The following is a 57,671-nucleotide window of genomic DNA, read 5'->3' on the forward strand; positions in this document are numbered from 1 at the left end:
CTTTTTCTAAAATTGATTTTGTTTCCTGTCGCAATGTTTTGATTTATTTTGATACTAATTTACAAAATCAAGTATTGGCATCATTTCATTATGCATTGCGTTCAAATGGTTATTTATTCCTCGGAAAATCAGAATGGGCGCATCATGTGCCGCATTTATTCACTGCTGTCGATAAACTGGATAGAATCTATACTCGAAACACAATTGCAACAGTTCAATCAAAAAAAACAAATCACAAGGATCAATACAACAGCCTTAAAATAAAAGAGAATACCGAAGTTAAAAAAGACTATAATTCAATAACATCTAATATTTTACTGGAACATTTTTCTGCCGCTGCCGTATTAATTAATGAAGATTTGGAAATAGTACATTTTCATGGCGATACAAGTCCGTTTTTGCGCTTAGCCTCTGGAAAACCAAGTTTAAATATTCTAAGTATGGCGCGAGATGAATTTGTCTTTGAACTGAGAAACTACATTTTAAAAGCTAAATACGAGAAAAAGAACTTTTCAGGAGAATTTCTTTCTTCTAAAAGGCAACCTTTTTTAAATTCTTTTGAAATCATTTATCTTGAACCTCATCCTGATTTATTGCTTATTATTTTCTATCAAAATGCTATTTCTTCATCAGATTCAATGGATGGCTAAGGAATAACTTTTATAGTAAAAATTCAAAACATAAAATCTCCAAAAATGGAGATTTTTTTTGTTTATAGATGGCTGTGGCAATTGTAGAATAATCAAAAGCAATTCTATAAAAATGGCATTTTTTCATCCTCTAAATTTGAATTACTTGATAATTTACGACCTACAACTACATGCAAACCGAAAAGGTAACCTTGTATTTTATTAAGAGTTTTAACTAATATGAAAAAACACCATGAAGAATTTGCAAGACGAAAAACAAAGAGATTTATCCATCAATACTTCTGATGGAACGAACAAATTTTTAACCACTGATCAAGGAGTAAAAATTAACGATGACAACAATTCACTGAAGGCAGGTGACCGCGGACCAAGTTTATTAGAAGATTTTATTTTAAGAGAAAAAATTACGCATTTTGACCACGAAAGAATTCCGGAAAGAATTGTTCACGCACGAGGATCAGGAGCGCACGGATTCTTTGAAGTAACAAATCCGATTCCAGAATTAACTAAAGCTGGTTTCTTACAGGAAAAAGGACAAAAAACACCCGTTTTTACAAGATTTTCAACCGTTGCAGGATCAAGAGGTTCTACAGATCTTGCGCGTGATGCTAGAGGATTTGCGGTTAAATTTTATACTCAAGAAGGAATTTATGATTTGGTTGCCAATAATATTCCTGTATTTTTTATTCAAGATGCCTCTAAATTTCCTGATTTAGTTCATGCTGTAAAACCAGAACCTCATAACGAAATTCCACAAGCAGCATCCGCACACGATACTTTTTGGGATTTTATTTCACTAATGCCAGAATCCATGCACATGATTATGTGGGTAATGTCAGATCGTGCAATTCCGAGAAGTTATAGAATGATGGAAGGATTTGGTGTTCATACTTTTAGACTGGTAAATGCGCAAGAAGAATCGGTTTTTGTGAAATTTCATTGGAAACCTAAGTTAGGTACACACGCCGTTGCTTGGGATGAAGCGCAGAAAATTTCGGGTAAAAATCCAGATTTCCATCGTCAAGATTTATGGGAAGCCATTGAAAATGGGAATTTTCCAGAATGGGAATTAGGCGTACAAATTATTCCAAACGAAGACGAACACAAATACGATTTCGATCTTTTGGATCCGACAAAAATTGTTCCCGAAGAACTGGTTCCTGTTACGATAATTGGAAGAATGGTTTTGAACAAAAACCCTGAAAATTTCTTTGCAGAAACAGAACAAATTGCCTTTCACCCCGGTCATGTTGTGCCAGGAATTGATTTTTCAAATGATCCGCTTTTGCAAGGAAGATTGTTTTCTTATACCGATACGCAATTATCACGATTAGGAAGTCCGAATTTTCATGAAATTCCAATCAACAGAAGCGTTGCGCCTGTACATAACAATCAGCGAGACGGCCACATGCGTCAGGAAATTAATAAAGGTCGGGTAAGCTATCATCCGAATTCTTTGGGTGGCGGATGCCCGTATCAGGCAAAAATTGCTGAAGGAGGATTTTCAAGTTTTAACGAACGTGTGGACTCTCACAAAGTGCGAGCTAGAAGTGAAAGTTTTACCGATCATTTCGGACAAGCCAAACTATTTTTTAACAGCCAGACGCCTGAAGAAAAAAGCCATATTGTAAAAGCACTGCGCTTTGAACTTGGAAAAGTAGAGACAACAGCAATTCGAGTTCGAATGCTGGGATTATTATCTCAAGTTGATACAGAACTTGCTGAAAAAGTTGCCCTTGGTCTTGGAGCTACTGTCCCTCCTATTTTAGAAAAACCAATTAACAAAGGAGTTTCGCCAGAAACAGAAGAAGCTGGAACTCAGGAACCTCAAACTATTAATCAGGCGATTGAATCTTCGCAAGCTTTGAGCATGATTAAAAACCCAACAAATTCACCAACAATTGAATCAAGAAAAGTAGCAATTTTGGTATCGGATGGTGTTTCTGAAGCAGCTGTAATGAATATGAAAAATGCACTTAAAAAAGCAGGTGCCAAAGGCTGCGTAATTGCACCACACTTAGGTGCTGTAAAAACAGATTCTGATGGAGCAATTGCGGCAGAGTTTAGTTTCTTAACTGCTTCATCAGTATTATTTGATGCCGTTTACATTCCACACGGACTAGGACTTAACGAATTGGCAGAAAATGAAGATGCACTTGAATACCTAAACGATGCTTACAAACACTGTAAAGTAATTGGTGCTGATGGTGAAGCTTCGGAGATTATAAGCGGCGCATCTTTTGCCTCTAAAATTTCAAATGATGATCCTGGCGTAATTGTAACGAGCGAAATTGCAACTGAAGCATTTGCTCAGGAATTTATAAATGCGATGACGAAGCACCGTTTTTGGCAGCGCGAAACCAACTTATACAATTAATTTCAAAAAAACATAAAATGAAAAATTCAGAAAAACAAGGTCAGACTAATGCCGCAAAATCAAAAGCGAATCAGTCAAAAGATATAAAAAACAATGCAAAAAAAATCAATATTGTAGCACCATCTCCAGATGCAGCAACAGAATTGAAAGATTTATTTATTGACAGTCTCAAAGATATTTACTGGGCAGAAAATGCCTTATTGAGCGCTTTACCAAAAATGGCGGCTAATGCGTCCTCAGCAGGACTTTCTGGTGCTATCTTAGAACACATTTCTGTTACTGAAAATCAAGTAGCAAGACTGGAACAGGTATTTGATTTACTGGGAGAAAAAGCCGAAGGTAAAAAATGTGAAGCAATGGCTGGATTATTAAAAGAAGGCGATAGTATTATTTTAGAAACCGCTCCAGGTGCTGTTAGAGATGCTGGAATTATTGCTGCTTCTCAAAAAATCGAACATTATGAAATTGCTACTTACGGCACTTTAGTTGCCTTTGCAAAAGCTATTGGCGAAAATGATGCGGCCAAATTATTAACGCAGACTCTTGCCGAAGAAAAAGAAGCAGATTGTTTGTTAAACGATGTTGCTTTAAACTTGGTCAACCTTGTAGCTGCGGAATAAATGACCATTATAAATAGATAAGAATAACTTTTAAAATATTATACTATGAATTTAGAAGAAAAAGAAAATTACGATCTGGGAGATCAAAATTTTCAAGACAAAGAACGATATGAAGATCCTGATATTGACATGCCTCCAACAGATCATCCAATATCTGACAACGCGGAACCAGATTACGGCGATGACTTAGAAATCAACGAATCTGATGATGATTATGATGATGATGAATTCGATGACGACGATGAATTTGACGACAATGAAATTGACAATGCCGACTTAGAAGATCTAGACGATGACGCTGGTACGAATCCAAATCGGAATAATTTCTAAAGAAAACCCCATCTAGAAATAGATGGGGTTGTTTTATAAGTTTTGCTTTTGTTTTTTTTCTTTGTCCCCAGTCGCTTTTCGGTCTCTTTTTTCATTCCAAAATTGAATGATAGAACCTAATACTTTTCTAAATTTTTCTTCACTGTAAGGATTTATAAAATAACTCTGGGTGGGAACAGAATAAGTATCAATGATAAAACAATTGGGAAATAAAACGGAATAGAATAAACAAGGACAATCTGATTTTTGACTAATATCCTTATGATGCTCTAAATTCTGATGTTTGCTGTCTTCTTGAAATTGAAGAATATTGGTAAAAAATATAAAAGGATTTATGTCGTTCAATAACAGTTCTTCGTCTGCCTCTTTAAGTGTATCGAAGTAAAGTATCTCATTACTTACAGATAACTCCAAAAAAATCTGAGCGAATAAACGGCGATCTTCTATATTTTGTTCTATAATTATGATTGGGCCACTTTTATTCATAACAATTCTTTTTTGAGATTATACTTAAAGAATTTTACAAAGATGAATAGAATTTAATGGCTAATTTATATAATTCACCTTCCAATGTTATATAATTTCCAGTTTTGGAAGAAAATTAGGTTTAAACAATTACTTTTTAGCACTAGCTGAAATGTTTAAACACTTCTTAAAAAATATCCGAGATTTTTTAATGTGGGAATTATATAAATTGAAAATGTAATTCTGTAAATAACAGACAGATCCAAATCTATCTTTGTAAACTGATTTCCAACACTATAGAAGACATGAAAAACTTTACTTTCCTTTTACTACTTATTATAGTTCTGACCTCAATTTTAAATTTTGGCTGTGAACAGCTTTGTGAAGATGAAAATGATACAAGAGCTCACCAAGAAGCTTCAATTCATAAAGTAGACACTCTGAGAACATTAGAAATTGACTAATCTATTCATTTAAAAAAATCAAGTTATGGAAAATATAAAATCAAACATTGGAAAAAACGCTTGCAGTGTTTCTAATACAAAAATGTATCCTGGAGATAATAATGAATTAATTTGTGTGAAAGTCTATAAAGGAGATTGGGGACATTGGGATGAAAAACCAGAATATACTAAACAAAATACCCGTACTATTTCTGACAACCTAATGAAAGATCAAATTAAATGAAATTTGATTGTATCTAAATCAGAACTAAAATAGTGAGTAAATCAATCCATAAAAAAAGAGCTAAAATGTTAATGATAACACTCTAACTCTTTTCGATATTTTAGTTTGACATTATTGTACTTTCTATTTGAAAATGCAGCAATTTGTCTCATTACCACGGAATACATTAATTAGAAAGTACAGATAAGATGCAAACCATAAGAATAAAATTATTTAAAATTCCAACCTAAAGTCAAACCAAATGCTACTGGTGTGATTTTAGCATTTTGTTCCGTGCTGTACAAACCATTTGCTTTTCTATCGTTGGTTGATCCTGGATTAAAACCTACATAAGACTGATTATTTTTTTGATCCAATATTGTTCCAGATCCTTTCTCAAGAAACATTGCTACATATAAGGCATTCTTTTTAGTCATATCAAATGTAAATCCTAACTCGAAAAAACTCATCAAAATCCCTTTTGTTTCATATTTTCCTGATGCTGAATAACTGCTTTCCTGTCCTATTCCATATTCAGGTAAATCATCAATAGTTAAATTAAAATCAGGATAATAAGCAGTACCTGTTACATTATCGGCAGTTGCTTTTATTTTATAACTAACAGGCAAAAAATACTTTACTCCTGCTCTAAAATTAAAATCAATTCCTTTATTGATGTTGGTTTTAAATTGCACAAATAATGGAATCTGAACGGCTTCCAATGTTTGTTTTTCTTTATAATTACTTGTAGTCACATTATAAATAAATGCAGAACCTGAAGCATCTACTTCATAATTGGTTAATGTACTAGAAGGCGCAATCAAAGATACGTTTTGTTTGTATTGCGAAAATTCTAATCCTGATCCAAGTCCGATATTTTTTGTAAAGGAATAGATATATCCAGCTTTTACAGCTCCTCCCATTTTAGTTTCGGCTATTGTTCCTTCTACATTACCTTCCAGATTCGCTGCTCCTGTTTGTACACCTACATAAAATTGAGCACTAGCAGCTGTTGAGAAAAGAATTAATACAATTCCTAGAATATGTTTACTATTAAATTTCATATCTGTTATTTTTTACCAGAATAATCCATCCCCATTTAGAGATAATGGGGATTTCATATTCTTCTATTATTTAGTTTTTAACTAAAAGGTTCTTAGTAAACGATTTACCATTTGCTAAAGTGATTCTCACAATATAGACAGCTTCAACAGCTGGAGCTAGTAAAGTAGTCTCGTTTTCATTAGTGTTTTTTTGATCTACCAACGATCCATTCATACCAAATACTTCAATATGGGCATTTAGCATTTGAGCAGGATCTAAATTGGTAATCAATTGATAAGTCTCGTTTTTTCTAACAGGGTTAGGATAAATTCTAACCGACTCAACTGTTTTAGTTGAAGACAAAGTCAATGGACAAGAAGTAATTACGGTCCCGTCTAATTTTGTTGCAACTGCATAATATGTTCCGTTTAAACCTCCCACTTCTTTATAATATTGTAGAGTTTGACCTGCAATCAGAATTCCGTTTTTGTACCAAGTGTAAGATTTAAATTCTTTCGAACTGTTGTCAAAGAAAATAACATCTTCAAACTGTTGTCTGATTAAATTCGCCTGGCTACTTATAACTGGTAATGCTATATTTTCGGCTGCATTGTAATTATTATTACCCGCTTGCGAAGCCGTAATAGTTGCAGTTCCAGAATTGTTATAAGTCAATTCATTATTCGAAATCGTTACCACATCCAGATTCGAAGACACATACGTTATAGGTAAACCACTATTTGAACTTGCAGTTAAAACGTTTGTACTTACTCCCTCACAATTTGAAACCAAAGTTTGATTCCAAGTAATTACTTGATCTGCTTTGGTAATTTCAAAATCTTTACCAACATACGTAATAACATAATTGTCACCTGCAGTCAACGTTCCTTGTGCAATTGCATAAGTTCCCACATTTTCTCCCGCTCCTCTTTTTAAAACACCAGAGAAAGCATCTCTTCCAACTAAACTAGGTGAAACCGCATAAGTAAAAGTTGGATCTGTTGTTCCATACACTTTTGTTTGAGAAGCATCAGCCGTTACTGTGATTGATTTTGCTTTAATTTCAAAGGTATTTGAGCCAATCAACGTTACGTTATAGTTCGATCCTGCTGACAAACTTCCAATAGTATATTTGTAAGTTCCAGCATTCTCACCTTTTACTCTGCTTAAGTTTCCGCTAAAAGTATTTCCAATTAACAAAGCTTCACTTGCTGTATAAGCAAAAACAGAATCTGCTTCTCCGTAAAATTTGTTTTGAGCAACCTCAGCAGTTACCGTAATTTCTTTTGGAGTAATTTCAAAATCTTTACTTTCAAAAGTAATCGTGTAATTAGGTCCTGCGCTCAAGTCTCCTTGTTCGATGGCATAAAAATCAACATCCTCTCCAAATACTCTAGATAAAGCTCCTGTAAAAGTATCATTACCTATTAAAGCTGGCGAAACAGTCGATGTTAGAACTGGTTCAGCTGAACCATACACTTTCTTTTGAGAAGCGTCGGCAGTTACTGTAATAGGTTTTGCCGTGATCGTATAGTCTTTACTTACGTAATCAATGCTGTAATTAGATCCTGCACTCAAAGTTCCTTGGTTAATCGTATAAGCTCCAATATTTTCACCTAAAACTCTAGATAAATTTCCTGTGAACGAATCTCCACTTTCTAAACTTGGCGTAAATGAATAGGTTAAAGCTGCATCTGACTCTCCATATACTTTTGTTTGTGAATCTGCAGTAACTGCAATTGTTTTGGCAGTTATTTCAAAGTCTTTTCCAACATACGTAATTGTATAATTGCCTCCCGCAGTCAATGTTCCTTGTGTTATTACATAAGGTCCTACATTTTCGCCTGTTGCTCTTTCTAAAATACCAGAAAAAGCATCATTTCCAACTAAACTCGGTGAAACTGAATACGTAAAAACCGGATCTTCTGTTCCATACACTTTTGTTTGAGAAGCATCAGCTGTTACAGTGATTGGTTTTGCTTTAACTTCAAAGGTATTTGAACCAACCAAAGTCACCGTATAGTTGGATCCTGCCGCTAAACTTCCAATAGTATAATTGTAAGTCCCAGCGTTCTCGCCATCCTCTCTGCTTAAGCTTCCGCTAAAGGTATTTCCTGTTGCCAAAACCTCACTTGCAGTATATGTAAAAGTTGGATCTATTTCTCCATAAAATTTGTTTTGAGAAGCATTGGCGCTTAATGTGATTTCTTTTGGTGTAATTTCAAAATCTTTACTTTCAAAAGTAATGGTATAATTAGAGCCTGCGCTCAAATCTCCTTGTTCGATAGGATATAAACCTACATTCGCTCCATTTGCTCTAGATAAAGCTCCTGTGAAAGTATCATTACCTATTAAAGCTGGCGAAACGGTCGATGTCAGAATAGGTTCTGCTGCACCATACACTTTCTTTTGAGAAGCATCGGCAGTTACCGTGATAGGTTTTGCCGTGATCGTGTAATCTTTGCTTACAAAATTAATAGTGTAATTAGAACCTGCACTTAAACTTCCTTTTGTAATAGCATAAGCTCCAATGTTTTCCCCAAAAGCTCTAGATAAAATTCCTGTAAACGAATCTCCGCTTTCTAAACTTGGTGCAAATGAATAGGTCAAAGCTGCATCTGACTCTCCATACACTTTTGTTTGAGAATCTGCAGTAACTGCAATTGTTTTCGTGGTAATCTCAAAGTCATTTCCTTTATACGTAATTGTATAATTGCCTCCCGCAGTCAATGTTCCTTGTGCTATTGCATAAGGTCCTACATTTTCGCCTGTTGCTCTTTCTAAAATACCAGAGAAAGCATCATTTCCAACTAAACTCGGTGAAACTGAATACGTAAAAACCGGATCTTCTGTTCCATACACTTTTGTTTGAGAAGTATCAGCTGTTACTGTGATTGGTTTTGCTTTAACTTCAAAGGTATTTGAGCCAACTAAACTTACATTATAGTTTGATCCTGCTGCTAAACTTCCAATAGTATAATTGTAAGTTCCAACGTTCTCACCATCCCCTCTACTTAAGCTTCCGCTAAAGGTATTTCCTATTGCCAAAGCTTCGCTTGCAGTATATGTAAAAGTTGGATCTATTTCTCCATAAAATTTGTTTTGAGAAGCATTGGCGCTTACTGTGATTTCTTTTGGAGTAATTTCAAAATCTTTACTTTCAAAAGTAATGGTATAATTAGAACCTGCGCTCAAATCTCCTTGTTTGATAGCATACAAACCTACATTCGCTCCATTTGCTCTAGATAAAGCTCCTGTAAAAGTATCATTACCAATTAAAGCTGGCGAAACGGTCGATGTCAGAATAGGTTCTACTGCACCATACACTTTCTTTTGAGAAGCATCAGCAGTTACCGTGATAGGTTTTGCTGTGATCGTATAATCTTTACTTACAAAATTAATAGTATAATTAGTACCTGCGCTTAAACTTCCTTTTGCAATAGCATAAGTTCCAATGTTTTCCCCAAAAGCTCTAGATAAAGTTCCTGTGAATGAATCTCCGCTTTCTAAACTTGGTGCAAATGAATAAGTAAAAGCCGCATCTGACTCTCCATATACTTTTGTTTGAGAAGCGTCAGCCGTTACTGTGATTGTTTTTGCTGTAATTTTAAAATCATTACCTACGTAAATAATATTGTAATTTGTACCAGCATTTAACGTTCCTTGTTTAATTGCATAAGTTCCTATGTTCTCTCCTGTGGCTCTTTTTAAAGTCCCTGTGAATGAATCACCACTTACTAAACTAGGAGTAAAAGTATAGCTTAAAGTAGATTCAGTTGCACCATACACTTTTGTTTGTAAAGCATCAGCCGTTACTGTGATATCTTTTGGTGTAATTTCACCAATTTGTCCAGACACAGTTTGAGAACTCAACACATAATTTGAAGCATTTACTCCACCAATTGTCAAGTCTTCAACTGTTATAGTTTTATTTTTTCCGACATTTTGAGTATCATACGATCCTAATAACGAAGCGTTTAAAGTTACTACCTCGTTTTCCAAAATTCCAGTAACATCAAAATTACTATTTGTTAAAACTGCCTGAGTTGTTCCATCAAAAATTTTGCTTACGCTTCCTTTTAATGCAACTTCTACCGTTTTAGATTTAACCATAGCTGTATTTGACGTTAAAGAAGTAGCGCTTAATACATAGTTTCTAGAATCAGTTCCAGATAACGCAAAATCTTTAATCGTAACTGCTTTATTTATTCCTACATCTTTATTATCTAAAGTACCAGCTGCAGGATTATTTAATGTTACATTATCACCACTAACAATTCCTTCTAAAACAAAATTATTAGCGTTTAATCCTATAACAGTATTACCATTATAAACTTTTGATATTTCGCCTTGCACTATAACATTTACAGATTTAGGGTTTATAATCAATTCCCCTTCTACAACTTTATCATTATAATTTGGTTTGCTTAGTACAGCATATACCTTATAATTTCCAACCTCTTTATTGTTGTTATTGGTATAACTTACCGATACCTGATTAGGAAGACTACCTGCAATCGCTAATGATTTTTCGGTTCCATCATAAACATAAGTGTTTGATGCTAAAACGAAATTATCACTTAAATTTCCTTTTACAATTGTTAATTTGGCAGTAAGCTGTTTGTTATTATAATTTACACCTCCATTAATATTTACTGTAACATTATAAGAACCAACATTAATATTATCATTATTGGTGTATGTTACTGTAACTCCGTCTGGAAGTGTACCGTCAAGTGAAAATCTTTTAACTGTACCATCATAAACTTCTTCTTTTTCTAATAAAAACATCACATTCGCAAGATTGCTTTTAGTAATAGTCATTGAAGTCGTTAATTCAAGCAACTTGTAATTAGAACCTGAAAGGGAAGCTTTTACATTATTATAAACACCTGCATTCTTCTGGGTATTTGAGTACACCACATTTACTCCTTCAGGTAAAGTTCCCGATACATCTGGATGTTTGTCAAAACCGTCATAAGTAAACGTTTGTGCATTAAATGAAATACCTGAAAGGTCTTTTTTATTAATTTTAAGTGTATTAGATACTGTTAAATTATTATAAAATTCACCTCCATTAATATTGGCTTTAACAACATAATCACCTGCATTTATTTGTCCGTTACCTTCATAAGATACACTAGTTCCTGCTGGTAAATCTGTAACATTCAAATATTTTTGAGAACCATCGTAAGTATATGTTGCTGCATTTAAAGTGGCTGTAAAATCTCCTTTTTCAACCGTAAGTTTAAAGTTTTTAGTTACAGGAGCATAGATTTCATCTCCACTTTGAGCAACTGTTATTATCGCCTGCCCAACTCCTGTAATATGAATTTTATTATCTTTTGTAATGTAAGCTACATTCTTATTATCACTACTATAAGTAAGTGGCGAAAGATTGCTTGATGCACTTCCTACTGCAAAATCGGCATCGGTATACTTTTTAGTTATATCATTGACGTTAATGGTCTGTGCTATTTTAGACTCATAACATCCCATATCTATTGTAGTATTAAGAAAACGACTGCTATTTGCAAGATCTTTATTACCTGCAATTAGTGTGTTGTACAGCGAATTATCACCTTTGTTAACCGCAGCAGATGTTGTTTTTAAAGCAAAGTTATTAGCATTTGCATCAACAAAATCAGCAGGCTGTGCATAGAAATTATTAGCTAATGTCATTCCGCTGTATTGAGTCTGAGCCTTAGACAGCAGAGAGTTTTTAACCGTAGCTATTGCTGCTCCTGTTCTATTGATATCAATGTTATCTTGGTTATCTCTAAAAACAGCATTAAACACTTCTAAATTAGAAGCTCCAACAGCAAAAATATGAGATGCACTTGTGTTATCTCCAAAAGTAGCATTAACAATTTTTACATTGGCATCACTAATTGCAATTGAAGTACCAGTTGCTCCATAATGATAAGCTGAATTACCATAAAAAAGTGTATTATAAATAGAAACATTAGAATTATTTGTAACATAAATACCTCCACCTAGAATACCCGAATTGTTTTTTGTAATAAAACAGTTTTTTACCGTAACGTTAGAACTATGTACTCGTATTCCTCCACCATATTCTCTTGTAATAGATTTTCCGTTTATTGTTACAATTCCTTCTGAGCCATGTGCTGCACTTGCAGCCTCACCATTTACAATATAAAAACCATCGATCTCGTTATTACCTGCTGCATTAGAAACTGTAATGATATGATTGATTAAAGATTGACCATCTAGAATTGTTTTATTGTCTTGAATATGTCTGTCTGTTAAACTCTCATTAGCAATATTTCCATCAAAACCTCCATATAGTTTTACACCATCTAATAGTAAAAAGCTGTTGTCTCTTCCTTCATCAATATAGTTGGAATTATCTCTAGAACTGTATTTTGGTGTATAAGAACCTTTAGCTACATAAATTTTGTTTACAGTGTTTGGTGTATTAACATTCATAATAGAAGCATAGCGTAAAGCCAATGATAAATCGCTTAATGCTAATTGCCATGATGAACCATCGCCACCAACTGTACCTTGTTTTACATATAGTGTATTATTTGTTAATGTAGTATTAGGTAGTATTTTTAAAGTTCCCTCTTTATAAATAAAATTATAATTATTAGAAGATAAACCGCTTGGCAATATACCATCTGCATAAATACCAATTTCTGTTTTACCAATAGCATTACCTGAGTAAACTAATGATCCTGTCAACTTAGAACGATCATCACCATTAACAAAACCTGTATAGCTTACATCATAATCTGCATTTGCCATTGCTAGATTATTGGCAAGTTTAGTTTTATCGTTTGCTTTTACTGTTAAAGTAGCTTTATCTATAGTTAAACCAAAGGTTTTTTCTGCTGGAGCATAATTTTCATTACCAGCTTGGCTAACAGTAATAGTTGCTGTACCTGTAGTTAGTATATGAATTTTACCATCTTTAATCGATGCAACATTAGCGTTACTGCTTTTTGTGTAAGTTAATGGTAAGCCACTTGCTACTGTTACCGATGGATTAGTAAAATCTGCGTCTCCATAGATTTTTGTTAAATCTGCCGTTGCAATATTTTGAGTTGATCGCAATTCTTCTGCACCAACATCAATAGTTCCTGATAAACGATTGTACCCGTTAATATCATATGTTGACAAGCCATTAAAAGTATAGTATCCATTAGCTCCTCTATCTTTTGCATAACTATCTTCTTTTAGCTCGATACTGTTTGTTTTAAAAATTGCATCCAAAGTAACAGTTTCACTATTGTTATAAAGGCCTTCTGCTATATTAGCGTCTTTTTGCACAATACTATTGTATGATACTATTCCGCTAGAAGTCCCTTTATTGTTATTCATATAAATCGAATTGTACAATGTAGTTACCGAGCCTCCGTCATTTACAATAGCAGGAGCATTTCCATTGTTTCCAGATATCGAATAATTATCTTTAATTGTACAATTGTATAATTTTGGTTTACTATTGTTAACATTGTACATAGCCGATCCATATCCATAATATGCAGAATTACCAGCTAAATTTCCATCAACTCCAACTTTACTATTTTTAATAATGCAATTTATAAGTATAGGGCTACTGTTATCATTGTATAATCCCCCTCCATATGTCGTGTGTGTGTAGTAAGGATAAGGAAATAATGAATTATCTGTAATTATACAGTTTACAATAGTAGGCGAACTATTTCTGTTATAAATACCTCCACCTTGCTTTGCAACATTTGCAAAAGATCCTCCAATTGTGAATCCGTCAATAATATCGGCATTAGTTAATTTGTTATCGTCATTTGTTATTACTCTGTTTCCTCTAGCTCCTTGACTTAGAATAGATGCACCAAATTTTCTTTTGTGTGAAAGTGCTGTAATGCCTTTATCAGGATCAAAAGATCCATACATACTAACTCCTTTTACCATGGCAAAACTTTGCCCATCATTAGATGAATACTGTCCAGCAGATACAAATATTTTTGTTGCTTTAATTGTACTTGAATTAATTAATCTTGCAATATCTAATGCATCTCTAACTTCTCCTAAAGCATTACTCCAAGATGTTCCATCACCTGTAGCGCCTTTTTTAACGTATAGCGTACCATCGGTTAATGTAATATCTGGTTCAATTCTTAAACTACCAGGATTGTAGACAATTTCATATTTAGATGAAGTATATCCAGATGGAATTATCGTATAATTATCACCTATGTTAGTAGCAGTTGTAGCGCTTCCGCTAAATGTCAAACTTCCACCTAAACTATTATCTGGCACATCTCCTGAGACAAAGCCTGAATAAGAGACAGTAAATCCGGTAAACGGAGAATCATCTTTTATTTTGACTTTATTATCTGCAGTAACAGTTAATAGTCCTTTATCTACGGTTAATACGAAAGTAGCAGTAACAGCATCGTATTCTGTATCATTTCCTTTTTGATTAACTGTTATAGTAGCTGTTCCAACGCTTAAGATTGTAATTTTACCATCTTCTATTTTAGCAACAGCATTATCACTAGAAGATATATATTCAAGTGGCAATCCGCTTGATGCAGTACCATGTGTGAAGGGTTGATCTCCATATTTTTTTGTAATAGCAGTAGCTGTTATGGTTTGAACTTTATTTCTCTCAAAAGCTCCGATATCAACAGTAGTATCAATAATACGTGATTTCCCTTTTAAGTCTTTCGAAGGTAAAACAATATTCGCCAAACTATTTTTACCTGCATTTAGCGCAGGACTAGTAGTTAGTAACAAATAATTTGAATCAAAAACAGAAGTGGTACTAGTAGTACCGCCCAAGCCTTGAATTAAGCTGTTTTCATAACTAGGATTACTAGCATTATTAACGATATCTGAACTGTTTTTTACACTTACTGAATTTAAAATTCTTGCCGAAGAACCATTTGCATTAAACAATGCAGCTCCCTGTGCACCAGTATTATCAGCTATCGTAGCATTAAGTAATGTAGGCAATGAGGCATTGTTGTACATAGACGCTCCGTTAGGTGCTGTATTAGTAATAACTAAGCAGTTAACCCAAGTTGTATTAGCGTTTTCATTATATACAGCTCCACCATTTGCAGTAGCATTATTTGATCTTATGATACAGTTTTCAAATTTTGCAGCTACTTTTTTATTATATATACCTCCACCATTAGCAGCATTACCATTTGTAATAGTAAAACCATTTAAAACTGCATTAACAGTTAAGCCATTATCATCATTTTTAATTACAGAGGCATTGTTTCCTCTTAAAATACTTCCGTCATTTACATTACCTGTAATACGTTGGTGCGTTAAGTTCGTAATAGCATTATCAGGATCAAATCCGCCATAGATTTCTACGTTTTTAGGCATTACATATGACTTGCCTGAAGCTAATTGATAAGTTCCTTTGGCTACAAATATTTTTTTAACTCTTTTAGGGTCATTGTCATCTGTATGAACAGAATTAATATTAGCCGCTCTTGTCAAAGCAAGTTCTAAATTATTTAAAGAACTATTCCATGAAGAACCATCTCCATTTCCATTTTGCTTTACATATAAAGTATTATCCGTTAAACTTAAATTCGATTTTATTTCTAAAGTTCCTTCTTCAAATAAAACCGTGTATTTACTGGAAGTAATACCTTGAGGAATAATTTTATAAACACCCGGTTCAATAGCAGTCGTAGCATCTCCTGAAAAAGCAAGCGCACCAGCTATACTATTTGATTCACTGTCACCAGACTCAAAACCAGCATAAGAAATGGTATAATTACTATTTCCGTAAACAATTCCGTCAAACAACTTAACTTTATTAATCGCTTTAATTGTCAGAGGTATTTTCGTAACATTCACTACTATTTTACTTCTAACACTTTCGCAATTATTAGCGTTGGTTTGGCTTACCCAATAAGTAGCAGAATTTTCAGATGACATATTTAAGGAAGGCACTGTTGTTAATGCTGTCCCCCCTTGTTCTTGTGTATACCATTTTAAATTGCTTCCATTTACCACAATTCTAGCGCCTTGCTGACCAATAATAAAATTTTGAGGCGTTTGCGCTGTTGGCGGCTCTGTCGAACTTATCGACACCGTAACACTTGCTCTGTCACTTTCACAACCGTCAACATTTTGACTTGCATAGTACGTATTACCAGAAACTAAAGCCGTATTACTCGCTAATGGATTACCTCCTAAAGCCTGGCCATACCATTTAATACTTGTACCTGTTGCTTTTAAATCATTTACAATAGCTTCTGTTCCACAAAAAGCTTGTGTTGCAACAACAGTCGGCTTCGTTTTGGCAGAAGCTCCTAATTCATTTTCATAAGCTCCAATATCAATTGAGTTTACTTTTCTGTTCTTCCCCGCAAGATCGGTGTTAGGAAATTCACTTGAATACAATGAATTGTTTCCTTTATTTATTAGGGGGCTACAACCTGTTAGATTAAAATTATTATTTATAGCATCAACAAAATACAAGTTAGCTTCACGAATATTATTATTCTTGTTAACATATTTATTTTGATCATCATATCTGAAAGCATTATTCTGAACATCAGCTGAAGTATTTGATCCTTCAAGTTGTTCTATAATATTATTATATAGCTTGATTTGTTTACCAACATTATAAATTCCATGACTTAAATTTTCATTCCACATGGTATTATTTACAAAATCGACATTTGAATTAGGATAAAAAAGTGCAGTAACACCCTCATTTCCGGTAAAAACATTATTATATAGCTTGTTCTCTCCGTCAAATACAGTCAGTACGCCACTTACCTGCCCATTATTGTCGATATTAACAATATTATTTCTAAGAGTATTATTGAAGAATTGGGTTTTAGCAGAACTTTCAATATCTACAGCAGCACCTGTCAAGGATTTATTTCCTACAAATTCATTATTATATACATTACTGATAATCAAACCATTAAAAAATAACCCACCACCTCTTTCACTAGAATTGTTACTTTCGAAAGTATTATTGTTTATTGTTAACTTATTACTGGCAACAGTAGAGCTGGCTAATATTGCCCCTCCAAATCTAGAACTTTTGTTGTTTTTGAAAGTATTATTATTAATAATAGAATTAACTGTAATAGTTTCGAAATGAATTGCTCCTCCTTGTCTTGTAGCAGTGTTGTCTGTAAATATATTATCAGAGATTTTAACGTTATTATCTTTGACAGTTGCTACAGCACCTCCTAAACCAGAATCAGAAAAATTAGTTGTGGTAACACTATTTTTGGTAAATGTATTTCCAGTTAAAGTAGTTGTATTTTTATTTTCAAGTAAATATAAAGCACCTCCTGTCAAAGAAGTATTCTCTGAAAATGTGTTTGTTGAAAATTTAACATCCTTTGTTTCAGATAACAAAGTTGCTCCCCCTAAACTTTTTAAAGCTTTATTATTACTAAAATTATTTGATGCTACTTCTGCATTTATAACTCTACGAAGCACAATTGCACCACCACCACCAGCAAGTGTCACACTTGCTTCCATCAAAGCCTTGTTGTCAGTAAATGAAGAATTGGTAATTTTAAGATTGCTATTGTTTTCATCCACAAAAATAGCCCCTGCAACTTCTGCACTGTTATTATTAAAAATACAATTATTAATGATTCTTGATGATGCATTGATCTGGGTCGCTTTTTCTATAAAGATAGCTCCCGCAAATCCAGTCTCAGCTTTAGTTTTATTGGCTTGGTTGTTACTAAATGAAACATCGTTTATATTAAAAAGTCTTCCTCCTAAATCACTAATAGCACCTCCTAAAGACGAGCTATTATTAGTAAAACTTCCTCCCGTGATAGTTAAATAACTATTACTGTTACTAATTGCACCTCCATTATCAGTTGCTTTATTATTAGAAAAAGTACAGTTGGTTAAAGTAGTACGACCACCATCTTGTACACATATTGCTCCACCTACAATAGCATTATTATCTTTAAATACTACATTTTCTAATGTTAAAACCCCTTTAATATTATAAATAGCACCTCCATTACTTTTAGGGTAAGATGTATTAAGTATTGTGGTGGTTGTCATATCACCTCCTGGAATTGAAGGTACACCTGGCAAACCACTAATCCCCATCAATTGCAACCCCAATGAAGTATAATTGTAATAAGGGCTCTCTGTCATTGAAACAAACCAATCTGGGTATTTTTCTTTAATTTTATCGTTAGTAGAAATACCTTTAGTTTCTTCAGTTATTTTATAAAATTCCCATAAATCAGCGCTTCCATCACTAATGGTTAGTCCGTTTATGTAGTAATTTTCATTTTCCTCAAGAGCATGGATAAGCACAACGTGATGCGCTGAACTTCCACCCCCTAAATTTCCGCTAAGAATGGTTTCATTTCGACCATTTCTTTGTGAAAGATCTGTTTCATTACCCAAAAAACCACCATACAACTTCACATCCTTTTTTAAACCAAAGGTGTTGTTCCTATCCCGACTACTGGTGTTAGGCGCTAAAGCTACTTTAGGAGTGTATATTCCTCTGGCAATCCATACTTGGGTACCACCTTCAGATGTACTAATCATTCTCTGCAAGTTGTCAGAAGCATTAGCCCAAGAACTTCCATCTTTATTTCCAGCACCGGTTACCGTTACATATTTTACTGTTTGAGATTGTACTAAAACAGTAAATAAAAAGAAACACGTTAAAAGTGTGTATCTGGATAAATTGGGTTGTTTTTTAAAAAATTTGAGCGTTTTAATTTTCTGTAAATAAAGATACCATACAAAAATTAAAGACTTCAAAATCAAGAAGTAGTTTTTTTCCATAAAAGAGTAAGTAATAAAATTGATTTATATAGTTTAGGTAGTTTTAAGCCTGTTTAAACAAGTTGTAATTCAGGCTGTAGATTTTTGAGACATTCAATGAAAACAGAGTTTTTTTCATAAGGTTAGTATTTAGATTTGGGATAGAAATGAGATTAAAAAAGGGCAACTACATTTCAGGTCAAAATTAAAGACATCTTGACCAATAAGCCTATTTATTGGGGAGGACAAAAAAAAGACATTTTTAAAAACTACTGATTTTCAAACAATAAGCTATCATTTTAAAATAGAATGATTATAATAGTATTTATGCAGTCTATAAACTTTTCTTCAGATTTAAATTAAAATAGTACAGCAATAAACAAGAAAAAAGTATAAAAAAGACATTCTAAAACTCAAAAAAGAAACTGATTTTTCTTTAAAGAAATCATCCAATAAAAAAGTTCAAATGACAATCAAAAGTCATAGAAAGAAAATTTGATTTGAAGAAATCATAAAATAAAAAAACAAGCCGAAGCCTGTTTTATTTTTTTGTGCTATACAAAGTTTTTATGTGTTGTTAACTATTTCTATTTGTAATCTACCATTTCAAACAATAGATCATATTTATCTCCTAATTTTTTCTTCAGTCGCTGTTTGTTTTTTTTGACAGCATCAACTGTTACACCAAGTAAATTAGACATTTCATAATAATTAAGATTTAATTTTTCCAGCATTATTATTTTAAGATTCGATTCTTTTACCTCCGGAAAATTCTCTATTATAGTATGATAAAAATCACTGTATTGGTTTATGAACTCTTTTTTAAAAGCACTCCAGTTTTCATCTGTCATAATATGCGAACTAAGCATTTGCTGAAGTTTATTTTTTTCATTTTCAGAATGCTTTGCAAAATTTTTAATTTCCTCGAGTTCCTCTTCTAAGATTGATATTTGTTTTTCTTTATTTTGAAGATTTTCAGTATAACCATCTATATCAGAACTTACATCTTTTAGTTTTTCCTCAAATAGTAAACGATCATTTTCATATTCTTCCACTGCTAGTTTTTTATTCTCCAATCGTTGAGACAAAAAGCCGTAAGCAATTGCGCTTGACAGTATCGTTGAAATTAAGATTAAAAGACTGATGTTCTTGATCCTTTCTCCTTTTTCTAATTCAGATAGGATTTTTTTGGTCTCATTTTCATATTTCTTTTTTTGAATAAGCCAGTTTGATTTTCTCAATACTGTATTACCATTTGTATGAAGCAGATATTCGTCTACTTGCTTCAGCTGTCGTCTTAATGTGAGTTCTTTTTGAAAATCTTCTCCGTTTAAAAGCGTTAGTTTTAAATCGATTATTTCTTTTAAAGAACTTCTATAATACGCTTTAGTACCGGCAATTTTACCAGCTGTTTCCAGAATTTCTTCAGCCTGTTTTTTGTCGTTCAATTTCAGGAAAATTTTTGCCAATTGTATCGAGGCATACATCTCATTTTTTTCAATTTTGAACTTTTGTGAATAGGTTATATCCTGTTTTAAAAGATTCACAGCTCTATCGACATCTCCTTTTTGATTATAAACAAGTGCTTTATCTCCTAAGATTTTTGCATATCTTATACTATCGTCCATTTTTAACGCCACAACTTCAGATCTATCAAAATAATGCATTGCATTAAGAAGGTCTTTCTTTTTGAAATAAAAGTTACCAATCGCGTTTAAAACATCTGCAGATTCTGAAGAAGTGTCTTTCATGTACTGCATTGATTTTTTTAAAAAATCTACAGCAGAATCATCTCCTATAGTCATCATGATCCATCCAAAAAATTTAAAAGTTTCTGCGGGTAGAATCAATTCCGAAGCATCAATCTGATTACTCTCTTCCATTGTTTTAAGAACAATTGGAGTCAGTTCATTAATCTGACAGTAAAAATACAGGTATTTTGAATAGTTTAATTGTGTCCAAATGACAAGACTTAAATCATTACTTTTTTCAGCCTCCTGAATAGACTTTAAATAATAATACTCACTTTTAGGATTTGTTTTATCAAAGAAAACCGAATAGCCGTTTGCCAATAACGCATCATATAAGATATTGTATTTTTTATTAGAGGATTCCTTTAAAAAATTCAATCTTTTTTTCAGTTGTACAGTATCTTTCTTTGGATTATTTTCTTTGAGTATTATAGATTCAATATGACTTACCGACTCTGTAGATGAAGAGTGTAATTTTTGAGATTGTAATTTGGTACAAAAAACAAAAGCATATAACACAAAAAAGAATCTAATTTTTTTTGTACAGAAAGTCATTTTGGAAATTGGCTAATTGAGGCGCTAAATTAAAAAAATATAGATTTTATTCTAACAAAAATTTAAGACAAAAATTTAATTTAACAATTGTTTAGTGTATTCAAAAAAATTTAAAAGATTGTACTTTTATAAATCATCTTTCCTTAAAATCAAGAATTGAAAAAACATCAGGTTAAAAAACAATAAAAGACTTAAATTAAATTATAAAAATACCCCCTAATCTATTGCCTAGCAAAATAGAAGTCCGTCCAACGAAAACTAAATAAAATTCTCTTTCGGTTTCAAACATAATAAAAAAGCTTTTGAGAAATCTCTAGCTTTTTTTATTGCTGTATTTTTAATTTAAAAATAAATTCAAGTTCAATCCTATCACTTAAAAATTCTGTAGAACAAATTCTACATTCCTTTTGATATCGTTCTACAAAACAGCCGGAGTTTTGAGAGTATTTTAGCTTTGTATTAAAAAAGAAAAACAAATACTTTAAAAACAAATTATAATTATGTATACTTGTTTTTAAAATAACAATCCAATTAAAAGTGCCCCCGAATCTCTTTTAATTATATGTTTTCTAAGTAGATAACATCGGTTTAGAACGTTTTTTTTGATAGTTTAACTTGCAAAAAACTGCTGATTCAAGACAGTAAATGCTCGTATTTCTAAAATCTAAAACACCAAATCTAAACTGACCCTACAGAACTGCATTTATTAAAATATGGCACAACGATGCTGTCGACTTAACCTAATTAAAACAATAATGAGTTTTTGTTTATTCAATACTCATTTTATTTTATCATTTTAAAATATAAATTTTGATTAGAAAACATTTAATGAGTAATGCAGTTAGTTCATTAAAACTAGAATTTAAGCATCGAAAAATAATACATTACACTTTACTGGGAGCTGTTATTTTTTTACAGATATCGGCTATCGTTTTCTGGTATTTTGAATCTGCAACTGAGTCTGAAAATGAGAAGTTATTTCATTCTGTAAAAGAGCTCAGCAGAATATCTCATTTTAAGGAGAAAATAAATGATTCCTTTATGGATTCTCAAAGAAATTTCAATGCTTTTAAGAGCACTAATGATCCGATTTCTTTTACCAAATACAACCAGTCATTAAACGATATAAGCAACCTTATTGACAGTTTAAATTTTGCTGTTAAAGACAATAAGGAATTTCAAAAAACTTTAAACCAAAAGAAGCAATCCCAACTGGATATTTTAGTCCTAAAATCCAATATTGATTCTATTTTGAAAAAACAGATCAAACCTGGAACAACTAATCTTCTAAATCTTTTCCGTTTAAACAAATTTCAGTACAAAAAAATCTTGGACAGTATCAAAACAGACACTTATTTAAAAGTTGATAGTGTCTCTCAAAAAGGTTTATTCTCAAGGCTTGGAGATGCTTTGGCTGGAAGAAGGGATATACAAAAAGAACAGTTAAAGATCATCGTTACTATGAAATATAACGATAAAGTAGTTACAGGAAGTATCGAAGACCAGATTGCTAATTTGTTTTTAACCACAAATCAATATTACGAAAATCAGTTTAAGAATCTAAAAATTTCCTTTACCAATTTAAAAGAAGAGGATTCAAAACTGACAAAATTCAACGATCAGCTCTTAAATCTTCAAACCGTTATACTTCCTGATTACTCTCAATCTGTAAACCTGCTTGAGGATCAGTACCAAAATAAGATACAGCATCAGTTCCATCACAATAAAACAGTCCGAAACTATACTCTTGTTGTTCTGATTGCCTTGATGTTTATTGTGTCACTTATACTTTTTGGTTTTACAAGAATAACTTTTGAATACGAGAAAAGATTAACAACGGCTAAGAATCAAATCAGACAGAGTCTAAATTTCAAGAATCGAATCATGGGCATGATGAGTCATGAGATCAGATCTCCTTTGAGCATTATTTCTATTTACAGTAAGATGATAGGCTCTTCAATAAAAGATCCTGAAATACAACAAACTTTTAAATCGATTCAGTTTACAACAAATTCATTGCTTTTACTATCGAGCCAGATCTTAGAATATTCTAAAGACGAAAAACATTCACTCAGATTGAAAAACAAACCCTTTGAGCTGAAAAATGAAATAAGTCAGATCATTCATTCCATGAGTTCTCTGGTCGAAACCAAGGGTAATAAAATTAAATTAAACAGCAGTCTACAGACTGCCATAGAGGTAGATTCTGATGCGGCAAAAATCCATCAGCTGTTTTATAATATCATTGGAAATGCAAACAAGTTTACCAATAACGGAATGATCAATATTGATATATATCATGAAAAACTTAACACGAATAAATTAAATTTAAAAATTGAGATCCGTGACAACGGAACTGGAATTGCGAAAAGTGATTTAAAAAACATTTTTGAACTTTATTACCAAGGCGAAATTTCTGGAAAAGTAAACGACCTTGGAGTTGGTTTAGGACTAAACCTCTGCAAAGAGATAGTTGAGCTCTTTGAAGGACAGATAAATGTAGAAAGCCAACAAGATGATGGCACCACAGTTGTTTTTAATCTGATTTTAAATTTAGCCTAAACAAGTTTTAATATCCTCGGATATTTCACAATTGCATGAGCTTGTAAAAAGTCAAACCAACAATTTGTATTATTTTAATTTATTTAAATAAGAATGAAATCATCAAACAGCTACAAATTTTTAATTGCCGATGACCACAGTGTTGTCCGACAGGGCGTTTCATTAATTATAAAAGAACTTTTCTTAAATGCTTCGATTTCTATGGCAGGAAATTTCAAAGACACCTTCAAGTTATTGAGGGAAAATGAATTTGATTTACTGATTTTAGATGTAAATTTTCCTGATGGAAACAGTTTAAGCGTTTTGTCTGAAATAAAAGCAATTCAGCCTGATTTGAAAATATTAATTTTCTCGGCATATGATGAAAATATCTATGCCATGCGCTATTTAAACGCAGGAGCTTCAGGTTATCTTAATAAAGAAACCACAGAAGATGAAATGAAGAGTGCCATTAACTCAATGATTTCATCAGGAAAATATATTACCCAGAATATTAAAGACAAGATACTGGATTCTTATATTTCCAAAAAACCAGTAAATCCACTGGATTTGTTATCAAACAGAGAAATAGAAGTAGCAAGGCTACTGATTAAAGGCTATGGCAATCTGGAAATATTAGAATTGTTGAACATAAAAAAAACTACGGTCAGCACTTATAAAAATAGGATTTTCGAAAAGCTGGAAATAGATAATCTGGCCGATTTAATTAAGCTTTTTCAATTGTATTATGATGACATCAATATGTAAATCTAAATAAATGATTGCCAGCCAACTTATAAAGTATAAAAAACAGGGATTCAAGGTCTCTGTTTTTTTTTATGCCTATACTACACCGATTTTAACATTTTTTTTCTGTCGAAACAATTCTACAACGACAAGTTATTTATTCTATAAAGTATTGATTCTATTGAAACTATTTTTGTATGGTCAATAAGTGAGAGACGCTTTGTTTTTAGAATAATTACGGAAATATAAAGAATAATATTTTTTGCTGCAAAAGACTTTTTTTGTGCGTTTTGGATTATTTGCAATACAGGTCAGTTTTAGAATTTGTAAAGTCTTGCAGCAAAATATTGTTCCCTTTTTCTTCTAAAATTAAAAGATTCAACATTCAAAATTAGATTGACAAATAGTACAAAAAGATTTCTTTTGATTTTTTCTTGCCGTATTAAGGCTAAGAATGTTATTTAAAAAAGTATGGAACTAGATTTTTACACCTCTAAAAAAAGTAATACTATAGACAACCTAAAGTCGAAACTAGTTAATGAAATAGATGATGCTTTATTTATCCTCACTGTTTCTGCAAACAATCACTATAATCTGGTTTTTGTCAACAATCCAGCTTACGAAATGTTTGAAATTTTACCGCAGGCAATCTTGTCTAATACATTATTTGCAGCATTTAATAGAATTCTTCCACAAGACAAAAAAACAGTTAGAGAGTCTTTTACTGATGCAGTTCAAAAAAAACAAAAATGGAATATAACTTTCCGTATAAAATTACCCACAAAAGGCTTATGTTGGTTTAAAATAAAAACTAAAGTAGAAACCGATAGTGAAGGCAATACATTTTTTTATGGACAAATAATCGATGTGTCAATTGACAAAGCTCAACAATCAAGACTTAAAGCTTTAGAAATACACCTGAAACTGGCTCTTGAAACTTCCAATTCAGGTATCTGGAACTGGGATATAAAGAGCAATACAATCTCTTGCTCCACGCAGGATTTAAAAATATTGGAATTAAATAATATGCATACCAATTCGCTTGAAAAATGGAAGAGTATTATTCATCCTGATGATTTTCAAAAGTATCAAAATGCTCTCAATGATCATCTTGAAAATAAAAGTCATTTTTTTGAAAACTTTCACCGTGTGCTTACATCAAGCGGGAAGTACAAATGGATTCTTAACAAAGGGAAAATAATTGAACGTGATGCTCAAGGAAAACCATTGAAAGTAATTGGTACTCACACAGATGTTTCATCTCAAAAAGAAAAAGAGCTGGAGCTAATGAAAAAAATAGAATTGTATAGTAAGAAAAACGGCAGACTTGTTAATTTTTCCCATATAGTATCACATAACTTAAATGCGCATGCGGGGAATTTTAAATTTTTACTTGATATGATTGACTTGGAAGAAAATTTTGCAGATAAGCGAGAAACAATGAAATATCTTCGAACAGTTTCTAATGACTTAAATAAAACTATAGAAGATTTATCACAAATAGTAAACATTGAAAATGACACCGATATTATTGTTAAGCCATTAAATTTAAATAAGTATGTCAATAGAACTCTTGATATTGTAAGCAGCTACAGTTATAAAAATACCGCTACAATCATCAATAATATTCCTGTGGATGCTACTATTAACTTTAATCCTGCTTACTTAGAAAGCGTATTGCAGAATTTATGTACCAATGCTGTAAAATATGCCGATCCAAATAAATTTTTGGTCATACAATTCGATTTTTTTATTGAAAACGGTAAAAAAGTCCTCACTATAAAAGATAACGGACTCGGCATCGATTTAGAGAAATATGGCCACTTATTATTTGGGATGTATAAGACTTTTCATAAGCATGAAAAAGCCAATGGTATTGGCTTATATATTACAAAAAATCAAATAGAGTCTATGAACGGAACGGTGAATGTAGAAAGTCAAGTCGGAAAAGGAACTATATTTAAAATTGCTTTTGATGATCAAAAATATTCTAATTCCGGATCCATCTAAAAAGTTTTTATAACTAACTAAAAAGGCCACATTTTCATAAAAATGAAAATGTGGCCTTTTAAATATTAGATGCTTATTAATTTAGTTAACTATTATTTTTCTAACAAAAGTAGATCCTTCACTTTCTAAATACAAATAATAAACACCTTTCGAAAATCCTGATAAATTGATGCTGTTAGTATTTGAACCATTAGTAAATTTCTCAGTTTTAACCAACTTCCCTAAGACATCGTATACACTGGCTTTTTCCAGGACAATATTTTCAATGTGTAATTCTCCTTTGGTCGGATTAGGATAAAGGGCGATTTTATCAAAAACCACATCTACGATTCCTAAAGTACAGGCTGTTTTCGAATAAATTGCGACTGCATCTTTGGCTGTCGACCAATTAGCATTGGCATAACTTGTATCATCTACCTGGATACAGGATAGTGAAGCATTCATTTTGAAATTGACATTGACCAGTTTAGTATTGTTTCCATTGCTTAAATTCAAAGAAGTCAGTTTATTATTGGAACAATTTACATCTTTTAGAAGAGTATTCTTAGAAAGATCCAAACCTACTATCTGATTGTTTGAACAACTCAATTTAACCAACGATACATTTTTAGAAACATCTAAAGCGGTCAGTTGATTGGCAACACCGTTTTCGGCATTAATTTTATTGGTGATTGTTACAATTCCATCACAATACAGTTCTGTAAGCTGGGTATTTTTAGAAACATCTAAAGTCGATAGTGGATTCTTTGAACAATCTAAATATTTAAGTCCCAGATTAGAAGACAAATCTATTGAAGTCAATAAATTTCCTTGACAGTTTAAGGTTTCCAAGTTCGAAAAATATTGGATTCCTGCTAAACTGGTAATGCCGGAATTTGAAATATCTAAACTGCTTACATTTTTTATGCTGGACAATAAAACCAAACCGTCTTTAACAGTATCAATCCCTAAAGCGATTAACTTGTCCTCAAACTCACTATTAACTTCAATAACGGCAGGGCAACTATGCGAATAACTTGCAATAGCATCTTTGGCTGTAGGCCAATTTACGGTAGAATAACTAGCATTATCAACCTGAATACAGGTTAACTCAGGGTTGTTTATAAAGTTATTGGTACTTACGAACCAAGCATTCTTTCCATTCTGCATATTTAGACTTCTCAATTTATTATTGTAACAATAAAAAGTTCCTAAGTTGATATTCTTAGAAACATCTAAAGCCGTTAATTGATTATTATAACAATCTAACTTTGTTAAACGAATATTTTTAGAAACATCTAAAACCGTTAATTGATTAGAATAACAAACTAAATATACTAAACCGGCATTCTTTGAAACATCTAAAGCCGTTAATTGATTCTGGTGACAATATAATTCTACCAAAGCAAAACTATTAGCAATATACAAACTCGTTAATTGATTATTTTCACAATGTAAAGTCTGCAAACTTCTAAAATCTTGAATTCCGGTTAAATCACTAATAGAACAGGAGGAAACATCCAAGTCGCTTAACGAATAAACGTTGGATGTTAACACTTTTCCGTCAGGAGTTCCAAAATCAATTCCTAATGAGATTAACTTTTTTTCAAAATTCACATCAGGAATAAGAGTGTATGCTGAGCAATCTCTGCTATAACTTGCAGAAGCGTCTTTATATAATTTCCAAGTGTTATTCGCATAATAATCACTATCTGCCTGAATGCATCTTAAATCAGGATTATTTTTAAAATTTTTGGTGTTGAGATATTCATTTCGTCCATTCTTCAAATTTAAACTCGTTAACTGATTCGAACTACAGTCTATATTTCTTAAAAGCGTATTCTTAGAAACATCTAAATCTGTTAATTGATTAGAATAACAATACAGTTCGGTTAGAGCAGTATTTTTAGAAACATCTAAAGTTTTTAGTTGGTTGGAATAACAATGCAATTTGGTTAAAACAGTACTTTTAGAAACATCAAAACTTATTAATTGATTATTATAACATATTAGTTCCGTAAGTGAAACGTTTTGAGATACATTTAAGCTTGTCAACTGATTGGAGTAACACTGTAAATTTGTCAAAGCGGTATTCTTAGAAACATCCAAAGCCGCTAATTGATTAGAATAACAATACAACAATGTCAGAGCTAAATTATTAGAAACATCTAAAGCCGTTAATTTGTTGGAATAGCAAGTTAATTGCACTAAAGAGGTATTCTTAGAAACATTTAAACTCGTTAATTGATTAGAATAACAATATAATCTTGTTAAAGCAATATTCTTGGACACATCTAAAGATGTTAATTGATTATCAGTACAATTTAAAAACTGTAAAGCCGAAAAATCTTCAATTCCTTTTAAATTAGTAATAGAACTACTGGAAATATCTAAAGTAGTAACCACTGCAATCTTAGCTGTCGGCACTTTTCCATCAACTGCTCCAGAATCAATTCCTAAATAGAGCAACTTCTTCTCAAAATTCACATCAGGAATAAGTGTATATTGAACAACGGCTGAGCAATCCAAACTATAACTTGCCGTAGCGTCTTTTGATTTCCAATTTGTATTAGCATAAGCCACATTATCTACCTGAATACAGCTTAAGTTATTGCCATTAAATGAACTAGTGTTTGACAACTTAGAATTATTTCCATTCTTTAAATTCAGTTCCGCTAATTGATTGGAGGAACAATCCAAGTATGTTAAAGCAGTATTCTTGGAAAAATCTAAAAACTTTAATTGATTCTCATAACAGTGTAAAGTTGTCAAAGCAGTGTTCTTTGAAACATCTAAAGTTGTTAATGCATTATGATAACAACGTAACTCTACTAAAGCAGTATTCTTGGAAACATCTATAGTCGTTAAATAATTGTCTCCAAAACTCAAGTATGTTAAAGCGGTATTCTTGGAAACATCTAAAGTCGTTAATCGATTCGTGTCACAAAGTAAAGATTTCAATGCAGTAAAATCCTGAATTCCGGTTAAATCGGCAATGAACCCCACTCCCCTAACATTTAAGGTAGTCAGGGTGTTTATTTTTGAAGTTAAAACTTTACCATCTGGTGTACCAGAATCAATTCCCTGACGGATTAGTTCTGCTTCAAAATACGCATCGGGAATCAGGGTGTATTGGGCAAAGGATGATACGCTAACAAATAAAAGTAAAAAGAGTAGTCTTAGTTTCATAGGCATTTTTTTGTTAATATTCAGTCTTCAAATGTATTGAATATTAGTTAACATATAACGTAACCTGTTAAAGAAATCAAAAAAAAATGCGCAGTTAACTCTCCAGTCAAATAACTTCCCCTTTACAAATAGTATTAGAGTGTCTAACCAAAATCAAACTAAAAAATCTAAAACTATTTAACTAATATCCAAAACCTAAATAGAATCACCATATGGATATCATTATTCCATTTGTGTATAAAATTGTACACTTCCCATTACATAAAGTACTATAATTATAAAATTTTAATAGAAAACTTATACTCTTATTATATTTAATGTATTTTTAGCCGGGGAACTGATTACTCCCCACAACTTAAAGTAAACATTTTTTGGAAGATTATGTTTATGGACAGCCCGTCACTGCTTTACTGCAGCTGACGGGTTTTATGTATAAGATGGAGTCTAAGCAGATTAAATTCATCTTCCTTATTTTATTTGAATTTAGAAATCTCCCTATATGCTGTGTGCCTGAACTCGTGGTTAAATAAAACTAAAAAAATAGATCCAAAGCAACGAACTGGCTTTCAAAACAGTGACACAAAAAAGATAAAAAAACCATAGCTAGTAAGGCATCAGTACTGTTTATAGTGTTGCAGCATGTCTGGTTTTTATCTAATTTTACAGCATGAATTACGAAGACATTAAACGCCACTTTGAGAACACTCCCCCACCAAAAGAAGTGAAATGGACCGACTGGGCCAACATTACCGATACACAACTTTTTTTAAAAAGCTGCTACATCGGCATCAGAAATTTCAACGGTACAATAGACCGATGTCCTGCTTGGTGGCACCTGAGAGATTTTTACATTCTTATAAAAAAGACTGTTCCACAGAATACCATTGAAGAAATTACAACAGAAACCATTCCTCAAGAATCTACAGCAACAAATACTGAAGAAACTGTACCAGAAAAAGTTCTTTCTGAAGTAGAAGCAACTATTTAAAACTTATTCCTGAAAATAATTATATTTCATAAAACAAACCGCCCCACTTATATACTGTGGGGCGGTTTGTTTAAACTGTATTTATCTTCTCTCAGCTAAAAGAAATTCTACTTTACTTACTGGGGTTTTGTGCCAGTCTCTTTCCATTATGTCCTTTAATAGCTTTTTAAGTCCTTGATAAAGTACTGGGTTTAACTGCATAAAAATCAGCTCCCAATTCATAACAAAGATTTATATTTTCGTCACTTCTACTAGTAGAAAGCATAATCACTTTTATAGCACTAAACGGTGATTCGCTATTTCGTATTTCTTCAAGACACTCAAAACCGTTTTTGCCTGGCATATTGATATCCAGAAAAATGATTTCGGGCAGACTTAAAGTTGTCTGATAAAGAGTATTCAGGAGCTGTTGTCCATCTTCTGATGCGTTTACTAGTATAGGTAGGCTAAGTTCTTCTATCGCATCAAGAAAAAGCATTCTGTCATCCTCATCATCATCTGCTAAATAAATAATCTTATGGGAATTCTGTTGTTGTAACATGGCCTAATAATTTATGCAGTTACAGAAGACAATAATCTAAGAATCTGCAAAAATTATATAGGTATATAAGACTTGAAAATCGATAAATAATCGAATTATATCCGTGGAGCGGTTAATAAGTCTCAAAGGTAAACATTCTTTTTAAGAACAGTGCCATTTTAATTGATAATTATGAAAAGAATAACGTTTCATACTGATTAATTTTCAAAGATTAATACGATTTGATATTATTTTCATAAAAGACATGCACTGAGCAATCATATGGACAGAATTGAACTGTAAATGTTAGAGCAACTAACGAATAACAAAGTGAGAAATTTCATAGCACAATGTAACCTACTGATCATAAGAAGAAAAAAAATTATGTCTTTTTTAATATTGTAGTATTTTTACATACATTTGAATACTACTAATATTTAACCATTATGCCAACAATTATCACTTAAAATCCTTAAAATTCACACATCAACAATCAAAAAACTAACAAAAAAATCATGAAATTCATAAAATCAAGCCTATATACTTCAGCAAAGCCTTATCAAAAAGTGCTATTCCAATTTCTACTTTAGGATTCACAATCTCCTCACTATCCAAAAAAAACAAATCACACAACAAGTGCATTTTATCCCTATTTCCCAAAAATAGAATAGAACCATAATGCCTGTTTTTCAAAAAACCACAACCGATTAATGAGACATATAATTCTAGTATTAGGCTGCTTTCTTTTTTTATCAAACACTTTACAGGCACAAATATCAGGCACAGTTAAAGGATATGTAATAGACACTACAAACAATTCTCCCTTAACGAAAGCATCAGTCTCTTTGTTAAGAGCAAAGGATTCTATTTTACTAAAATTTACCCGGGCCAGAGAAAATGGTTATTTTGAGTTGAATGATATCAAAGATGGTAAATTTATTCTACTGGTTTCCTATCCCAAATATGCTGATTTTGTCGATCAATTTTCTGTTGATTCAACAAAGCTGGTCAAAGATTATGGCAAAATCAATTTGGCCGACAAAGGCAGACTGCTGTCAGAAATAATCATAAAAGGCAATAAGGCTGCTATGAAGATTAAAGGTGATACGCTTGAATTTGATCCAAAAGCCTTTAAAATAGCCCCTAATTCAAAAGTAGAAGATCTAATAAAACAATTTCCGGGAATACAAATCGATAAAGATGGAAAAATAACTGCTCAGGGCGAAACCGTAACCAAGGTTTTGGTTGATGGAGAAGAATTTTTTGGAGACGATCCTACTTTAGTAACAAAAAACCTACGTGCCGATATGGTTGACAAGGTACAGCTCTATGACAAAAAAAGCGATCAGGCTGCTTTTACCGGAATAGATGACGGACAAAAAACCAAAACACTGAATGTCAAGCTTAAGGAAGACAAAAAAAATGGATATTTTGGAAAAACAGAACTTGGAGTAGGAACTGATGGTTTTTATAATGGACAAGCGATGTTCAATAAGTTTTGGGACAAGAAAAAAATAGCTGCTTACGGTATTTTAGGCAACACGGGACAAGTTGGATTGGGATGGGGTGATAAAGATAAATATGGCCAAAGCGGTTACCAAATAACGGATGATGGCGGTATCAATATAACAAATAACGGAAACGATGAATTGGATAGCTGGGATGGCCAATTTAATGGTGAAGGAATTCCTATTACAAAAACCGGCGGTATACACTTTGACAATAAATGGAATAAGGATAAAGAGTCCATAAATGTAAATTACAAGATTGGCGATATCAATCTTTCAGGAACCCGTAATGACATCAATCAACAAAATTTAGACTCCAGCAGTATTTATAATACCTCAGACAAGAGTTTTGAAAAAAACATGCTGAAAAACAAACTTGATCTAACCTATGAGATTAAAATCGACAGCACACTCACTTTGAAATTAAACGCAGATGGACTACTGAAAAACAGTAATTCAACTGAAGAAGAAATCCGCAAAGGTACCGACGGCAACGGCAGTCCATTAAATAATCTAAAGCAAACAACTCAAAACGAAGTTGACGATAAAGCACTTAATATAAACACTTTATTAACCAAAAAACTAAAAAAAGCAGGACGTACCTTATCATTAAACCTAAACCAATCCAGTACGGAAAGTAAAAGTAACGGTTACCTGAATTCGAAAGCTGAATTTTACACGACGTCAGTAATCAACCCTGATAATATCGAAGTTGTCGATCAAAATAAAGTAAACAATATCAGCACTACGGCTTTTAAATCAAATTTAATCTATACCGAACCCTTATCCAAATACCTGACTCTTGTTCTAAACTATGGCTACAACATAAGCAACGGAAAATCTGATCGCAAATCTTTTAATAAGTCTCCAGATGGCAATTACAATGTCCTTGATTCAGTCTTCAGTAATAACTATGAATTGGACCAGACAATAAACCAACTTGGTGCGATATTTAACTACAAAAAAAACAAAACCACCTTCTCTGCTGGTTCCAGATTCAGCGACGTAAACTTTAAACAGTACAATATTTACACCGACACCAATTTCAATCGGAAATTTGTGAACTACATGCCCCAGGCAAACTATCTGTATAATTTCAAACAAAGGGAATTTTTGCGCCTATCCTATAACGGAAACACTGAACAGCCAGCATTAGAACAACTACAGCCAATTCGAAACAATCAAAATCAATTGAATACAATTATTGGTAATCCTAATCTAGATCCCTCTTTTAAAAATAATTTCAGAGGCAGCTATTTTTCATACAAAGTTCTCAGCAACCAATATTTTTCGATTAACAGTTCGTATACCTTTACTCTAAATCCAATAATAAGCAATGTCGCTACAAATGATAGAGGCGAAAGCGTATCACAATTTGTAAACCTAAAAGACAAAGCAGCAACAAGTTTTTATTTCAATAGTAATTTCGGAAAAACAATTAAAGCATTAGACATCTCGGCAGGTATCGGCTTGAGCACCAATAATACTGTAAACTATAATTACATCAATACACAGCTAAATCAGACCAAAAATTCAAGTTACTCCATAAATGCAACCTTATCTAAATATAAAGATAAAAAGTATGATTTCAACGCCAGTTTCGGTCCCACCTACAATGTAGCAAATGCAAGTATAAACAAAGACAGCAACAGCAGCGGCTGGGGTTTTTCTGGTAATTTCTGGAGTAATTTAAAATTACCAGGCAAACTGGAAATAACTACTGATGGCAGCTACCAGTACAACGGAAAAACCGAAGTGATTCAAGAAACCTTTGAGCGTTTTATATGGAATGCAACCATAAGTAAAAAGTTCTTCAAAACCGATAATTTAAGGGTTTCCGTCACGGGAAAGGATCTATTAAACCAAAATGTAGGATTTAATCGTTCTGCATATAATGGAAACATCAACCAAAGTACCTATACCACGATCAAAAGATATTTTATGTTCTCCGTAAGCTGGGATTTCAGTAAAATGGGCGGCGGAGAAATTAAAGCAAACTAATTATGAAAACAAAACCAAAATACATCCTATCACTAGTGCTTCTATTAACGGGGCTCAATATTTTTGCCCAAAACAATCACTTTATTGAAAATGGCGTAATCGAATTTGAAAAAAAATCAAATACGTATGCTTTGATTTCAAAAAAAATAAAAGGGGAAACGGACAGTTATTATCAATCGGCTTTTGAAAGCTACAAAAAAAACAATCCACAATTTAAAACCACAAAAAGCACACTCAGCTTTTCAAAAAACAAAAGTTTATATAAATGGGATCAAGCCAATGAATCTAAAAACAACGACAGTTGGATAGCAGATGATGCATTGGCTAACTTAAAAAATACTATCGCCACAGATCTGGATACCCAAACCAGCATTACCCAAAAAAACATTTACGATGATTTATACCTGGTTAAAGATAGTCTACGCAAAATTGACTGGAAAATTACCGATGAAACCAGAGAAATTGCGGGTTACGAATGCCGCAGGGCAAATGCTATAATTATCGATTCTGTTTATGTAGTTGCCTATTACACCATTCAAATTCCATTCTCAGGCGGCCCCGAATCTTTTACAGGCCTTCCTGGAACAATCTTAGGTTTGGCTCTGCCACACGAAAATATGACATGGTTTGCCACAAAAGTTACTGAAATGCCAGTACCCGAAAAAGATTTAGCCTCTCCAGTAAAAGGGAAGCCTACTGATAATAAAGAATTAAACAAAACTCTTTTGGAAGCTTTAAAAAATTGGGGGAAATGGGCAAGAAAAGCATTACTAGCCTACTCCTTGTAAAATTATTCTCCACTTTCTTCTGTTCGAGATTTTTGTAATACGTAAGGAATAATTCATAGTCTCTTACCTGAATCTACAGCTGAAACAAGATTACAAATAACGATGCAATACGTCTTAGAGACAATTATTACAAGAATACAACTCTACTTCAATAAACATTGTTAAATCAGTTTTATAAAAACACCCCACTTACAAAGCAAAAAAATACGTATAAACACCTATAAAAAAATCAGTTATACTCATTAACTTTAAGCACCTTCTTATTATTTGAGTGTTCACGTTACAAACGCCATAAACACTGAGTTTTTTGATCATTTCTATCTGAGTTAACTGCTAAGTCAAAAATATATGAAAATAGGAATTATAGGAATCGGAAGCCTTACTCTCGAATTAACCCGAAGAGCTGCATATGCAGGTTATCATGTAATCGTACATAACCCAAAGGGCAATAGTCTAGTAAGAGACTCCCTAAGCGATATGGGGCATAATATAGAGCTCTCATCTATTCAGAAAGCAGCTGGTGCAGATCTTGTCATAATTTTTTTTTCCAAAACCGACTCGCAAGAAATCATTAGCGATCTGCCCGATATGACCGGAAAAATAGTGATCCATACCAGCGGTCTAATATTTAATCCCCAAACACTTCTCACAGGACTTGCTTATGCCATGACCTATAAAATAACCGCGGCAATGCTACCGACTGCTCACGTTGTAAAACTTTTCAAACCCATTAGGCTTGAAACCTTTACAAATGAAATCCAAAATAAAAGACAGGAAATATTTTATATTGCAGATCATACGAACTCAAGGCAGGCTGTCAAGGACTTTTTAAGCAAGCTTAATTTTTCAGCTATCGACTTGTCCACAAGCAAGCAGCAGGAGTTAGGTTATGACGTCGATAAAAATTTAAATGCTTGAGATTAAAAATATAATTCAAATGGCAGCTTCTAGCCAAATAACCTCAATATTCTATGCCGCCAAACAGCGATATGGAAGTGAGAGAATTGCTGTCGAACTCGAAAATTCAGGATATAAATTATCTAGCAGAACCATCAGGAAATACATGGCATAATTAGGATTTTTCACCGTGCAGAAAAAGAAGTAAAAAATGAAAAAACAAAATCAGGGAGTGAATGTAACCTTAAAAAATAATCATTTTTTGATCTCAACAAACGAATTATGACATTCTTAAATAAAGAATTTACTTCGCCAACGTTTAAATAAAGTTCAATGTAAAATCGCGCCACTTACTTTTTTTACAGAACGATCAAACAAGTAAAATTAAGAGTTTATAATCTTAGGTTTTAATATGCACATTTGGTACCCTCTTTGTAAATCAAAAAATTGGTTTTTCAGGATTGCCGGAATGATTGGTACTTTCAAAGAGATCAAGGTAAACATTACAATTAGGCATTCGTTCCTTCAATATGAAAGCTTTCTCTAAAAGATCTTTTTCACGGCCATCTCCTTCTTCAGATGATACAAAAACTTCTTTTAAGCTTTGATTATTTAAATTCTCGCACAAATCTGTTAGTGTGATTGCTGTTCGGGTTACATTTAAACGTTCCAGCCTTTCCATTTGATTAAAATAAGGAATACTTGCCTTTGTGATATTGTCATGTCTTCTTACGATAAGATTTTTAAGACTTTTAAAATTAATAAAATACTCCACACCTTTATCGGTAACGAATGTTTCTTTGAGATAAATATCCGTAATCGAAGCCACTCTTAATGTGAAAAAATAAAAGAAATCGTCATCCTCATCCCCATCTATTGATTTGAAAAACGTCCAATCTTTCGGGATATTAGTGGCGCTTTCAATACGATAATGCTTTTGCCAGAACTTTTTCTCTTCTTTGGTGAATTTCATAGTTCCTAATTTTTTGATAGTATTTAAATGCCTGAATCTGTTTTTTTATTACTTTCTAACAAACTAATGATAGAGATTTTGCAACAAGGGATCCAGCTGTTGCATGCCTTTCCTACTTACATATAAAGTCGCAAATAGAAGAAAAAATCTTCTTCAGAAGCTACATTTTAATCTTCCTCTTTTGGACGTTCCGTTTTCTGTCCTTTGGAATTAAAATAAAATTCTTTTCCGTCCAGATTAGCGGTAACAAAACCATTGTAATTAATATCAATCTTATCATACTGTATTGGAATGACTTCATTGCCCACTAAATCAATGCATCCCATTTTCGAATTCAATTGTACCTTGGCTATCCCTCCGTAAAAACTCGCAACCCTGTCATATTCAAGAGCTATTACGACTTTGCCTTTTTTATTGACGTAACCCGCCTTATCGTTGAAAACCACCCAACAGAGACCTTCGCTAAAACTGCCGACATTGTTATAATTAGACAACTGATTATACAGAAGAGGAAGTTCCTCCCCTTTTTTATTTAGAAACAACCAATTTTCTTTATCATTTAAAACTGTTGCCAAACCTTCAGAAAAGGTTCTGGCGTATATATAGTCAGGCGATACTAATTCTTTTGCCAAAACATCAACATATCCGAATTTATCGTCTTTTCTTACCAAAACAAAGCCCTCCTTAAATTCTCCTATAGAATCGTATTTGACTTCTGTTAATTCCTTCTTGTTATCCTGATCAAAAAAACAAAATTTAGTACCTGCCTTGCATTTATAAAGTTCATCTGAGTTCCACAAGTAATCTCTTTCATTATATTTGAATGGCACAACAGCCTTTCCTGACTTGTCTATTATCCCCCATTTGCCATCAAGTTTTGCCCATGCTGTCAAATCTTTATTGAATCTTACAATCGACTCATAGACAGTCGGAAAAATTTCTTTTCCTGTTGTCCTCTCAATCCGACCGAATTTTCCATTGAGTTTTACATTTGCAAAATCTTCTCTTGCCCAACCTACTGAGGCATATTCTAAATCTTTTATTGTTTTGCCGGTTTTGTCAATGATGCGCATTTTATTGTCCAATCCAACTATTGCAGTTCCTTTATAAAAAGGCTCTACATAGCTGTAAATAATTGGAATTACAATCTTTCCTGATTTATCAATAAAACCATACTTGCCTCTTAACTTCACAGCTCCCAGGTTTTCCGAAAAATCCTGACAATTATCAAAGATGAAAGCTCCCGTATTCTTCCCTTTTTCTGCATTATCTAACAAAGTCTGTGGACTAGCCAAACCCTCAGGATCCAAAGAGATTACCTCCTTTCCCTGCTTGTCTAATATTCCATACTTGCCCGCCAATTCTGCATAAACAACTCCATCTGAAAAGCTTGATAAACGATCATACTTAAATTCCGATATTTCTTTGCCAGTCTTATCAATCAGTCCCCACTTCTTATTGTCTTTTGCAACTGCACATATTCCTTCTGAGAATTCTCTTGCATCTTTGTAAATAAAAGGAATAACTTCTTTTCCGTTGCGATCTGCAAAACCTCGCTTCCCTCCAATTCCATCAATCTGTAACGAAAACAAACCATCTGAAAATCCCCAGATGAAATAATATTTTGGCTCCAGAATTTCTTTACCATTTTTATCTATGACTCCTACTTTATGATCTGCACCAACACTATAGTAATCATCTTCTATTTCACGTACTTCATCATATTTGGCGGGAATAACAATTTGCCCGGATGCATTTTTAAAGCCTATTCTGCCTTCTGACGAATATTTTACAAGGCTTTGGGCGTTAGTCAAAGTCAGGGTCAGTAGGAAAAGAAAAAAAGACAATAGTTTTTTCATGATATCTTAATTTGTTTTAGCTCGTATTATTTGCTGTTCGGTTTTCAAATTTTTGTATTTACTTTTTATTTTCATCAAGTCCTTCCGCTTTTTTCATTGCAGTTTCAGCAGCTGCCCTTTTTTGGGGATCAGCAAGATCACATCTATATTTATCAGCAATGGCTTTGGCTTTTGCTTGGTCTCTCTTCTTTACGTAATCCGAACAAAGCGATTGCAGTACATCAAAATGCTTTTTCAGGTTTTCCAATGCTCCTTTTTTCTGGCCTATGAATTGACCTATATCCTCTCCCTTTTCATTTTTTAAATACACATTTGGAAAATCAATATCCCATTTTTTAATGGTCAATATGTCTAATTTTCTGGAATCTTTCTGAGCACAGCAATCAACAGGAAGTTCTCTCCTATTGTGATTTGTAATTTTTGCATTTGGAGCAATACGGTCCGTAAAACTAATTACACCATCATAGCCCACCTGTATTTTCTTTACAAAAACATCATATTGTTCCCCCTGCCCGTAGTAACATAATGAATTAGCTTCGATGATTGCATTGATGCTATCAACTGTTGCACGAAATGACGGGCTTTGTGCTTCAACAGTAAACCCCAAAAGAATCAAAAAAATCAGAAATGCTTTTTTTTGCATTGAAATTTTATTTGAAGCTAAAGTAATTACAAATTATCCAATTATTTATCACACTAGCTCATATTTTTTTACATCATCTTCTTTTTCAGCCATTTCCTCTCGTTTTCAAAAGCCTTTATGACGCTTCTAACTTTAAGATTTTTTTTCTAAATAAACCTCATCCTTTCTTGGCCAAAACAAAAAAATAAGAGAAAGATCAAAAACTAATTAAAAAAGAAGATCCAATCTTTCAAAACCTAAAAAAGAGCTGTATCCACAGCTCTTTCCTTTTTTTTAAAAATATATTTTTAAATTAATGAATGGCAAATCTCAATTTAAGCCCATAGGAAACCAATCTCATATTCCTTGCTGCCCCAGAGTCAAAAACACTATTATATTTTAATTCCACCGGTAATTCAGCATTGTATTGTACTAGATTTTTATCCTCTTTTTTATCATAGATATTGTTCAATCCATAATCCAGATATACTCCAATGTAGATTGATTTTCCATCTCCAATCAACTGTTTCAGACCTGTTTCAAAAGTTGCACTATAGGATACGTCCGCTTTAAGATCCTGTTTCGGTGTTTGAAGATTATTGGTACTCGCAAAACCGGCAAACGCAGGGCTGAACAATTCCACGTTATATTGCGGATAGTAACCACTTGTTGTAAGATTGCCCATTCTGGTTTCAAAACTGCCGTTTACCGCGAAACCAATCTTGGCACCAGCGGCCACATACAGTTTGGATCTACCTGGGGTTTCAAACTGAACTGTGATAGGAATATTTATATAAGACAGTTTTTGCTGTTCTCTTAGCCGAGATGTGCTGTATCTAAATTGAAAAGAATCATTTTCAGCATCCACGGCATTGTACCGACCTGACAAGGCAGCAAATTCAGAGTCACTGCTGTAAGTCTGATATTCAGCCCCAAGCCCGACACTTAATCCTTCATTTAAGTAATGCGAATAGCGAAGGCCAGCACTTACACCATTACCCGGGACATAGGATCCTCCCGAAGATTTTATAAATGAAAACGGACCGCCTACTGAAATTGAAAATTCCTGTTTTTTATCCTGACCATAGCTAATCGATCCGGCAGCCAAGAGTGCCGTTATCATAGCAAGTGATGTTATGTATTTTCTCATCTTAAAAGTTTATTATGCCGGTGCCAACCAGAGTAGCCACCGGCAAGTTTTTTTTATTTATTTCACAATTACTTTGAAAGATTTTTTCACATTTGGAGTCTCAAGAACTACAAGGAACATATTGCCCGTAGCAGTTTCAGGTAATTGTATTTCAGTTATCACGCTCTGTGACTGAACCGTCTTAACCAACTGACCGCTCACAGAATAGAGGCTTATTTGCATTTTCTCTAATTCTTCCGTTGGGAAGTTAGCTTCTACAGTAATCTTTTTTCCAGTTTCAATTGGATTAGGATATAATCTAGCCTCAAGTTTAGAGCTTAATGTAACGTGAGCGGTACAAGTCTGTAGAACTTTTCCATCTTTAGTAGTCATTTTCACCATATAATTGGCCGTAGGATCCAGTATATTTCCTAAAGTTTCTCCAGCCGAATAGTATTGCCCAGTTCCAATTAATTGTCCGTTTTTGAACCATTGGTAAGCCGTAAATTCATAACCTCCATTAGTTTGCGGATTATTGTTTACAATTAGAACATTGTTGAATTTCATCTGTACGATATCATAGAAACCAAACGGTTTTTCTACTGTAATTGTATAATCAGCAGATATACTTGCATCTTCAGATCTCACATTCACATTCTGAGTGTAAATACCAGGCTTGGGAGTCTGAATTGTAAAACTGGCCGAAGGTGTAATAACTGCATTTGATTCGTTAACGATACTGACAGTTGGATTGGTATCTCCACAAGGCAATAGTTGATAAAGTACTTTCGCTGGATTTTCATAAACAGTTGTTCCAATGGTAATGGTTTTAACATCAATATTAGCATTCAAGATTACTAACGGCTGCGAAACATCTGAAGCAGCAAGGTAATTGTTGTTTCCTACCTGATGGGCTGTTATTAAAATCTGACCAGATCTTACCATCGTTACCTGACCTTCTGCCGTAACAGTGGCTGCTGCCTGAGGTGTACTGAAAGTATAGGTATAGGTAACTGGTAAATTCGAACTTGAAGAAGCTCCTAGACTAAAGATATTGTTTGTGCCTAATGTCTTTACCGGAATAGCGTTAAAAGTAATTTGTTGTTGTGCTTTACGAATAATCAAATCTGCAGTAAGAACAACCGGAGAGCAGTTTGGAGCCGTTGCCGCGGGTGTAATTGTTGCGGTAACAGCATATGTTCCAGCGTTTACCGATCCGTTGTTTACCGAATAGGCCACAGTTGCATCCGCTGGTAGATTTGCCACCTGAATAGAATGCGGATTTCCATCGTAGGTAAATTCAGCATTGCTGAAAGTTACAGCATTGACAGGAGACACCAGTACTTTTACAGTCTGAAGCTGCGTCGTAATATTCCCGCTGCCATCATCATATTTCCATGTAATTGTGTAAGTACCAGGTGTATTGTAATTTAACGGATCTGTCGTTGTACCATTGATAAGTCCAATACAATAGTCTACTGCTGTTGGAATCGGAATTTGTGAAGCCAAAACAGAGCAATAGTTAGTAATCTCAGGTAATACTGCTACACTAGGAATAGGTGCAGTTACGTCAGGTGTTGTAGTAATAGTTACAGTTTGTGTTGTAAAACATCCGTTTGCATCTGTAATAGTAGCTGTATAATTTCCAGGACTCAATCCTGTAGCTGTGGCAGCAGTTCCTCCAGATGGAGCCCATAAATAGGTATAGGTACCCGTTCCGCCTCTTGCAATTACTGTTGCACTTCCGTTAGAAGCACCACTACATGTAACGTCTGTTTTTGATGAAGTTGCAGTAAGAAGTACAGGTTGTGCAATTGTTACAGTTTGTGTTGCCGTACATGCGTTTGCATCTGTTATAGTTACAGTATAAGTTCCTGCAGATAATCCTGATGCTGTAGCAGCAGTTCCTCCAGATGGAGCCCAAGAATAGGTATAAGCTCCCGTTCCTCCAGTAACAGTTACTGTTGCAGATCCATTGCTTCCTCCATTACAAGAGACATCTGTTTTTGTGAAATTCGTTGCAAATTGAGCAGGAGAGCCAACAGTTACATTTTCAGTAAGTATACATCCGTTAAAATCTGTAATAGTTACGTTATAAGCACCTGCTTCAAGTCCGATTGCAGTTGCACTTGTTCCTCCATAAGGAGCCCATGAATAGGTGTATCCTGGAGTTCCGCCTGTAACAGATACAGTAGCAGTTCCGTTTGCACCTCCGTAACAGCTTACAGTTGTAGCTGAAGTAGTTGCACTAAGTGCGGCAGAAGGTTGTGAAATAGTAAAAGCTTGCGTTGCTGTACAAGAATTTACATCTGTTATTGTTACAACATATGTTCCTGCTGTTAATCCTATTGCTGTTGCATTTGTTCCTCCAGATGGAGCCCATGAATAAGTATAAGTACCCGTTCCTCCTGTTGCAGTTACAGTAGCAGATCCAGTAGCAGATCCATAACAAGCTATATTAGTTTGAGCTACAGGAATTGCGGTTAATACCGGAGGTTGTGAAATAGTGAAAGATTCGGTAGCCTGGCAATTGTTTGCATCTGTAATAGTTACAGTATATGTTCCGGCAGATAATCCAGTAGCAGTAGATGCAGTTCCTCCAGACGGAGCCCATGAATAGGTATAAGCACCTGTTCCTCCAGTCACAGTTACAGAAGCAGAACCAGTTGGAGTGCCATTACAAAGAATATTAGTTTGTGATGGTGTTACTGAAAGGGCATTAGGTTGTGTAATTTCAAAGTCACGAGTTTTGCTGCAGTTGTTGCCATCTGTTACAGTAACAGTAAATGTTCCTGCTGAAAGACCTGTTGCTGTAGCGGCAGTTCCTCCGTAAGGAGCCCAGGAATAGGTATACCCCGGAGTTCCGCCTGAAACAGATACAGTAGCAGTTCCGTTTGCACCATTATTACAGCTTACGTTAGTTAAACCAGCTTGAGATAGTACTAATGCAGTAGGTTCTGAAATAGTAAAACTTGCCGTTGTCTGACATGAATTTGCATCTTTGATTATCACGCTATAATTGCCTGGTGCAAGATTAGAGATGGAAGATGTCGTGGCAGAATTGGACCATAAATACGTATAAGGTGTTGATCCTCCAGACGGTGTTACACTCAGCGAACCGTTTGCGGCACCGTTACAAGCTATGTCAACTTGTGTAGAAGTATAATTGATAGTTGGTACAGTTAAAATAGCCGCTGAAGAAGTAGCCGACGGCGAACAAATTCCAGTTGCTACAACTCGGTAAGCATAATTATTCATTGCAGAAACTGCCCCGGTGATAGTCAATGAAGCTGTTGTTGCTCCGGAATAAACACCACCGTTTAGAATATTAGCAAAACCTAAACCTTGGTTTACCTGCCATTGATATCCTCCTTCATTTACAGCAGCTGCAGACAATGTTACATTTGATCCGATACATACCGTCGTTGAGGTAGGATTTGTGATGATTTGAGGTGCAGAATTTATTGTAAGTGTAGCTTCACTTGATGTAGCTGCGGGAGTACATACTCCGTTTGCGATAAGTCTGTATTTAAATCCATTTAAACTTGTTGTAGCATTAGTAATAGTAAGTGTTGCTGTAGTTTCTCCTGAGTAAGGTGCTCCTGAAGGAACATTGGCATAACCAAATCCTTGGTTTACCTGCCATCTGTAGCTCGAAGCGTTGTCTGCTGTAGCAGCAAATGTTGTATTTTCACCTTCACAGATTGTACTGCTTGACGGCAGTGCCGTAAATAGAGGAGCCGAGTTAACAGTAAGAACTGCGTTGTTTGATGTTGCACCAGGTGTACATGTTCCATTAGCTACTGCATGATATAAGAAACCGTTCATAGCTGCAGTAGCTCCTGTAATGGTAAGTGTTGAACCGGTAGCACCGCTATATACACCTCCGTTACTGATACTGCTAAAACCGCCACCTTCATTAACATACCACTGATATCCGGTAGCGTTGCTTGCTGCGACAGTAAAGCTTGTATTTCCTCCTGCACAAGTAGTTTCTGCACTTGGCTGTGTTGTAATAGCCGGTGAAGGATTTACAGTAAGTACTGCGTTGTTTGATGTTGCATTAGGTGTACATCCTCCGTTTGTTACAACTCTATAAGCAAATCCGTTCATAGCGACAGTTGCATTACTTATAGTAAGGGTCGCCGTAGTAGCGTTGCTATAAACACCTCCGTTAACGATATTGCTAAAGCCTAATCCTTCGTTAACCTGCCATTGATATCCTGTAGCATTAGATGCTACAGCAGAAAATGTAGTACTGGCTCCATTACAGATTGAGCTGTTGGAAGGCTGTGCTGTAATAGCAGGTGCAGAATTCACAGTAAGTGTCGCGCTATTTGATGTTGCAGCAGGCGAACAGGTTCCTGAAGCTGCTAATCTGTATAAAAATCCATTCATTGCAACAGTTGCATTACTTATAGTAAGAGTTGCTGTTGCTGATCCAGAATAAATAGAATTATCTGTAATCGGAGTAAAACCTGAACCAGTGCCATTATTTACTTCCCACTGATATGTTGTTGTATTTACAGCAGTGGCAGAAAATGTAGTATTGTCTCCTGAGCAAATTGTAGAACTCGATGGTTGTGCTGTAATAGCCGGAGCCGAATTTACAGTAAGTGCTACATTGTTCGATATTGCATTAGGAGTACAAGAACCTGTCGCAACTAAGTGATAAAGAAACCCATTCATACCAGCAGTTGCTCCGCTAATAGTAAGTGTATTTGTTGTTGCACCTGAATAAATGGCATTATCAATAATAGGATTAAATCCTGATCCCTGATTAACTTCCCAACGGTAACCTCCTGTTGCATTCGATGCTGTGGCTGCAAAGGTTGCATTTCCTCCTGAGCATACTGAAATAGCAGATGGCTGTGTTACAATAGCCGGAGCCGGAGTAACAGTTCCTGTAACGGCTACATTTTGAGTTACCGCAGTTGGTGATGAAAATGTAATATTTCCCGACGGAGTGCCACTTGCTGCGCTTGTAAGTCTTGCATATAGCGTCAAAGTACTTAAATTACCGCTTGGGGCAGAAAACGTAATATTACTTGAATATGGACCTGACGAAGATGTAGAAATTTCAAACCCCGTAGGAGCAGATGCAAAAACGCTACCTGTTAAATTGCCTCCCGAAATAGTAAAATTCTGTGGTGTTGATACTCCCCCGGTACAAGATGTAAAAGGATTTAAAGCATTTGTAGATACAATAATACCTGCCGGCTGTGTAATAGTTACAGTCTGCGTTGTACTACAGCCTCCAAGACCATTAGGAGTACTGTCAGTAATAGTTACAGTGTAAGTTCCTGCGCTAAGGTTACTTGCACCGGAACCCGTTCCTCCAGATGGTGACCAAGAATAAAAATACGGCGTTGTACCCCCTGAAACTGTTAGTGTTGCCGCACCATTGTTTCCTCCATAAATACTTACATTACTTTGAGATTGTATTAAAGAAGTTAGAGGAGCTGGAACACTTGCTATAGCTGCATTTGAAGTTACAGATCCTGAACCTGTTACTATAACCCGATATGAATTTCCCGACATACTCGAAGTAATACCGGTAATGTTTAATGTTGCACTGAACGCACCTGAATAAGGCGCTGTGTTTGTGAGATTAACAAAACCAGCCCCATCATGTGTATCAACCTGCCATTGATAAGAAGATACAGTACCGGCTGCAACTACAGAAAATGATGTATTGCTCCCGGAACACACAGTTTTGCTTAATGGCTGTGTACTAATAGTAGTTGGTGCGGCTAAGAATGGTGCTCCCGAAGGCATCGAAAGAGCTGACTGTGACAAAGTCCAGTTACCCTGAGTCATTAGAGAAGTTCTAAGATTTGCAGCATTGTTTACTGGAGCACCGCTGCCAATATTAAATTTAGCTGCACTTGGCTGATCAGTTCCTCCCGGATAAAAAGCACTCGTTCCTCCTACAAGACCCGGAGGCAATGTAGAACCATTGGTTCCGTCAGCACAATTAGGGTGATCCCATCCTGATTGCGTTGTTCCTTCTGGACATATGTAATAGTGCAGACCGCCGATTAATAGAGCGCCAGGTCCGGTAACAATATCGCCGCCACCCTGAAAAGCAATGATCTGATCTCCAAAAGCGGATAAGTTCAATCCATTTGGCATAGTACCATCAGTACGGGTTACAGTACCATTCGGAGTTCTGCTGCTGGTAGTAATATTATAGGTAAAAGCTTGTAATCCCTTCAGAATAATCTCTGTTCCGGCCGGAATTACACTAGCTCCGGTAACCCATTTAACAGTACCTTCAGATGCATTTGTTGTGGACCAGACACCTCCGTCAGAATATCCTCTGTCTGTAAAGTTGATCGTAGTGCCCGCATTAAGATTTACAAGGCAGACAAAAGAAAATTCATCACCGTCAGCTGCAGGAAAATTGGAATCGAATCCTGTGAATATAAGCTGTCCGACCGTAAGGTTGGTCGCTTGGGCGTTACCTAAGTAACTCTGCAAAAATATCCCCAAGAATAAGGCGATATTTAAGAACTTTTTGATTTGAGAGTAAAAATGTTTCATAATGTAAGATTAGTTAAATTATAGAGTGGCAAATTGTTCGCCGTTTTTAATGCCAAAAGCGAGCAGTTTATGCCCACTCATAAATCCTTCGTCAGTATAAACCGTATTGATACGGAGCTGTGTATTGTTGTAACACTGAATAATCAGTCCGTTGTTTTCATTTATTTCGAGAATCGTGCCTGGGGCTCTTGGACGATCTGTCAAGGTATTGGTTAAGGAAACTTCCACAATTCGTATATTTAAACCATTCCATTGTGTATAAGCTCCTTTGTTCCAAGGATTGCAGGCATTTACCAGAGCCTGAATCGATTTTGAATCCTGATTTTCCCACTGAATCGTAACATCGGTAATACTGGGTTTCTTGTAATAACTTGCCAGAGATTCATCCTGAATTGTGCCTTTATCTTTATTATACAATAATGTAAAGAGTTCAGGTAAAATATAAGAAGCCAGATAAGACAAATTAGTGCAAAGCATTCCGTGTGTCAGATCTGTATGAAGAGGCAGTGTCTTTTTCAGGATTATTTTTCCTTTATCGATTTCTTTTTCAACAGCGTGAACAGAAATTCCGGTTTCTTGTTTTTGTTTTCTGATTGATTCAAAAACAGGATCAGAACCGCGCATTTCAGGCAATAATCCATAATGGAAATTATAAAAAACATTGGGCCTTTTCGCCAGAATATCTTCGGGAATTTTCCATGGAAAAGTCATCGTGAAGATATTTTTCAGATTCGGGATTTTTGTAATTTCTTCTAACTGAATTTTAAGTTTTGAACTTTCAAATCCTATTAAACCAATGCCAGTTTTAGCAGCAAAAAGCGAACAGAAAGCTTTTACATCTTCATTATTCGCAGGAACTCCTATTGTATGAAGCCTTCCCATACTGTGTAATGTTTGTATAGCTGGAAAAGCCAGACGGTTATTACATAAAACTACTATGTCGCGTGTTGGATTCATGACTCTAAGCAGGCATAAGAATTAAACCAGGATGCAGAAGTAGTTTCTTTAATAGCAAGAATATGATGATGCAGACGTTCACGTTCTTCGGCTAGATCATGTGCTTCAGTTATATTCTCTAAGCGGCAATTTCCAGTTTCCTCATTTTTTGTTACCGTGGCATAGTAAACCGGTGCCTCAGAAGATCGGGTATTTGGATTCATGTATACTTTTCCTCTTGGAGAATCAATTACTACACCGTCTAATGAAGAACCATTCATGGCATCAATAAACAAAGCAGCCTCCCATCCAAGAAGAGAAAAAACATTCGCTTTCTGCTCTTTAATACTGGTCATTACCGCAACAAAATCTTCATTTTCTTTATTCGAAGTACTTGCAGACCATGGCACAGCACAACTCCAATTATATCCCGGATATGGTATTTTACTTATCCAGAGTTCTTCGGCAGTAAAACCGCTTCCGTATGTTTTTCGTGAGCCTACATTTTTTAGTTTTGCCGATTCTCTAAAGAAATCTTCAGCCATATCGCCGCAGAATGATGTAAATAACGAAGCATCCTGATTTTCTTCAAGAAACTGTTCTAAAGGCTGTAAATTAATATCTGCACGCTGTAAAGGTGTTACATGAGTATAATTGACAGTTCCCCCTTTATCCTCAACGGCAGTCGAAAATGTATAAGGAGATCGGTAGCCGGCATCATAAAAAGAACAGGTAAAAGCAAAATTACTTTGACCTTCATCAAAAGCTTTACGTACAATGGCACGGGAACAGAGAGCACCTTCCAAAGAAATAAAATAAACGTTGGATAATACTTTATCAAAAGTCTGAAAATGATAACCGCTGTCTAAAACAAGTAATAATTTCCCCGCACTTTCAAAAATAGGCTGTATAGATTCGGCTGTAAGAGGATTTACATAGGCGATTATAATATCTGTTCCATTTAGTAAAAGCTGCTCACAGCAGTCATGAATTTCCTTTTCGTTCCCGCCGACGCCAATGCCAGCCGTTACGATTTCATGATTTTCGTTGGTTCCTAATTTTTTAAGTGCAGATTTAAATCCGTCCATTACATCAAAGGACAGTGACGGGTAAATGACAGATCTTGGTAAGAGTAAAGCTATTTTCATAAAGTTTAAATGCTGTTTAAAAAAAATGCCCATCAACAAAAAAGTCAATGGGCTTGTAGTATTAGTTCCTAGAAGGGAAAATCCCCTGGATACAGATAATATAATTCATGCCTAAATACGGTTGTTGAACTGATAATGGCTGGCTTCCTCCCGCATTTCCTACTGTTACTGTAGGCGTAATTGTTTTCAATGACCCGTCAGCTGGCTTAGTCGAATACAGATTACTCAGTGAAGCAAGATAGGCGTTTTCTGCTGCTCCGGTATTTCCCTGATCGGATAATCCTTTTAAGGTATAAGTTCCCTGTGCTGTATGGGTATGAGGCGGCATATTGCTGGAAAGTATAGTATAATTAGGAGATCCAAGAAGAGCTCCCATTGGAAACTGCTGAATACCTGATGTTACTCCGGTTCCTGCAGGAATACGGCCTCTAAAATCCGGTAAAGCAAAAGTACTTACACCGTTTCCTCCGTATGTGGTGCCTAAAAGGCTGAATAAAGCCTGATTTGAATTAATAGCTAATAGCTGTCCAGAGCAGTAAGCCCATGTTCTTGGGGCAAAATTTGCTGCAAACAGTCTGATTTCTGACATTGTTCCTTCCATAATTGTGGTTTTTGTTAGTTTCTACTTGGGAAAATGCCTTCTAGACAAATAATATAATTCGTTGCTAGATAAGGCTGGATGATATTAAAAGGCGCACTGCTTCCAGCGACAGAAACCACTACTGTTGAAGTTCCGGATTTCAAATTACTGTCTGCTGCCTCAGATGTATACGCTAAGGCATTACCTGCCAATACCGCATTTGCAGGTGCTCCAGTATTACCAGTATCATTGTAAACAGGTACAGAAACTGTACTGCCTGTAGAAATATGCGTGTGAATAGGCATTTGAGCACTAGTCATTACAACCGTTTCTGTTCCTCCAACCTGTCCTAGTAGTATTTGTGGCAGTCCCGGACCAGTTCCTACACCTACTGGAACACGTCCCTGCAGGTTAGGAATATTAAATGTAGTTACCCCGTCACCTCCGTATGTTGTGCCAATTAAGACGTACAAAGCCTGATAACTGGCAATGCTAAGTTGTGCTCCATTGCAAATTGCCCAACCAAGAGGTGCAAAATCTCCTGCGAATAGGCGGATTTCACTTATATATCCTTCCATGTTTTAATTTTTTAGATTTTGATTTTACTTATAAAATTTAAATAGCAAATGCGTTGTTAAGAACGCGGTGGAAATAAACCATATAAACAGATAATGTAGTTTATACCTATTGTAGGCTGCATTAACGAAATAGGACTCTGTCCTGTACCAGCATTAGCTAGAACTATATTATAAGTAACTGGTTTCATTGGGTCATCTCCTTCAGTAGTGCTGTACATCTTATTTTTAGAAGCAAGCGTATTACCGCTAGGAGTATTAAGATTTCCTGTGTCTGAATAAGCAGGAATTGAAAAAGCTGAAGTAACAGGATGATTATGAGCTGCAAGCTCGTTAATTGTAATTTGATGTGTATTAGTGCCTCCCTGCTGTCCGTTTGCGTAGGTAGATAACCCAACTGCGGTACCAGCTCCTATCGCTACACGTCCGGCAAAGTTAGGCAGTTGAAACGTAGTCGATCCGTTGCCTCCATACGTAGTTCCGATAATAGCAAAAAGAGGAGTGTTTGATTGAATTGCGACTATCTGTCCATTACAATAAGCCCAGTTTCGTGGAGCGAAACCTGCTGCAAAATGACGAATTTCTCCAATGTATCCATCCATAGTTTATTAATTTATAGGTTAATGTTTAATGATTAGAATCTGGTGGTAATTTTTCCTGTAAGATAAGATTACATTTAGCTATTTATCTGACAGTATTTTATTACATAGCTAATTTACTGTATATAAGCACTTTAAAAACACGTAGAAATACCTGTTTTTAAAAAATAAAACATAACCTACTTTTTAAATAATTAATTGAAAGATATTCGCCTCTTTTTGTTGTAGGATTCAGGACTGCAACTTCAGGAATACAGTACTATCTGAAAGAACAAAAACTATTGATTGAATCCAAAGTTATTGTCCTGAAAGCAAAACTTACCTTAAAATATTTTAATAAAAAAGTGGAGTTGCTTTCAATTTCCCAAATGAAAGCTAAGGTTGTTTGAAAATAATATACTGATTATTACAAAATCATTTAGTAAAATCATATAATGGACTTACTTCCATTTTGTAACAAAAAAATGTATGTGAATAAAAATGTTTACTCATTTAAGTTCTACGGTAAATCATATCTCAATATTTTTCGAAATACAAAAACCCATCAAAATCAAAAATTATGAAAGAAAAGATGTCGCATACCTTAGCGAACTAACGAAAATATAAAGCAAAGATGTTATCAAAGGATGATCATTTGTCTCTATTTGAAACAATAATTAGCAAACGAAAAAAGTAGTTTTTTGGTGCTCACTTTGCACTGAAATTAGATGGTCACTTTAAGCTGAAATTAAGTGGTCATTTTAAATTGGAAAACAGTGGTCAATATCCGTCAGTTTTACATTATGTCAAACTTACTCAGAAAATATTCAGCTTTTCTAATTGACAAGATTTGCTCTTCTAAAACCTCAATTTCCTTATTCTATTTCTTTTTAGTAGCACTTTTAGATTCTGTTAAGGATGTAAGTTCAAATACTCAAAATCACTTAAATTGACACGCTTGCCAATCTATCTTTTTTCTACTTTAAACTAATTACCATAAGATGTACATTTTTTCACTTTATTTTCATCAAGGTATACATTGAGTATAACAATTGTACAAGATAAAAATCAAGAAAGTAAAAACCCAGCTAAATCAATGTGAACCAACTAAGAGAAAGCAAATAAAACTTAAAGAAAGTAGATTTATTTCCGAAGCAGAAATTAACAATCCTTATTTCATAAGGGTTAGGCAAGCGTAAGGTACAAATATGATAAAGTTTTGTGTAAACCGCAGCAAAACAAAAATATACATCACAATACTATATATTTGATGATAAATTATGACATTTTAAGAAAGAACTTTTAAAAGCATAAGGAGTAACAAATGTAAAAAAATTATAAATAAATCTATTAAAATTAACTAAAAATCAGTAATCTGACCATAGTAATGATCATTGTCCATCTATCTAATAATCATAGAAATATTGACAACGATGATTTTCTTTCTAATATTTTCACTAAATAAAAAAAAATCGTCCTAAAGTAAAATTCTCATTTCAGGACAAATCTCCTTCTTCAAGAGACAATTTCTATTAAAAATACAACTCTTCTTCAATAAAAATTCTTAAATCAGTTTTATAAAAAAACCGCATTTACAAAGCAAAAAAACGTGTAAAGACCTAATAAACAAATCAATTACACTCATTAAATTTAAGCGCCTCCTAATTAAGTTTTACGACAAAATCATAGTACACTGTTTTCGAAATTTCAGAAAATGGGTTTCATTTCAGAACAAAAAACACAGGTTTTAGAACATTTTTGTCAACTATTTGAAATATAAATCTTACTTTTAAAGACCAAACCTCCCCTGATCATCTGAAAAATACTTTTCATCTCCCCCTGACCTAAAAAGAATCGCTATGAAAAAATTAGTCCTAATACAATTAAAATTATGCGGATTTCTGCGCTAAATCCATATATAGAACAACCTCTGTTTTGAATGGCATCAGTACAGTTTTACATTTCCACAGTTTAAGTTAACCCATAAAACTATTATATTATGTCAAATCTACCTCAGAATCCAAGATGGATGCAGTATGTCAATGATGAAAGAAAGATTTCGGAATTGACCATACCGGGCACCCACGACACTGGCACTTTCCAGGTCATAAATATTGGTCCTGCAAAATGCCAGACCCTGAAATTGACCGACCAGCTCAACGCCGGAATCCGTTATCTGGACATCAGGGCCGCAAAAGGAAACGATAATGACGGAGTACTATGGCTCTATCACGGCAAACCTCCCTTCGGATCAAATCTCAATATCACTTTATCACAGGTAATCGATGTCTGTCTCAAATTTCTCGAACAAAATCCGACTGAAACCATCTTGATGTCGATAAAGCAGGAATTCGGTGATTCAATTCACAAATGGGTGGAACAGACCATCAATAAAAACAAGGAAAAATGGTATCTAGGCAATGATCGGATTCCAAAACTAAAGGAAGTAAAAGGCAGGATAATACTGCTTCGCAGGTTCGATTATCTGGATATCGGTCTGGATTGCCAGGGAAATTTCCCCAAAGACGGTACAGGAGACTTCTCGCATCATAAGGTGAAATTCTATGTACAGGACAACTACTACTCCTGGTCCAAGGGAAACAACAAGGCGGATAAATTCAATCTCCACATCAAACCTGTACTGGAGAAAGCCGCCGCCGATAGTGTTGAAACAATATATATCAATTTTGCGAGTGCGACCGGTATTACCGCAGGAGTCCTCCCTTTTTCCTCAAACCCAAAAGATCTCGCTGATTCAGTAAACCCACTGCTGTATAAATATTTGAAGGATCATCCAACAAAACGTTATGGCATCATTCCGATGGATTTTCCGGAAATTGAAAAATATCTGATCACCAGGATACTGGACTGCAGCTACGACAATCCAATGCTGCTTCCTCGTGCCATCAACAAGGCAACAGGCATCGTCTACCTGAGTTTCAGCCAGCAACTTTATCATGTCCCGGACCCTTCCGTTGCGGAAAATATATTCAGGAAAGGATGGGATCCCCAGCTGCTGCCATGCTTTAATTTTGATGTTGCCTCCTCCACCCTACTCAAGAACGGGAAACTGATAAAATTCAATGACCGGAACGAAATCTACTTATCCTATGAAAGGGAAAACGGACTGAAACCTGCACTGCACCACATCTACGATTCAGGAGTGCTGAACAGGTACGGTCTGCATGGAGAAATAAAAATGATCCCTGAAGCGCAGAAAGGCAGCTACGAAATCTTAAGTCCGATAACGTAATAAACAATCGGCTAAACAAACCCCATAATCAGACATCGCCGAGTTCAAAAACAGGATGCTCGGCTTTGTTTTGTTTCTGGAAACCACAGCCCCCCACTTGAAACAGACTGCATATTCCGATATAAGCCCGGCATTTTCAATCTTCAATCGTTCTTATTACCAGCCAATATCTGCTCCGCCCATCCGGGCCTCTCCCCATCGTACCTCTCCATCTTTCCTACAGCCATGCGGGTATCGGGATACAGGGCTTTATAAACAGGCTTCCTGCGGTGCATGATCAGATAATAAAAATCCCGTTTGTGCTCCGGCAGCACCTCAAGTCCGCCCGAAACATGATTGTATCTGAATTTCAGATGAATCAGGATCTTCGCAAGCTCCAAAGTATCATTCTTGCCCAGACACCAGTACAGTATGTTCCCATACTCGAATAGTATTTTAAGCGCCCTATAGCCACGTGATGTTGTACGCAGTCCCGAAGATGCCAGCACATAGGCATCCACCTCCAATTCTTGTCCCGCCGTCATATTTTCTAACGATTAAAAAAACAAAATTAGTTACTACATGAAACGATAAACTATTATTAACTGTTCCAAATCATAACATTAACATAAACTGACGAATTTTATTACTTCCCGATCGAGACGCGGCATTGTAATTTTGGAGTTACCTTCTTTTTACCACAAAAAGATAAGGGGAATTTGCCAATATTCGGCCATCACAATATGATCCGACTGACCCATTTTTCCAGATTACACCTTAAAAATCAGCTTATAAAAAAACAGCTGTAAAATATTACAGCCGTTTCATTAATCCATATCGTTTTTATAGAATGGAAATAAATTATAAATTACACAATTTATCACTTTCAGTTAAAACGCTATTGTCCGTAGAGCAAATATAATCAGGTCTCTTATTTTCTGAAACCGGCAAGTTGTTAATACTATTATAAGTTATTATGACTGTATCTCTTTTATATGGAGATAGATTACCTGTAGAAGCATGAAACAAATTTGGATGAAAAAAAATAACTGATCCTGCCTTAAGTTCTAAAACCTCAATACCATTTTGATCTGCATATGCTTTAACAATATTATCATCAACAGTAAATTTTAAGTTTGAACTAAGTGAATTTAATATATCATTTTTATCAAGAGTATCTTTCTGTTTAAATTTTGCTATCCCTTCTTTATGTGAACCTGGAATAACCATTAGAGGACCTTGAAAGGATTTAGCATCATCTAAATAAATCATTGCAGAAGTCATATCTGGAGATGCCACTCCATCATCAAAGTGCCAATAAGGATAGTCCTGATGCCACTCCCACCATTTTCCTAAAAATGGCTCTTTAAGATTTAATTTATATTGATATAAATATAAATTTTCTTTTACCAATTTTTGAGCTATATCTAACAACCTTAAATCTTTGTACAAGTCTTTATATACTTGAGAATTCACATGAGGAGCAAATATCGAACGAATCTTATCATCCTCGCAAATAACATTGGGTAAATCTTTTTTATTTTCAAAATAAGATAATTCATCCTTGTATTTATTCACTTCATCTAGAGTAAACATGTTTTCAATTATAATATAACCATCCTCATTATAACTTTCGATTTGACTTTTATTCATTTTTTTAATTTTTAAAATTATTTACTTAAATATTATTACTATTAAGGTTTTACTAATTTGGCTTTAAACATCTTTTTTTTTGTGAAATACTATATAAATTGCTGATCTGCTAATTCAAGATCTAAGAATTGATCAACAATACGTATAATAAATTACCCACTAGTTTAGCAAGATTACTTTAATTCAGTTGTATTTTAAATTTTCCAATATCTATCAGATGGCCTACCAAAATCAAGTAAGCAGGTTATTTCGTGTACTCTTGCCTCTTCTGTTTTTTGTACCATATCCATACTCGTTTGTTTACTGCCTATCAATCCTTTGGTACTACCAAATCTTTAATATAGAAAATTTAAAAAATCATCCGGATCTTCTTCTGACAACGAATCCAATGAAAAATCACTATCTCTATTATAACCCGTAACTTCAAATAATTTTTTATTTCGTTTCAAAAAATTGCAGTACGGATTTCTTGCTCCCTCTTTTATAGCTTTACTTTCTAATCCAATAAATGAGTGCAACATGAATGTAACTTATCTGTTTACGATCAATCTTTTTCTCCGTGTGTTTGTCCATAGAGGTCTATTTTTTCTGAATATTTCTAAATCAGTTTTATAAAACCCTCATTAAAAAAAAACATAAGTGACTAATAATTAGTTATGTATTCAATTTACAAACACCATAAATCGCTAAGTCTCTGTCGGATCAGTTTATATCTGAGTTAACTTCTGAATTACATTCCTTTTATTTCACTTCGTAGAAAACAGAATCCGATTCGCAAAGTCTAAAATAACCTAAAGCAAATTTTTTAGGATCATTACTATTAATAATATTTCCTCTGATATTGCTTGGCGGTGTAGAAGAGGAATTTCCCTCTGATGCCCTTAATATCAAACTCATATAATTATAGAACTGTTTGGAAATACCACGATGCACAATCACAACTTTTTTCCCTGGTTTCATATCACCATCTGCAAAGCTGGTACTCATAATATTTCCATTTGTTGATTCATCATCAGTTAAGGTGAATTCAGGATAACGTAAAAAGTCTCCTGTGTAATCCATCAGATAATAATTCTCCTGATCTACTGGATCATTAAAATAATAAGTCAGCACAATTAAATCCGGTCCTGTTATATCTGGCATTAGCGTCTGCTCAACTCTATTAATTGAAGTTACAGAAGTTAACTTTTCAACTGCAGTAAAACTTTGTTCCTCTACTTTTACATACAAAGTATACTCCATATCAATAACGGGAATAAAATTAGTACTTATATAAGAGCCTGGTTCAGACTCATTAAAAGTAAAAACATCACCATTACTATTTTCGACCCTCACCTCTGCTCCGGAAACTTTTGGAGTAGTTCCATTGTAATAAGGAGCCATCTTACTGATCTTTATTATCTGACTATTTCCATTTGTTCCTTTCTTCCATTGTATCTCAGCATCTATAACTAT

33 protein-coding genes (2 of these 33 cut by a window edge) are annotated in these 57,671 nt (G+C 34.3%); 14 read left to right on the forward strand and 19 right to left on the reverse strand.

Annotated elements, in window-relative coordinates:
* From NQQ59_RS23410 to NQQ59_RS23425, 4 genes are all read left to right on the forward strand, one after another.
* Nucleotides 1-650: the 3' end of a CheR family methyltransferase gene (locus tag NQQ59_RS23410; protein WP_144212078.1), read on the forward strand. Its footprint begins 1,228 nt before the window's first position; the window shows 650 of its 1,878 coding nt (coding positions 1,229-1,878); the start codon falls outside the window, past its left edge; it ends in the stop codon at nucleotides 648-650.
* A 232-nt stretch (nucleotides 651-882) separates the two neighbouring features.
* Nucleotides 883-3,027 carry a catalase gene (locus tag NQQ59_RS23415; protein WP_144212076.1) on the forward strand — a complete coding sequence of 715 codons (2,145 nt, stop codon included), beginning with the start codon at nucleotides 883-885 and terminating at the stop codon, nucleotides 3,025-3,027.
* 17 nt (nucleotides 3,028-3,044) lie between these two features.
* Complete coding sequence (locus NQQ59_RS23420; protein WP_144212074.1) at nucleotides 3,045-3,647, forward strand: YciE/YciF ferroxidase family protein; 603 nt, start codon at nucleotides 3,045-3,047, stop codon at nucleotides 3,645-3,647.
* Between the two features lie 45 nt (nucleotides 3,648-3,692).
* Nucleotides 3,693-3,977 (forward strand): hypothetical protein, encoded by a 285-nt coding sequence (locus NQQ59_RS23425; RefSeq protein ID WP_144212072.1) that lies wholly within the window; start codon nucleotides 3,693-3,695, stop codon nucleotides 3,975-3,977.
* Nucleotides 3,978-4,010: 33 nt separating this feature from the next.
* Here the strand turns inward: NQQ59_RS23425 and NQQ59_RS23430 are convergent, their stop codons facing one another.
* A complete protein-coding gene (locus NQQ59_RS23430; protein WP_144212070.1) occupies nucleotides 4,011-4,463 on the reverse strand; it encodes a hypothetical protein in 453 nt (150 codons plus the stop codon).
* Nucleotides 4,464-4,931: 468 nt separating this feature from the next.
* Between NQQ59_RS23430 and NQQ59_RS23435 the strand changes: the two genes are divergently transcribed.
* Entirely contained in the window at nucleotides 4,932-5,129 is a 198-nt protein-coding gene (locus NQQ59_RS23435; protein WP_144212068.1) for a hypothetical protein, read from the forward strand.
* 209 nt (nucleotides 5,130-5,338) lie between these two features.
* Here the strand turns inward: NQQ59_RS23435 and NQQ59_RS23440 are convergent, their stop codons facing one another.
* From NQQ59_RS23440 to NQQ59_RS23450, 3 genes are all read right to left on the reverse strand, one after another.
* A complete protein-coding gene (locus NQQ59_RS23440; protein ID WP_144212066.1) occupies nucleotides 5,339-6,172 on the reverse strand; it encodes a hypothetical protein in 834 nt (277 codons plus the stop codon).
* A gap of 70 nt (nucleotides 6,173-6,242) precedes the next feature.
* On the reverse strand, nucleotides 6,243-18,932 hold the full coding sequence (locus NQQ59_RS23445) for an MBG domain-containing protein (RefSeq protein ID WP_257698451.1): 12,690 nt from the start codon (nucleotides 18,930-18,932) through the stop codon (nucleotides 6,243-6,245).
* Between the two features lie 566 nt (nucleotides 18,933-19,498).
* Nucleotides 19,499-21,217, reverse strand: a complete 1,719-nt coding sequence (locus NQQ59_RS23450) for a tetratricopeptide repeat protein (protein WP_144212062.1) — start codon at nucleotides 21,215-21,217, stop codon at nucleotides 19,499-19,501.
* A gap of 828 nt (nucleotides 21,218-22,045) precedes the next feature.
* Between NQQ59_RS23450 and NQQ59_RS23455 the strand changes: the two genes are divergently transcribed.
* From NQQ59_RS23455 to NQQ59_RS23465, 3 genes are all read left to right on the forward strand, one after another.
* The gene (locus NQQ59_RS23455) at nucleotides 22,046-23,779 is read left to right on the forward strand and encodes a sensor histidine kinase (RefSeq protein ID WP_144212060.1); all 1,734 of its coding nucleotides are present in this window, start codon (nucleotides 22,046-22,048) and stop codon (nucleotides 23,777-23,779) included.
* A 93-nt stretch (nucleotides 23,780-23,872) separates the two neighbouring features.
* Nucleotides 23,873-24,526 carry a response regulator gene (locus tag NQQ59_RS23460; protein WP_144212058.1) on the forward strand — a complete coding sequence of 218 codons (654 nt, stop codon included), beginning with the start codon at nucleotides 23,873-23,875 and terminating at the stop codon, nucleotides 24,524-24,526.
* Nucleotides 24,527-24,976: 450 nt separating this feature from the next.
* Complete coding sequence (locus tag NQQ59_RS23465) at nucleotides 24,977-26,515, forward strand: PAS domain-containing sensor histidine kinase (RefSeq protein WP_144212056.1); 1,539 nt, start codon at nucleotides 24,977-24,979, stop codon at nucleotides 26,513-26,515.
* 81 nt (nucleotides 26,516-26,596) lie between these two features.
* Here NQQ59_RS23465 and NQQ59_RS23470 read toward each other — a convergent pair whose 3' ends face one another.
* Nucleotides 26,597-29,683 carry a T9SS type A sorting domain-containing protein gene (locus tag NQQ59_RS23470; RefSeq protein ID WP_186296532.1) on the reverse strand — a complete coding sequence of 1,029 codons (3,087 nt, stop codon included), beginning with the start codon at nucleotides 29,681-29,683 and terminating at the stop codon, nucleotides 26,597-26,599.
* 667 nt (nucleotides 29,684-30,350) lie between these two features.
* Here NQQ59_RS23470 and NQQ59_RS23475 point away from each other — a divergent pair.
* A complete protein-coding gene (locus NQQ59_RS23475; protein ID WP_144212052.1) occupies nucleotides 30,351-30,671 on the forward strand; it encodes a DUF6965 family protein in 321 nt (106 codons plus the stop codon).
* Between the two features lie 166 nt (nucleotides 30,672-30,837).
* Here NQQ59_RS23475 and NQQ59_RS23480 read toward each other — a convergent pair whose 3' ends face one another.
* Entirely contained in the window at nucleotides 30,838-31,212 is a 375-nt protein-coding gene (locus NQQ59_RS23480) for a response regulator (protein WP_257698452.1), read from the reverse strand.
* A 689-nt stretch (nucleotides 31,213-31,901) separates the two neighbouring features.
* Between NQQ59_RS23480 and NQQ59_RS23485 the strand changes: the two genes are divergently transcribed.
* The 4 genes from NQQ59_RS23485 (at nucleotide 31,902) to NQQ59_RS23500 (ending at nucleotide 36,560) form a co-directional block, all read left to right on the forward strand.
* The gene (locus NQQ59_RS23485) at nucleotides 31,902-34,700 is read left to right on the forward strand and encodes an outer membrane beta-barrel family protein (protein WP_144212051.1); all 2,799 of its coding nucleotides are present in this window, start codon (nucleotides 31,902-31,904) and stop codon (nucleotides 34,698-34,700) included.
* Between the two features lie 2 nt (nucleotides 34,701-34,702).
* A complete protein-coding gene (locus tag NQQ59_RS23490; RefSeq protein WP_144212049.1) occupies nucleotides 34,703-35,488 on the forward strand; it encodes a GLPGLI family protein in 786 nt (261 codons plus the stop codon).
* 348 nt (nucleotides 35,489-35,836) lie between these two features.
* The gene (locus NQQ59_RS23495; protein WP_144212047.1) at nucleotides 35,837-36,406 is read left to right on the forward strand and encodes an NAD(P)-binding domain-containing protein; all 570 of its coding nucleotides are present in this window, start codon (nucleotides 35,837-35,839) and stop codon (nucleotides 36,404-36,406) included.
* 19 nt (nucleotides 36,407-36,425) lie between these two features.
* Entirely contained in the window at nucleotides 36,426-36,560 is a 135-nt protein-coding gene (locus NQQ59_RS23500; RefSeq protein WP_186296531.1) for an IS3 family transposase, read from the forward strand.
* A 264-nt stretch (nucleotides 36,561-36,824) separates the two neighbouring features.
* Here the strand turns inward: NQQ59_RS23500 and NQQ59_RS23505 are convergent, their stop codons facing one another.
* The 10 genes from NQQ59_RS23505 to NQQ59_RS23550 all read right to left on the reverse strand — a co-directional run bounded on the left by NQQ59_RS23505 (nucleotide 36,825) and on the right by NQQ59_RS23550 (nucleotide 51,355).
* On the reverse strand, nucleotides 36,825-37,358 hold the full coding sequence (locus NQQ59_RS23505; protein ID WP_144212043.1) for a hypothetical protein: 534 nt from the start codon (nucleotides 37,356-37,358) through the stop codon (nucleotides 36,825-36,827).
* A gap of 167 nt (nucleotides 37,359-37,525) precedes the next feature.
* Entirely contained in the window at nucleotides 37,526-39,217 is a 1,692-nt protein-coding gene (locus NQQ59_RS23510) for a WG repeat-containing protein (protein WP_144212041.1), read from the reverse strand.
* A 58-nt stretch (nucleotides 39,218-39,275) separates the two neighbouring features.
* Nucleotides 39,276-39,860, reverse strand: coding sequence for a hypothetical protein (locus tag NQQ59_RS23515; protein WP_144212039.1), 585 nt, complete (start codon nucleotides 39,858-39,860; stop codon nucleotides 39,276-39,278).
* A 292-nt stretch (nucleotides 39,861-40,152) separates the two neighbouring features.
* Nucleotides 40,153-40,989, reverse strand: a complete 837-nt coding sequence (locus tag NQQ59_RS23520) for an outer membrane beta-barrel protein (RefSeq protein ID WP_144212037.1) — start codon at nucleotides 40,987-40,989, stop codon at nucleotides 40,153-40,155.
* Nucleotides 40,990-41,046: 57 nt separating this feature from the next.
* Nucleotides 41,047-47,514: a T9SS type A sorting domain-containing protein gene (locus tag NQQ59_RS23525; RefSeq protein WP_144212035.1), complete on the reverse strand. Its 6,468-nt coding sequence runs from the start codon at nucleotides 47,512-47,514 to the stop codon at nucleotides 41,047-41,049.
* An 18-nt stretch (nucleotides 47,515-47,532) separates the two neighbouring features.
* Nucleotides 47,533-48,396 carry a formyltransferase family protein gene (locus NQQ59_RS23530; RefSeq protein ID WP_186296530.1) on the reverse strand — a complete coding sequence of 288 codons (864 nt, stop codon included), beginning with the start codon at nucleotides 48,394-48,396 and terminating at the stop codon, nucleotides 47,533-47,535.
* Between the two features lie 71 nt (nucleotides 48,397-48,467).
* On the reverse strand, nucleotides 48,468-49,598 hold the full coding sequence (locus NQQ59_RS23535; protein ID WP_186296529.1) for an ABC transporter substrate-binding protein: 1,131 nt from the start codon (nucleotides 49,596-49,598) through the stop codon (nucleotides 48,468-48,470).
* Between the two features lie 61 nt (nucleotides 49,599-49,659).
* On the reverse strand, nucleotides 49,660-50,199 hold the full coding sequence (locus NQQ59_RS23540; RefSeq protein WP_144212029.1) for a phage tail protein: 540 nt from the start codon (nucleotides 50,197-50,199) through the stop codon (nucleotides 49,660-49,662).
* 14 nt (nucleotides 50,200-50,213) lie between these two features.
* On the reverse strand, nucleotides 50,214-50,756 hold the full coding sequence (locus tag NQQ59_RS23545) for a phage tail protein (RefSeq protein WP_144212027.1): 543 nt from the start codon (nucleotides 50,754-50,756) through the stop codon (nucleotides 50,214-50,216).
* Between the two features lie 56 nt (nucleotides 50,757-50,812).
* A complete protein-coding gene (locus NQQ59_RS23550; RefSeq protein WP_144212025.1) occupies nucleotides 50,813-51,355 on the reverse strand; it encodes a phage tail protein in 543 nt (180 codons plus the stop codon).
* A 1,975-nt stretch (nucleotides 51,356-53,330) separates the two neighbouring features.
* Between NQQ59_RS23550 and NQQ59_RS23555 the strand changes: the two genes are divergently transcribed.
* Nucleotides 53,331-54,584: a phosphatidylinositol-specific phospholipase C gene (locus tag NQQ59_RS23555; RefSeq protein ID WP_144212023.1), complete on the forward strand. Its 1,254-nt coding sequence runs from the start codon at nucleotides 53,331-53,333 to the stop codon at nucleotides 54,582-54,584.
* Between the two features lie 143 nt (nucleotides 54,585-54,727).
* Here the strand turns inward: NQQ59_RS23555 and NQQ59_RS23560 are convergent, their stop codons facing one another.
* The 3 genes from NQQ59_RS23560 to NQQ59_RS23570 form a co-directional block, all read right to left on the reverse strand.
* Complete coding sequence (locus NQQ59_RS23560; protein ID WP_144212021.1) at nucleotides 54,728-55,108, reverse strand: hypothetical protein; 381 nt, start codon at nucleotides 55,106-55,108, stop codon at nucleotides 54,728-54,730.
* A 316-nt stretch (nucleotides 55,109-55,424) separates the two neighbouring features.
* The gene (locus NQQ59_RS23565) at nucleotides 55,425-56,216 is read right to left on the reverse strand and encodes a phytanoyl-CoA dioxygenase family protein (protein ID WP_144212019.1); all 792 of its coding nucleotides are present in this window, start codon (nucleotides 56,214-56,216) and stop codon (nucleotides 55,425-55,427) included.
* A gap of 741 nt (nucleotides 56,217-56,957) precedes the next feature.
* Nucleotides 56,958-57,671 carry the 3' portion of a DUF4249 family protein gene (locus NQQ59_RS23570; RefSeq protein WP_144212017.1) on the reverse strand. The gene runs 126 nt beyond the window's last position, so 714 of the gene's 840 nt are visible here — the last part of the coding sequence; its start codon lies beyond the right edge, outside the window; it ends in the stop codon at nucleotides 56,958-56,960.

It is taken from the genome of Flavobacterium panacis (assembly GCF_024649945.1).
Classification (GTDB): domain Bacteria; phylum Bacteroidota; class Bacteroidia; order Flavobacteriales; family Flavobacteriaceae; genus Flavobacterium; species Flavobacterium panacis.

What these genes read in the sequence shown, in the direction of transcription:
- NQQ59_RS23445 (WP_257698451.1), bottom strand. Translation starts at nt 18,932, where the DNA reads ATGGAAAAAAACTACTTCTTGATTTTGAAGTCTTTAATTTTTGTATGG.
- NQQ59_RS23485 (WP_144212051.1), top strand. Translation starts at nt 31,902, where the DNA reads ATGAGACATATAATTCTAGTATTAGGCTGCTTTCTTTTTTTATCAAAC.
- NQQ59_RS23440 (WP_144212066.1), bottom strand. Translation starts at nt 6,172, where the DNA reads ATGAAATTTAATAGTAAACATATTCTAGGAATTGTATTAATTCTTTTC.
- NQQ59_RS23530 (WP_186296530.1), bottom strand. Translation starts at nt 48,396, where the DNA reads ATGGGAAGGCTTCATACAATAGGAGTTCCTGCGAATAATGAAGATGTA.
- NQQ59_RS23515 (WP_144212039.1), bottom strand. Translation starts at nt 39,860, where the DNA reads ATGCAAAAAAAAGCATTTCTGATTTTTTTGATTCTTTTGGGGTTTACT.
- NQQ59_RS23525 (WP_144212035.1), bottom strand. Translation starts at nt 47,514, where the DNA reads ATGAAACATTTTTACTCTCAAATCAAAAAGTTCTTAAATATCGCCTTA.
- NQQ59_RS23430 (WP_144212070.1), bottom strand. Translation starts at nt 4,463, where the DNA reads ATGAATAAAAGTGGCCCAATCATAATTATAGAACAAAATATAGAAGAT.
- NQQ59_RS23450 (WP_144212062.1), bottom strand. Translation starts at nt 21,217, where the DNA reads ATGACTTTCTGTACAAAAAAAATTAGATTCTTTTTTGTGTTATATGCT.
- NQQ59_RS23435 (WP_144212068.1), top strand. Translation starts at nt 4,932, where the DNA reads ATGGAAAATATAAAATCAAACATTGGAAAAAACGCTTGCAGTGTTTCT.
- NQQ59_RS23500 (WP_186296531.1), top strand. Translation starts at nt 36,426, where the DNA reads ATGGCAGCTTCTAGCCAAATAACCTCAATATTCTATGCCGCCAAACAG.
- NQQ59_RS23465 (WP_144212056.1), top strand. Translation starts at nt 24,977, where the DNA reads ATGGAACTAGATTTTTACACCTCTAAAAAAAGTAATACTATAGACAAC.
- NQQ59_RS23520 (WP_144212037.1), bottom strand. Translation starts at nt 40,989, where the DNA reads ATGAGAAAATACATAACATCACTTGCTATGATAACGGCACTCTTGGCT.
- NQQ59_RS23565 (WP_144212019.1), bottom strand. Translation starts at nt 56,216, where the DNA reads ATGAATAAAAGTCAAATCGAAAGTTATAATGAGGATGGTTATATTATA.
- NQQ59_RS23475 (WP_144212052.1), top strand. Translation starts at nt 30,351, where the DNA reads ATGAATTACGAAGACATTAAACGCCACTTTGAGAACACTCCCCCACCA.
- NQQ59_RS23540 (WP_144212029.1), bottom strand. Translation starts at nt 50,199, where the DNA reads ATGGAAGGAACAATGTCAGAAATCAGACTGTTTGCAGCAAATTTTGCC.
- NQQ59_RS23545 (WP_144212027.1), bottom strand. Translation starts at nt 50,756, where the DNA reads ATGGAAGGATATATAAGTGAAATCCGCCTATTCGCAGGAGATTTTGCA.
- NQQ59_RS23495 (WP_144212047.1), top strand. Translation starts at nt 35,837, where the DNA reads ATGAAAATAGGAATTATAGGAATCGGAAGCCTTACTCTCGAATTAACC.
- NQQ59_RS23510 (WP_144212041.1), bottom strand. Translation starts at nt 39,217, where the DNA reads ATGAAAAAACTATTGTCTTTTTTTCTTTTCCTACTGACCCTGACTTTG.
- NQQ59_RS23415 (WP_144212076.1), top strand. Translation starts at nt 883, where the DNA reads ATGAAGAATTTGCAAGACGAAAAACAAAGAGATTTATCCATCAATACT.
- NQQ59_RS23555 (WP_144212023.1), top strand. Translation starts at nt 53,331, where the DNA reads ATGTCAAATCTACCTCAGAATCCAAGATGGATGCAGTATGTCAATGAT.
- NQQ59_RS23455 (WP_144212060.1), top strand. Translation starts at nt 22,046, where the DNA reads ATGAGTAATGCAGTTAGTTCATTAAAACTAGAATTTAAGCATCGAAAA.
- NQQ59_RS23460 (WP_144212058.1), top strand. Translation starts at nt 23,873, where the DNA reads ATGAAATCATCAAACAGCTACAAATTTTTAATTGCCGATGACCACAGT.
- NQQ59_RS23560 (WP_144212021.1), bottom strand. Translation starts at nt 55,108, where the DNA reads ATGACGGCGGGACAAGAATTGGAGGTGGATGCCTATGTGCTGGCATCT.
- NQQ59_RS23420 (WP_144212074.1), top strand. Translation starts at nt 3,045, where the DNA reads ATGAAAAATTCAGAAAAACAAGGTCAGACTAATGCCGCAAAATCAAAA.
- NQQ59_RS23425 (WP_144212072.1), top strand. Translation starts at nt 3,693, where the DNA reads ATGAATTTAGAAGAAAAAGAAAATTACGATCTGGGAGATCAAAATTTT.
- NQQ59_RS23535 (WP_186296529.1), bottom strand. Translation starts at nt 49,598, where the DNA reads ATGAAAATAGCTTTACTCTTACCAAGATCTGTCATTTACCCGTCACTG.
- NQQ59_RS23550 (WP_144212025.1), bottom strand. Translation starts at nt 51,355, where the DNA reads ATGGATGGATACATTGGAGAAATTCGTCATTTTGCAGCAGGTTTCGCT.
- NQQ59_RS23480 (WP_257698452.1), bottom strand. Translation starts at nt 31,212, where the DNA reads ATGTTACAACAACAGAATTCCCATAAGATTATTTATTTAGCAGATGAT.
- NQQ59_RS23490 (WP_144212049.1), top strand. Translation starts at nt 34,703, where the DNA reads ATGAAAACAAAACCAAAATACATCCTATCACTAGTGCTTCTATTAACG.
- NQQ59_RS23470 (WP_186296532.1), bottom strand. Translation starts at nt 29,683, where the DNA reads ATGAAACTAAGACTACTCTTTTTACTTTTATTTGTTAGCGTATCATCC.
- NQQ59_RS23505 (WP_144212043.1), bottom strand. Translation starts at nt 37,358, where the DNA reads ATGAAATTCACCAAAGAAGAGAAAAAGTTCTGGCAAAAGCATTATCGT.